The organism is Leucobacter sp. USHLN153, assembly GCF_037145615.1.
GTDB lineage: Bacteria > Actinomycetota > Actinomycetes > Actinomycetales > Microbacteriaceae > Leucobacter.
The window spans coordinates 57672-115342 of the sequence record NZ_JBBCXE010000006.1; the positions used below are offsets into that span (position 1 = coordinate 57672).

The 57671-nt window shown below is 68.3% G+C and carries 49 protein-coding genes (2 of these 49 cut by a window edge); 30 read left to right on the forward strand and 19 right to left on the reverse strand.

The window, feature by feature from the left end; translation table 11 throughout:
• A protein-coding gene (locus tag WFH00_RS11005; protein ID WP_336660885.1) for a thiamine pyrophosphate-requiring protein crosses the window boundary here: on the forward strand, window positions 1–850 show its 3' portion. 953 nt of this gene lie to the left of the window's left edge; the window shows 850 of its 1803 coding nt (coding positions 954–1803); its start codon lies off the left edge, out of view; its stop codon occupies window positions 848–850.
• Window positions 851–1048: 198 nt separating this feature from the next.
• Here the strand turns inward: WFH00_RS11005 and WFH00_RS11010 are convergent, their stop codons facing one another.
• The gene (locus tag WFH00_RS11010; protein WP_336660886.1) at window positions 1049–1204 is read right to left on the reverse strand and encodes a hypothetical protein; all 156 of its coding nucleotides are present in this window, start codon (window positions 1202–1204) and stop codon (window positions 1049–1051) included.
• 233 nt (window positions 1205–1437) lie between these two features.
• Here WFH00_RS11010 and WFH00_RS11015 point away from each other — a divergent pair, with 233 nt between their 5' ends.
• From WFH00_RS11015 to WFH00_RS11050, 8 genes are all read left to right on the forward strand, one after another.
• A complete protein-coding gene (locus WFH00_RS11015; RefSeq protein WP_336660887.1) occupies window positions 1438–2361 on the forward strand; it encodes a LysR family transcriptional regulator in 924 nt (307 codons plus the stop codon).
• Between the two features lie 133 nt (window positions 2362–2494).
• Window positions 2495–3412, forward strand: coding sequence for a 5-dehydro-4-deoxyglucarate dehydratase (gene kdgD, locus WFH00_RS11020; RefSeq protein WP_336660968.1), 918 nt, complete (start codon window positions 2495–2497; stop codon window positions 3410–3412).
• A gap of 88 nt (window positions 3413–3500) precedes the next feature.
• Window positions 3501–4280 carry an amino acid ABC transporter ATP-binding protein gene (locus WFH00_RS11025; protein ID WP_442918846.1) on the forward strand — a complete coding sequence of 260 codons (780 nt, stop codon included), beginning with the start codon at window positions 3501–3503 and terminating at the stop codon, window positions 4278–4280.
• Window positions 4281–4338: 58 nt separating this feature from the next.
• Window positions 4339–5226: a glutamate ABC transporter substrate-binding protein gene (locus WFH00_RS11030; protein ID WP_336660888.1), complete on the forward strand. Its 888-nt coding sequence runs from the start codon at window positions 4339–4341 to the stop codon at window positions 5224–5226.
• Window positions 5227–5291: 65 nt separating this feature from the next.
• Window positions 5292–5936, forward strand: a complete 645-nt coding sequence (locus WFH00_RS11035; protein ID WP_336660889.1) for an amino acid ABC transporter permease — start codon at window positions 5292–5294, stop codon at window positions 5934–5936.
• Complete coding sequence (locus WFH00_RS11040; RefSeq protein ID WP_336660890.1) at window positions 5933–6787, forward strand: amino acid ABC transporter permease; 855 nt, start codon at window positions 5933–5935, stop codon at window positions 6785–6787. Before WFH00_RS11035 ends, WFH00_RS11040 begins: the two co-directional genes overlap by 4 nt.
• Window positions 6780–8063, forward strand: coding sequence for a pyridoxal phosphate-dependent aminotransferase (locus tag WFH00_RS11045; protein WP_336660891.1), 1284 nt, complete (start codon window positions 6780–6782; stop codon window positions 8061–8063). The genes WFH00_RS11040 and WFH00_RS11045 overlap by 8 nt, the downstream gene beginning before the upstream one ends.
• Window positions 8064–8148: 85 nt before the next feature.
• The gene (locus WFH00_RS11050; protein ID WP_336660970.1) at window positions 8149–9615 is read left to right on the forward strand and encodes an aldehyde dehydrogenase (NADP(+)); all 1467 of its coding nucleotides are present in this window, start codon (window positions 8149–8151) and stop codon (window positions 9613–9615) included.
• A 137-nt stretch (window positions 9616–9752) separates the two neighbouring features.
• Here WFH00_RS11050 and WFH00_RS11055 read toward each other — a convergent pair whose 3' ends face one another.
• Window positions 9753–10154 carry a RidA family protein gene (locus tag WFH00_RS11055; protein WP_336660892.1) on the reverse strand — a complete coding sequence of 134 codons (402 nt, stop codon included), beginning with the start codon at window positions 10152–10154 and terminating at the stop codon, window positions 9753–9755.
• 116 nt (window positions 10155–10270) lie between these two features.
• Between WFH00_RS11055 and WFH00_RS11060 the strand changes: the two genes are divergently transcribed.
• On the forward strand, window positions 10271–10861 hold the full coding sequence (locus tag WFH00_RS11060) for a dihydrofolate reductase family protein (RefSeq protein WP_336660893.1): 591 nt from the start codon (window positions 10271–10273) through the stop codon (window positions 10859–10861).
• A gap of 61 nt (window positions 10862–10922) precedes the next feature.
• Here the strand turns inward: WFH00_RS11060 and WFH00_RS11065 are convergent, their stop codons facing one another.
• From WFH00_RS11065 to WFH00_RS11085, 5 genes are all read right to left on the reverse strand, one after another.
• On the reverse strand, window positions 10923–11165 hold the full coding sequence (locus WFH00_RS11065; protein WP_336660894.1) for a helix-turn-helix domain-containing protein: 243 nt from the start codon (window positions 11163–11165) through the stop codon (window positions 10923–10925).
• A complete protein-coding gene (locus tag WFH00_RS11070) occupies window positions 11166–11657 on the reverse strand; it encodes a DUF2975 domain-containing protein (protein WP_336660895.1) in 492 nt (163 codons plus the stop codon).
• A 185-nt stretch (window positions 11658–11842) separates the two neighbouring features.
• A complete protein-coding gene (locus WFH00_RS11075; protein ID WP_336660896.1) occupies window positions 11843–13189 on the reverse strand; it encodes an aspartate aminotransferase family protein in 1347 nt (448 codons plus the stop codon).
• A 91-nt stretch (window positions 13190–13280) separates the two neighbouring features.
• Entirely contained in the window at window positions 13281–14903 is a 1623-nt protein-coding gene (locus tag WFH00_RS11080) for an amidohydrolase (RefSeq protein WP_336660897.1), read from the reverse strand.
• 91 nt (window positions 14904–14994) lie between these two features.
• Window positions 14995–16335 (reverse strand): MFS transporter, encoded by a 1341-nt coding sequence (locus WFH00_RS11085; RefSeq protein WP_336660898.1) that lies wholly within the window; start codon window positions 16333–16335, stop codon window positions 14995–14997.
• A 206-nt stretch (window positions 16336–16541) separates the two neighbouring features.
• Between WFH00_RS11085 and WFH00_RS11090 the strand changes: the two genes are divergently transcribed.
• Window positions 16542–17357, forward strand: a complete 816-nt coding sequence (locus tag WFH00_RS11090; protein ID WP_336660899.1) for a GntR family transcriptional regulator — start codon at window positions 16542–16544, stop codon at window positions 17355–17357.
• A gap of 179 nt (window positions 17358–17536) precedes the next feature.
• Window positions 17537–18553 (forward strand): phosphotransferase, encoded by a 1017-nt coding sequence (locus WFH00_RS11095; protein WP_336660900.1) that lies wholly within the window; start codon window positions 17537–17539, stop codon window positions 18551–18553.
• Between the two features lie 76 nt (window positions 18554–18629).
• Here WFH00_RS11095 and WFH00_RS11100 read toward each other — a convergent pair whose 3' ends face one another.
• Window positions 18630–18848 carry a hypothetical protein gene (locus tag WFH00_RS11100; protein ID WP_336660901.1) on the reverse strand — a complete coding sequence of 73 codons (219 nt, stop codon included), beginning with the start codon at window positions 18846–18848 and terminating at the stop codon, window positions 18630–18632.
• 280 nt (window positions 18849–19128) lie between these two features.
• Here WFH00_RS11100 and WFH00_RS11105 point away from each other — a divergent pair, with 280 nt between their 5' ends.
• Window positions 19129–20295 (forward strand): AI-2E family transporter, encoded by a 1167-nt coding sequence (locus tag WFH00_RS11105; RefSeq protein WP_336660902.1) that lies wholly within the window; start codon window positions 19129–19131, stop codon window positions 20293–20295.
• A 135-nt stretch (window positions 20296–20430) separates the two neighbouring features.
• Here WFH00_RS11105 and WFH00_RS11110 read toward each other — a convergent pair whose 3' ends face one another.
• Complete coding sequence (locus WFH00_RS11110; RefSeq protein WP_336660903.1) at window positions 20431–21912, reverse strand: dihydrolipoyl dehydrogenase family protein; 1482 nt, start codon at window positions 21910–21912, stop codon at window positions 20431–20433.
• 391 nt (window positions 21913–22303) lie between these two features.
• On the opposite strand from WFH00_RS11110, the gene WFH00_RS11115 reads away from it, so the two are divergent.
• From WFH00_RS11115 to WFH00_RS11150, 8 genes are all read left to right on the forward strand, one after another.
• Complete coding sequence (locus WFH00_RS11115) at window positions 22304–22798, forward strand: FBP domain-containing protein (RefSeq protein WP_336660904.1); 495 nt, start codon at window positions 22304–22306, stop codon at window positions 22796–22798.
• A gap of 212 nt (window positions 22799–23010) precedes the next feature.
• The gene (locus tag WFH00_RS11120) at window positions 23011–23985 is read left to right on the forward strand and encodes an NAD(P)H-quinone oxidoreductase (protein ID WP_336660905.1); all 975 of its coding nucleotides are present in this window, start codon (window positions 23011–23013) and stop codon (window positions 23983–23985) included.
• 301 nt (window positions 23986–24286) lie between these two features.
• Window positions 24287–24628 (forward strand): PadR family transcriptional regulator, encoded by a 342-nt coding sequence (locus tag WFH00_RS11125; protein ID WP_336660906.1) that lies wholly within the window; start codon window positions 24287–24289, stop codon window positions 24626–24628.
• Between the two features lie 84 nt (window positions 24629–24712).
• A complete protein-coding gene (locus WFH00_RS11130; protein WP_336660907.1) occupies window positions 24713–25093 on the forward strand; it encodes a DUF1048 domain-containing protein in 381 nt (126 codons plus the stop codon).
• Entirely contained in the window at window positions 25090–25932 is an 843-nt protein-coding gene (locus tag WFH00_RS11135) for an ABC transporter ATP-binding protein (RefSeq protein ID WP_336660908.1), read from the forward strand. Before WFH00_RS11130 ends, WFH00_RS11135 begins: the two co-directional genes overlap by 4 nt.
• Window positions 25929–26777, forward strand: coding sequence for an ABC transporter permease (locus tag WFH00_RS11140; RefSeq protein ID WP_336660909.1), 849 nt, complete (start codon window positions 25929–25931; stop codon window positions 26775–26777). Before WFH00_RS11135 ends, WFH00_RS11140 begins: the two co-directional genes overlap by 4 nt.
• A 308-nt stretch (window positions 26778–27085) precedes the next feature.
• The gene (locus WFH00_RS11145; RefSeq protein WP_336660910.1) at window positions 27086–28591 is read left to right on the forward strand and encodes an amino acid permease; all 1506 of its coding nucleotides are present in this window, start codon (window positions 27086–27088) and stop codon (window positions 28589–28591) included.
• Between the two features lie 176 nt (window positions 28592–28767).
• Entirely contained in the window at window positions 28768–29916 is a 1149-nt protein-coding gene (locus WFH00_RS11150; RefSeq protein WP_336660911.1) for an NYN domain-containing protein, read from the forward strand.
• A 117-nt stretch (window positions 29917–30033) separates the two neighbouring features.
• On the opposite strand, the gene WFH00_RS11155 is transcribed toward WFH00_RS11150, so the two are convergent.
• Together WFH00_RS11155 and WFH00_RS11160 are read right to left on the reverse strand one after the other, a co-directional pair.
• A complete protein-coding gene (locus WFH00_RS11155) occupies window positions 30034–31470 on the reverse strand; it encodes an MFS transporter (RefSeq protein ID WP_336660912.1) in 1437 nt (478 codons plus the stop codon).
• A 168-nt stretch (window positions 31471–31638) separates the two neighbouring features.
• Entirely contained in the window at window positions 31639–32775 is a 1137-nt protein-coding gene (locus tag WFH00_RS11160; RefSeq protein WP_336660913.1) for a 3-isopropylmalate dehydrogenase, read from the reverse strand.
• Window positions 32776–32918: 143 nt separating this feature from the next.
• On the opposite strand from WFH00_RS11160, the gene WFH00_RS11165 reads away from it, so the two are divergent.
• The gene (locus WFH00_RS11165; protein WP_336660914.1) at window positions 32919–34391 is read left to right on the forward strand and encodes an aldehyde dehydrogenase family protein; all 1473 of its coding nucleotides are present in this window, start codon (window positions 32919–32921) and stop codon (window positions 34389–34391) included.
• A gap of 94 nt (window positions 34392–34485) precedes the next feature.
• Complete coding sequence (locus tag WFH00_RS11170) at window positions 34486–35283, forward strand: SDR family NAD(P)-dependent oxidoreductase (protein ID WP_336660915.1); 798 nt, start codon at window positions 34486–34488, stop codon at window positions 35281–35283.
• Between the two features lie 56 nt (window positions 35284–35339).
• Here WFH00_RS11170 and WFH00_RS11175 read toward each other — a convergent pair whose 3' ends face one another.
• The 5 genes from WFH00_RS11175 to WFH00_RS11195 form a co-directional block, all read right to left on the reverse strand.
• A complete protein-coding gene (locus WFH00_RS11175; protein ID WP_336660916.1) occupies window positions 35340–36734 on the reverse strand; it encodes an amidase in 1395 nt (464 codons plus the stop codon).
• A gap of 123 nt (window positions 36735–36857) precedes the next feature.
• Window positions 36858–38750, reverse strand: coding sequence for an ABC transporter ATP-binding protein (locus tag WFH00_RS11180; RefSeq protein WP_336660917.1), 1893 nt, complete (start codon window positions 38748–38750; stop codon window positions 36858–36860).
• Window positions 38750–39673: an ABC transporter permease gene (locus WFH00_RS11185; RefSeq protein ID WP_336660918.1), complete on the reverse strand. Its 924-nt coding sequence runs from the start codon at window positions 39671–39673 to the stop codon at window positions 38750–38752. Before WFH00_RS11185 ends, WFH00_RS11180 begins: the two co-directional genes overlap by 1 nt.
• Window positions 39674–39675: 2 nt before the next feature.
• Window positions 39676–40623 (reverse strand): ABC transporter permease, encoded by a 948-nt coding sequence (locus WFH00_RS11190; RefSeq protein ID WP_336660919.1) that lies wholly within the window; start codon window positions 40621–40623, stop codon window positions 39676–39678.
• A gap of 85 nt (window positions 40624–40708) precedes the next feature.
• Window positions 40709–42235 (reverse strand): ABC transporter substrate-binding protein, encoded by a 1527-nt coding sequence (locus WFH00_RS11195; RefSeq protein ID WP_336660920.1) that lies wholly within the window; start codon window positions 42233–42235, stop codon window positions 40709–40711.
• A gap of 340 nt (window positions 42236–42575) precedes the next feature.
• Here WFH00_RS11195 and WFH00_RS11200 point away from each other — a divergent pair, with 340 nt between their 5' ends.
• Window positions 42576–43334 carry a FadR/GntR family transcriptional regulator gene (locus tag WFH00_RS11200; protein ID WP_336660921.1) on the forward strand — a complete coding sequence of 253 codons (759 nt, stop codon included), beginning with the start codon at window positions 42576–42578 and terminating at the stop codon, window positions 43332–43334.
• Between the two features lie 141 nt (window positions 43335–43475).
• On the opposite strand, the gene WFH00_RS11205 is transcribed toward WFH00_RS11200, so the two are convergent.
• Entirely contained in the window at window positions 43476–44771 is a 1296-nt protein-coding gene (locus tag WFH00_RS11205; RefSeq protein WP_336660922.1) for an MFS transporter, read from the reverse strand.
• Window positions 44772–44971: 200 nt separating this feature from the next.
• Between WFH00_RS11205 and WFH00_RS11210 the strand changes: the two genes are divergently transcribed.
• The 4 genes from WFH00_RS11210 (at window position 44972) to WFH00_RS11225 (ending at window position 49546) form a co-directional block, all read left to right on the forward strand.
• Window positions 44972–45433 (forward strand): Lrp/AsnC family transcriptional regulator, encoded by a 462-nt coding sequence (locus tag WFH00_RS11210; RefSeq protein WP_336660923.1) that lies wholly within the window; start codon window positions 44972–44974, stop codon window positions 45431–45433.
• Window positions 45434–45510: 77 nt separating this feature from the next.
• Window positions 45511–47085 (forward strand): class I adenylate-forming enzyme family protein, encoded by a 1575-nt coding sequence (locus WFH00_RS11215; protein WP_336660924.1) that lies wholly within the window; start codon window positions 45511–45513, stop codon window positions 47083–47085.
• Window positions 47082–48374, forward strand: coding sequence for a beta-ketoacyl-[acyl-carrier-protein] synthase family protein (locus WFH00_RS11220; RefSeq protein ID WP_336660925.1), 1293 nt, complete (start codon window positions 47082–47084; stop codon window positions 48372–48374). Before WFH00_RS11215 ends, WFH00_RS11220 begins: the two co-directional genes overlap by 4 nt.
• A gap of 11 nt (window positions 48375–48385) precedes the next feature.
• Window positions 48386–49546, forward strand: coding sequence for an acyl-CoA dehydrogenase family protein (locus tag WFH00_RS11225; protein WP_336660926.1), 1161 nt, complete (start codon window positions 48386–48388; stop codon window positions 49544–49546).
• A 27-nt stretch (window positions 49547–49573) separates the two neighbouring features.
• Here the strand turns inward: WFH00_RS11225 and WFH00_RS11230 are convergent, their stop codons facing one another.
• Window positions 49574–54052 (reverse strand): FtsK/SpoIIIE domain-containing protein, encoded by a 4479-nt coding sequence (locus tag WFH00_RS11230; protein ID WP_336660927.1) that lies wholly within the window; start codon window positions 54050–54052, stop codon window positions 49574–49576.
• A 559-nt stretch (window positions 54053–54611) separates the two neighbouring features.
• On the opposite strand from WFH00_RS11230, the gene WFH00_RS11235 reads away from it, so the two are divergent.
• Complete coding sequence (locus WFH00_RS11235) at window positions 54612–55937, forward strand: peptidoglycan DD-metalloendopeptidase family protein (RefSeq protein WP_336660928.1); 1326 nt, start codon at window positions 54612–54614, stop codon at window positions 55935–55937.
• Between the two features lie 160 nt (window positions 55938–56097).
• Here WFH00_RS11235 and ppa read toward each other — a convergent pair whose 3' ends face one another.
• Window positions 56098–56589, reverse strand: coding sequence for an inorganic diphosphatase (ppa, locus tag WFH00_RS11240; RefSeq protein WP_336660929.1), 492 nt, complete (start codon window positions 56587–56589; stop codon window positions 56098–56100).
• Window positions 56590–56748: 159 nt separating this feature from the next.
• On the opposite strand from ppa, the gene tilS reads away from it, so the two are divergent.
• Window positions 56749–57671, forward strand: partial view of a tRNA lysidine(34) synthetase TilS gene (tilS, locus tag WFH00_RS11245; protein ID WP_336660930.1) — the 5' portion only. It continues 211 nt past the right edge of the window; 923 of the gene's 1134 nt are visible here — the first part of the coding sequence; its start codon is at window positions 56749–56751; its stop codon lies off the right edge, out of view.

Below are 57671 nucleotides of genomic sequence, written 5' to 3' on the forward strand. Positions count from 1 at the left end.
GGTCGAGGTCGGGCTGGTCGGCAACGCGAAGGAGGCCGTGCGCGAGCTGCTCGATCGGGTGCCGAAGCGGGACCGCTCGCGTTGGCGGCTCGCCGTGGAGGGCAGCAAGCGACGGTGGGAGCAGACGCGGGCGCTCCGAGCCGAGACGCCGGCCGCGCCGCTCAACCCCGAGCTTGTGGTGCGCGAATTCGGGTCGCGGCTCGCACCCGACGCGCAGCTCGCGATCGATGTCGGCAGCTGCGTCTACCACTACGCGCGTCAGATCCACCTGCCCCCCGACGTTCCCGCGCACCTCTCGAGCACGCTCGCGAGCATGGGGTGCGGGGTGCCCTACGGCCTCGCGGCGAAGGAGCTCGACCCGTCGCGCCCGGTCGCGGTGCTCGCTGGAGACGGCGGGATGCAGATGCTCGGCAACGCGGAACTCCTCACGGTCGCGGATCGGTGGCGCGGCTGGGCCGATCCTCGGTTCGTCGTTCTCGTGCTCAACAACGGCGACCTCTCGGAGGTGAGCTGGGAGCAGCGCGAGATGGAGGGGCAGCCGCGCTTCACGCCCTCGCAGGATCTGCCCGGATTCTCGTTCGCGGGCTACGCGGAACTGCTCGGCCTGCAGGGAGTGCGCGTCACGGAGCCGGGAGAGCTCGCGGCGGCGCTCGACGAGGCGTTTGCGGCGGATCGGCCGGTCGTCATCGACGCCGCGACCTCGCCGCACGTGCCGCTGCTGCCTCCCTTCCCCGGGGCGAAGGAGAAGCTCGATTCGATGCGCGGGGCGCTCGAGGCGGAGGGGGACGCAGGCGCGGAGGCGCTCAGGCTGCTCGACGCGTACGTGAGTATTGACAAGGATCGGCGGTGACGCCGACGCGGCGAGCGCCTTGCTGCGGTGAAACGTTGAGGCGGTGCGGGCTCGGTATCGAGCCTCGGCGGCGCCAATAAAGGAGCACTGGTGCCGTGAGGGGCTGGTCATCCCCCCCGACACGAAGAAGGGCCTGGCGGGTGGAAGCAAATTCCACCCGCCAGGCCCTCGGTGCTGCCGCGTCGATGCGCGATCCGGCTATCCCTGATCGGTGTTCGGAAGTACCTCTTCTCCACCGACCTCCTTTTCGGAGCCCTTGTCTTTCGCGGAGTTCGCAGTGTCTGCGGCTCCCTGCACCTTGTCCTTCGCGTCGTCGGCCTCGTCGCGTACCACGTCCGGGTTCTGATCGTCCATCTCACTCACCTTCCTGCTGTTGCAGCGAGAGCACTCGCTGGGGCTCGGCGCTTCGCTGTTCGGTCTCCGAGTATCGTTTCGCGTTCAGGCGCAGGCGGTGAGCCCCTGGACAAACGCGCGGGGCCGACGTAAGCGCGAGCCGCGCAACGACCGGAGGCGAACCGTGAGAAGATACGTGCTTGGTCGCGGCCTCCGGGGAGGGAAGCGACGCCGCACGCTTCGGAGGAGTCCGCTTGTTCACGTTCGATCAACTGCGCAGTCTCGTGGTGCTCGCTGACGAACTGCATTTCGGCAGGGCGGCGGAGCGACTGAACATGACGCAACCGCCGTTGAGCCGGCAGATCCAAAAGCTCGAACAGGAGCTCGGCTTTGCGCTGTTCGTGCGAAAGAACAAGCGGGTCGAGATCACGCACGCGGGCAGAGTGTTCGCCGAGGAAGCCGAGCGGCTCCTGACGATGGCGGAGTCGTCTCGCGAGATCGCACGGCGGATCGCCGCAGGAGCGGCAGGGCTCCTGCGCATCGGCATCACTGCGTCGGGCACGCAGGCGCTCCTCGGTGGAATTCTGGAGCGTCTCGAGTCGATCGCGCCGGGAACCGAAGTGACCGTACGTGAAATGGTGTCACGGGATCAGATTCAGAGCGTCTCGAAGGGATCCATCGACCTTGCGTTTGTGCGCACGGATCCCACGGCCGTGGGGCTTGCCTCGTTGCCGGTGTGGGAGGAGCCGTTGGTCGCGGCGATCGGCCGACGTCACCCGCTCGCCGTGACCTCTCGCGGTCTCGATGTCGAAGATCTCGCGGGGGAACGCGTGCTGCGGTACGACCCGACGGAGGCCGCGTACTTCCACGAGCTCGTGGGGAGACTGCTCGAAGGGGTGTGGACGCGCCCGAGCCAGCAGGTGACGCAGATCCACAGCATGGTCGCTCTGGTCGCCGCGAATCAGGGCATCGCGCTCGTGCCCAGATCGTCCGCCAGGGTCGGAATGCCCGGTGTCGTGTTTCGTCCCATCATCGATGCAGAGCGGTATCCGTCGCGGCTCCTCGCCGTCTGGCGCAAGGAGAATGCGAACCCAGCATTTCCGCGCGCGCTGACGGTGCTTCGAGAGCTGCATGCGGCGCTTGGCTTGGATCACCGCACTGGTGCAAACAGGGCGTGATCAGGAGTGATACCCCGCAGGTATCGGAAGATGCAATTGTCATGTTGAACGGGTATGCCGCGCGCTTCTAGCCTGGCAGCACCCCGGGAGGATGCCCCTGCCGGACCAGCTCAGACACAAGGGAATGATGACTGTGACGGCGTACAGCCCCGAGGATCTCGCGCGGAAGGTTGGCAGTGGCCTGCTCTCCTTCCCGGTGACCGCGTTCGACTCGAACCTCGAATTCGATGAGCAGCGATACCGCGAGCATGTGGCGTACCTCAATGATTACGATGTCGCCGGACTGTTCGCAGCGGGCGGCACGGGTGAGTTCTTCTCGCTCAGCAACGACGAAATCTCGCGCGTGCTCAGCGCAGCGGTTTCCGAGGTCAATGGAAATCTTCCGGTGCTCTCGGCCGCAGGCGGCTCGAGCGTCAACGCCATCGAGCAGGTGCGGATCGCCGAGGCGGCCGGCGCCGCCGGCGTGCTGCTCTTCCCGCCGTACCTGACCGAGGCATCGCAGGAGGGTCTGGCCGCGTACATCGATGCGGTCTGCAAGTCGACGTCGCTCGGCATCATCGTCTACAACCGGGCGAACATGTCGCTCGAAGCGCAGACGGTTGCGCGGCTCGCGGAGAACAACCCGAACCTCATCGGGTTGAAGGACGGCATCGGCAGCATCGACCAGATGACGCGCATCTACTCGGAGCTCGGCGATCGCCTGATCTACGTCGGCGGTCTTCCGACGGCTGAGACGTTCGCGCTGCCCTACTTGGAACTCGGCGTGACGACGTACTCGTCGGCCATGTTCAACTTCGTGCCGGAGTTCGCTCTCCAGTTCTACGCTGCCGTGCGCTCGCGGGATCACGACTTCGTGTTCCGCGGCCTCCGAGAGTTCGTGCTTCCCTACCTGGACATCCGTAATCGCAAGGCGGGATACGCGGTGTCGATCGTCAAGGCGGGGCTGAACGCGACCGGCCGCGAGATCGGTTCGGTGCGGCCGCCGCTCACGGACCTCACCGAGCAGGAAACTGCAGAACTTGGCGAGCTGATCAAGCGAATCCCGCGCTAAACGCATGTGCGCCGTCGGCCGCCTCACCCGGAGAGGTCGCCGACGGCGCAGAGGCGTTTCGATCCTGAGTGGACGGACAGAGAGAACGATGGACATCAGAAATACGGTTTCGATCCCGACGATGGCCGGCGACGACGCGCTCGTAGTGCTTGATCAGGTGAACAAGTTCTACGGTGAGCATCACGTGTTGCGCGATATCAACACCGTGGTGCGCCGCGGAGAAATCGTCGCTCTCATCGGCCCCTCAGGCGCCGGAAAGTCGACGCTGTGCCGTGCGATCAACCGCCTCGAGACGATCACGTCTGGTGAGATCATGATCGACGGCGTACGCCTCCCCGAGGAGGGGCGTGACCTCGCGTCACTGCGTGCCGACGTGGGAATGGTCTTCCAATCGTTCAACCTCTTTGCGCACAAGACCGTGCTCGAGAACGTGATGCTCGGTCCCGTGAAGGTCCGCAAGGCATCGAAGGCGGACGCACGGAAGCGCGCCCTCGAACTGCTGGAGCGCGTCGGGGTGCTCAACCAGAAGGACAAGCTGCCGCAGCAGCTCTCCGGTGGTCAGCAACAGCGCGTCGCGATCGCCCGCGCTCTCGCGATGGAGCCGAAGGTGATGCTGTTCGACGAGCCGACTTCCGCGCTCGACCCCGAGATGGTGAGCGAAGTTCTGGACGTTATGCTCGCGCTCGCTGAATCGGGCATGACCATGGTGGTCGTCACGCACGAGATGGGGTTCGCGAAGCAGGCGGCGGACCGCATTGTGTTCATGGCGGACGGCCAGGTCGTCGAAGAAGCGACTCCCGACGAATTCTTCACCGAGCCGAAGACCTCACGAGCGCGGGACTTCCTGCACAAGGTACTCGCTCGCTAAACCCCTCCGCGCAGCCTCGCGCTGCGGAGATTCAACACCCACCAAGGAGATGCACACGATGAAGAGTGTAAAGAAATTCGCTATCGCCGCCACTGTCGCGGCTCTCGCGCTAACCGGTTGCGCCTCGGACGGCGCGTCCGGAAGCGGCGACCCGGGCGGCAAGGAAACGAGCTTTCCTGTCGCGGAGAGCGTGAAGATCGACGGTAGCCCGGTATTCGACCGAGCGACTGAGGCAGGGAAGCTCGTCATCGGCGTGAAGGAAGATCAGCCGGGCTTCGGAATGCGCGACTCCGCGACCGGCGAGCGCAGCGGGTTCGATATCGACCTGTCGAAGTGGGTCGGGGCCGAGCTCGGATTCGCCGAGGATGACCTCGAGTTCGTGCTGGTGCCCAGTCAGAGCCGCGAGCAGTCGCTGCAGAACGGCGACGCTGACCTGATCATCGGCATGTACACGATCTCGGACAAGCGCAAGGAACTCGTCGATTTCGCCGGACCGTACATGGCGGACGGACAGAGCATCCTCGTCCGCGAGGACTACGACGATATCAAGGGCGAGTCCGATCTCGCCGGTCACAAGGTGTGCTCGATCACCGGCTCGACGCCGATTCAGTACATCAAGGAGAACCACCCGGACGCCGAGACCGTGGAGTTCGACAACATGGCGCAGTGCGTCGAGGCGCTGACGAGCAAGCAGGTCGACGCGGTCAGCACCGACGAGAAGCTACTCGTCGGCTACACCACGCTCGTGCCCGGGGAACTCAAGGTAGTGGGCGACCGCTTCACGGAAGAGGGCTTCGGTATCGGCATCGCCAAGGGCAATGACTCGCTTCGCCATTACATCAACGACCTCTTGGCGGAGAACACCGACGTGCTCGAGAAGATCTACGACGACAACCTCGGCGCGTCGGGAACGAGCTTCGAGAAGCCGCAGATCAACGACTACTGAATCTCAGCGCCGCAGCGGGGAGTCTGAGCGACTCCCCGCTGCGCCCGTGAGGAACGGAACCCTTCATGCAGGTGCTCATCGACAATCTGGATCTCTTCATTCTGGGGTTCCGGAACACGGTCGTGATGTTCGTGATATCCGCGGTGCTCTCGCTCGCCCTCGGGATCGTGATCGGCGTGCTCAGAATCTCGCCGTCCTCCGCGATGCGCGCGGTGGGGACCGTGTACGTCAACGTCGTGCGCAATACGCCGCTGGCGCTGCTCATGATGTTCTTCGCGCTCGGCTATCCGAAACTCGGACTCCCCGCACTCGACTACCTGACGCTCGCGATCAGCGCGCTCGTGCTCTACACCGCGAGCTACGTGGCGGAGGTGTTCCGCTCGGGCATCAACTCGATCGATAAGGGGCAGACGGAAGCGGCGCGCGCGATCGGGCTGAACTTCACGCAGGTGCTCGGTGAGGTTCTTGTGCCGCAGGCGTTCCGCAACGTCGTGCCCCCGCTGATGAGTGTGTTCATCGCGCTGCTGAAAAACACGACGGTTGCCAGCGGCTTCTCCGTGATGCAGGCGGGAGCCATCGCCGCGAACATGTCGGAGCGCGGCGAGAACCTGCTCGTCACCCTGCTCTGGGTCGCACTGTTCTTCCTTATCCTCGTACTGGCACTCGCCGCGCTGCAGCGGCGCTTCGAACGAAAGTGGGCGCGCGCATGAGTTACGCATCCCAGGGTCTCTTCGACGCGCTCGGGCCGCGCGGCAAGCGACGGAGTCAGATCGCCGGCGCGCTGACCGTGCTCCTCGTCTTGGCGGTGCTCGGTTTCATCGTCTACCAGCTTGCAGTCTCCGGTCAGTTCTCGGCCCAGAAGTGGCAGATCTTCACCTTCCCGATGGTGCAGCAGGAGATCCTGCGCACGACCGTCTCCACACTCAGCGCATTCGCTGGCGGCGCGGTGCTCAGCCTGCTGCTCGGCGTCGTCCTGCTATTGGGGCGCTTGTCGAAGCGACGGGCCGTTAGCGCGACGTTCGCGTGGGTCACGGAAATCTTCCGCGGCGTGCCGCTCCTCATCTTGATGATGCTGATGTACTACGGGCTCCCGGTGCTCGGTGCGGAGTTCATCACCCCGTATCTCGCGGTGGTGCTGTCCCTCATGATTTATAACGGCGCCGTGTTCGCGGAGATCTTCCGCGCGGGGCTCGACTCGCTGCCCAAGGGGCAACGCGAAGCGGGTGAAGCGATCGGCCTCAGGGACCACCAGATCCTTGCGATCATCCTCGCGCCCCAGGCGATCCGCAACATGCTGCCCACGATCATCTCGCAGCTCGTCGTCGCGTTGAAGGACACCGCGCTCGGGTTCATGGTCACCTACCCCGAGCTGCTCTACTTGGCCAAGTTCTACGGAACGCAGATTCAGTACGGGAGTCCGATCATCCCCTCGGCGATCGTCATGGGGTCCATCTATGTCGTGCTGTGCCTGATTCTCTCCTTCGTCGCCGTTCGCGTCGAGAAGTGGTCGAGCCGGGCGGGGAATCGCACTCAGATGAAAGAGGTTGCAGGAATTGACTGAGAACACGGGCACGTCGACGTTGGCTGCTTCGGGCGCCGAAGGCGCGATCCGCATCCCCGCTCGCGAAGCCGAGCCCTGGGTGTCGACGCTTCTCGGCGGACTGCAGGAATCCGCCCCGCAGGCAATCGATGCGCTGGCGAAGCGGTACCGCGCCGAGGGTCGGCCGGTCATCGCGTTCGGTGCGGGGGAGCCCGACTTCGACACTCCCGCGCACATTGTCGATGCGGTGCGTGAAGCGCTCAGCGACCCCGCAACCTATCACTACAGCCCGCCCGCCGGGCTCCCCGCGCTGCGGAGCGCCGTTGCTACCGAGGTCGCCGGGTACACCGGACTGAACGTCGACGCGAGCGAGGTGATGGTCTCGAACGGCGGCAAGCAGGCGATCTACAACGCGCTCACCGCCGTGCTCGATCCGGGTGACGAGGTCATCATCCCCGCGCCCTACTGGACGAGCTATCCCGAGCAGGTCGCCCTCGCTGGCGGCGTTCCCGTTCCCGTGGCGACGGGGCCCGAGTCGGAGTTCAAGGCGACTGTCGCCAGCCTCGAGGCCGCCCGCACCGAGCGCACGCGCCTCCTGATCGTCACGTCGCCCTCGAACCCCACGGGTTCCGTGTACACGGAGGATGAGCTGCGTGAGATCGCCGAGTGGGCGAACTCGACCGGCATCTGGGTGCTGACGGACGAAATGTACCGGCACTTCGTGTACGACGGCGCGGAGTTCAGCTCCATTGCGCCGTTCGTGCAGCGCAATCGTCTCCTCATCGTCGGGGGACTCGCAAAGAGCCACGTGCTGACCGGATGGCGTCTGGGATGGGTGGTCTCGACACCGCGCATCGTGCAGGCCATGACGAGCTTCCAGTCCCACACGACCGGCAACGTGTCGAATGTTTCGCAGCACGCGGCGCTCGCGGCGCTCGTCGGGGGAGACGCGTTCCCCGAACAGATGCGGCAGGTGTTCGAGCGCCGGCGGCAACTCGCCCTCGCCATTCTCGAACGGACGCCAGGGTTCACCGTGACCCCTCCGAGCGGCGCGTTCTACTTCTTCGTCGACGCGCGCGGCGCCCTCGGTGGCGAGCTGCAGCTAGGGGAGGACCCCGTGCGCACCTCGATGCAGCTCTCCACCCTGTTGCTCGAGCGGATCGACGTGGCCGTCGTGCCCGGAGAAGCTTTCGGCGCGCCGGGATTCTTGCGCTTCTCGTACGCGCTCGATGACGCGCAGCTGACCGAAGGGCTCGAGCGCATCCGGGAGCTGCTCGCCTCGGAACTCATCGCCTGACTCGCGATCGGCCTCGGACGTTTCGAGGCTCACGCACCGCAGCCGTCGCGCGACCCTTGCAGCGCGGCGGCGAACGCACCGACCACTGACCGGAGAGAAGATGCACCATCAGACCACCGTTGACGAGCTCGAGTCGATCTTGGAGGCCTCCGAACGCGCCGCCGCCGCGCTGCGAGGAAGCTCCCGCGAGCAGCGCGCGACCTATCTTCGCGCGGCCGCCGACGGGCTCGACGCCAGCGTCGAGCAGCTCGTGCCGGTGGGGCAGCGCGAGACGCACCTCCCCGAGGGACGTCTGCGGGGCGAGCTGCAGCGGACGACGTTCCAGCTGCGGCTTATCGCAGAGGTTATCGAGGACGGAAGCTACCTCGACGCGCGGGTCGATCACGCTGACGACGCCTGGCCCATGGGAGCGCCGCGCCCCGACCTGCGGCGCACTCAGGTTCCGCTCGGCCCCGTCGCGGTCTTCTCAGCGAGCAACTTCCCGTTCGCCTTCTCGGTTGCCGGTGGCGACAGCGCCTCAGCGCTCGCGGCAGGATGCCCGGTCGTGGTGAAGGCGCACGATGGGCACCGCGAGCTCTCCGCCATGACGGGTGAGATCGTCGCCCGATCGCTCCGTGAGGCCGGCGCTCCGGATGGTGCGTTCGCGGTCGTGTTCGGCACCGACGCGGGCATCCGACTGGTGCAGCACGAGCGGATCGCCGCGGCCGGCTTCACCGGATCGATCCAGGGTGGACGCGCGCTCTTCGACCTCGCGCAGGCGCGTCCCGTGCCGATCCCCTTCTACGGGGAACTGGGCAGCAACAACCCCGTGTTCGTCACGGAGGCCGCGGACCGTGCGCGCGGCACGCAGATCGCAGAGCAGTACGTCGGATCCTTCACGCTCGGCAGCGGCCAGTTCTGCACCAAGCCCGGCGCGATTTTCGTACCCCGCGGGTCGCGCCTGCTCGAAGCGCTTCGTGAGACTGCTCTGCCCCAGACCGGTCCCCTCCTCAACGAGCGCATCCGAGAGGGATACCTCGCGTCGATCGAGGAGCTGCAGGAGCGCGGCGCTGAACAGCTTGTGCGCGGTGACGACCCCTCGGGCGACGTGCCGTCGCCGATCCTGTTTCTGACTGACGCTGACGCGGTTCTCGCTGACCCCTCCGGGATGCTCGCCGAGTGCTTCGGGCCGGCCTCCCTGGTGGTCGAGTACGACAGCGAAGATCAGCTCCCCGTTCTCGCCCGCGCGCTGGACGGCCAGCTCACGGCGACCGTGCACGGCGAGGAGGACTGCGACGTCACCGCGCTCGTCGACGCTCTGTCGGTGCGTGCGGGGCGCGTGCTCTGGAACCAGTGGCCCACCGGGGTTTCGGTGACCTATGCCCAGCAGCACGGCGGACCGTACCCGGCTTCGACCGCGAGCTCGACCACGTCCGTGGGTACTGCCGCGATCTTCCGCTTCGTGCGCCCCGTGGCCTTCCAAGGCTTCCCCGAGCGGCTGCTTCCGGACGAGCTGCGCGAGCAGCCGGAGCGGAGTGTCTCGCGGATGGTCGACGGCGCGCGGGTGTCGTAAACGCTCACGGATACCGCGAGGCACCTGATGACCGCTGGTTCGCGTATATGAGCGCGCCCCTGCTCCTCGTGTCGGTCGTCGGATGGGTGTTCGAGGCGTCTCGCGGGAACTTCGCGCGCTGAGTCGTGACGCCGGCGTCACCGCATGACGGCCGCGATCGCCGCGATCTCGACGAGCGCTCCCGGAACCCCAAGGCCCGCCACGCGGGCGCTCGTCACAAGTGGCGGGTGCTCCGACGCGATCTCACTCGCGATCGCGCCGTAGGCCGCTCGAACATCCACGCCGTCGACGAAGAGGACGGTCCACTGCACCACGTCCTGCAGGGTCGCGCCCGCCGCGGTGAGCGCAGTCTTCGCATTCGCGAGCGCGCGGATCGCCTGGGCCGCGACGTCGTCGCCGCCCACGAGTGCACCCGCCGCATCGACGGCATTCTGCCCGCCGACGTAGATCGTCGTCGCTCCTGGCGGTACAACCGCAACGTGGCTGAATGCGGGGCTGACGACCAACCCCTCGGGGCGGAGGCGCTCGATCTTGGTCATGCTGCATCGTAACTCGCGAGTGCGCTCCGTCCAAGGGCCAGTCTCTCGGGCCTTCTGTTGCTTCCCGGGCGGGGGTATCATCGTGGCGTTCACGCGCGTCAAGGGGGATCTGCGAGATGGGTGCACTGCGATACTCGATCAACGTCGCGCTCGACGGGTGCGTGCATCACGAAGCGGGACTCGCACCCGATGCCGAGTCCATGCGCTACTGGACCGCTCAGATCGCCGAGGCTGATGCCCTACTGTTCGGGCGCGTGACCTACGAGATGATGGCGGCCGCGTGGCGGAGGCCGGAGTCCGGTGGTTGGCCCGACTGGATGGAGGAGTGGGAGACCCCGTTCGCGGAGGCGATCGATGGCGCGTCGAAGCACGTGGTGTCGCGCATGCTTGGCAGCGTCGATTGGAATGCGGAGTTGCTGCGCGGTGAGCTCGGCGACGCGGTGCGGCAGCTCAAGGAGCGGTCGAGCGGATACCTCTCGCTCGGGGGTGTGAAGCTGCCGACGGAGCTCGCGGCGCTCGGGCTGATCGACGAGTTCGAGTTTCTCGTGCAGCCGGTCGTTGTCGGTCACGGCCCCAGGTTGCTCGAGGGGCTCCGTGAGCGGATCCAGCTCGAACTGGTCGAGCGCCGCGAGTTCGCGTCGGGAGCCGTGCTGCACCGCTACCGGCCGGCCGCCGCTGGAGGCCCGCCGCTGCTTGGCGCTGGATGACCCGGCGCGGCTGCCGCGGCTCGCGGCGGCGCGGGTTCGCTCGCGCCTGATCCGCCGCCTGCTATGCGGGAGCGTCGCCCGGTTCCGATTCCTGTTCCCGCTCCGGTTCCCAGCGCAGGAGGTCCGCGGGCTGGCACGCGAGCGCCTCGCAGAGCGCCGCGAGCGTGGTGAACCGCACGGCCTTCGCGCGGCCGTTTTTCAGCACCGCGAGGTTCGCGGGCGTGATTCCGATGTGCTCCGCGAGCGCGCCGACCGACATCTTGCGGCGGGCCAGCATCACGTCGATGTCGACGATGATCGGCACTCAGATCACCTCATCGAGTTCGGAGCGCAGCGTCCGCACCTCGGTCTCGCGCTGCGTGGCCTGCACGAGCAGGCGACGCATCACCACGACGAGCAGCGCGATCCCTGCCAGCACCAGGGAAGCGCCGGTGATCACGCCGATGAGGCCGGGCGCGATCCCGCCAGGGGCGAGGAGCACCGCCAAGAGGAAAGCAAGCACCGATGCGGCCGCGAACGCGCCGATGATCGTGTTCACGTAGCCGAACGAGGCGCGCGAGAACACCGAGCCGCGCTTCACCATGGTGAGGAGCCGCCAAACGCAGACGGCGAACACCTGCATTGCCAGAATCAGGCCCGCGCCGCTCGATATGAATGTGAGCTTCGCCCAGAGGGGAGCTCCGCCGTGGGTCATGTCGACCCAGATCGCGGGCAGGATCATCGTCTGCACTACCAGCGAGCCGGCCAGCGCGAGGGCGATCACGACCTTCAAGATCCAAATGGTTGCGTTCGCCATGGCGCGCTCCGTTCTGCGATAGGAATCTATCGAATAACGATAGCACGTACGCGTGGAAACGTGAGCTGTCTGGAGGTGGATCGCGCGGCGCTGATCTTCCCACACCGCCGGAGCGTGCAACTACCAGAATCCGGGGAAAGTGATAGTTGCAGGCCCAAACGGTGCCGCTGGGTGAGGGGCGGAACCTACCGCGCCTCGCGGGTGAGCACGCGCTCGAGCGTCTCGAGCAGCTGCGCGCCGTTCGCGGAGGTGAAAGGCAGCGGCGGGCGGATTTTGAGCGCGGCGGCCGCGGGGCCGGACGCGCTGATGAGGATCCCCTCCTCGCGCATGCCGTTCACGACCCTCGTAGCGAGATCCGCGTCGGGCGTCCGCTCCTCATCGTCGGCGCCGAACTCCACCGCGAGGAAGAGCCCCGCGCCGCGCACGTCGATGACGCTGTCGAAGCGGGAGCCGAGCTCGCGCAGGCCCGCCAGCAGCTCCCCGCCGACCGACGCGGCGTGATCCACCAGCCCGTCTCGCTCGATCACGTCGAGCACCGCCGTCGCCGCCGCGATGCTCACGGGGTTGCCGCCGAAGGTGTTGAAGTAGCGCACCTGCGAGCCGAAGGCCTCCTGCGCCGCGGCGCTGCCGACGAGCGCGGAGATCGGAACGCCGTTGCCCATGGGCTTGCCGAGAATGACGAGGTCGGGGACGATCCCGTGCCGCTCGAAACCCCACCAGGTGCCGGTGCGCCCGAAGCCGGGCTGCACCTCGTCTGCGATGTACAGGCCGCCTGCCCGGTGCACGGCGTCGACCACGGGAGCGAGGAAGCCGGTCGGATCGCTCTGCACGCCGTCGCTCGACAGGATGGAATCGAGGATCACGCCGGCAACCCCCGCGCCGCTCTCGTTCAGCTGCGCGATCGCGGCCTCGACCGACGCGAGCAGCTTCGGCGCGACCTCATCGGCGGGAGTGCGCGCGGTGTCGATCGAGGGGATCGTCACGACGTGCTCGCCGAGCGGGTTGTTCGGCCCGAGCGAGGGGGAGAGGCCGGCCGCGGCGACCGTGGTGCCGTGGTACGCGTGCTCCGAGATGATGAAGCCCTGCTTGCCGGTCTGGTAGCGCGCGGTGCGGATCGCGAGGTCGATGGCCTCGCTGCCGGTGCAAGCGTACGTCACGCGGTCGAGCGCGTCCGGGAACTTCGCGAGCAGGCGCTCCGAGTACGAGACGATGGGCTCGGCGAGGTAGCGCGTGTGCGTGTTGAGCTTCGCGAGCTGCGCCGATACCGCAGCGGTCACCGCGGGGTGGCTGTGTCCGATCGCCGGCACGTTGTTGTACGCGTCGAGGTATTCGCGGCCGTCGAGCCCGCGCAGCCACACGCCCTGCGCGCTCTCGATCGCGACCGGCTCGCGGTAGAAGAGTCGGTACGACGGCCCGAGCACGCGGTCGCGCCGCTCGAGGAGTGCGGCCGACGCGGGGTCGAGTTCGACTCCGCTCGACGGGTCGAAGCCGTTCGCCATGTGGATGCCGGCGTTCGCCTGCGTGTCAGTCATCTGAAGTTCCTCCTGGGGGCGGCGGGTAGGTTGCGGGTCATGTGTGCGTGCGGTGCGGGTGCTTGCGGTTCGCGAGCGGGGCGGGTGCGGATCAGAGCGAACCGTGGGTCGCTCGGCCGCTCACAGCGGTGGCGACCACGGTGATCTCCGAGAGAGCGGCGGGATCGGGATCGTACGGCGATCCCTCGAGCACCGCCAAATCAGCGAGCAGACCGGGGCGGATCATGCCGGTCTCGTTCTCAGCACCGGTCGCCCTGGCGGCGTCGCGCGTGTACATCGACAGCGCGGTCTCGGCGGACACGATCTCATGCGGCGAGAACACGGCCCCGCTCAGCGTCTTCCGCTCGCGCAGCACGCGGAGCGCCTCGAACGGGTTGCCCTCGATGCACGGGCGATCCGAGCTGCCCGCAACGAGCACGCCCGCGTCGACGAGGCTCTGCGCGCGATACACCCCGCGCGCCCGCTCCTCGCCGAGGCTCTGCACGAAGGCGTCGCCGAACTGGCGCACGAATATGGCCTGAGGCGTGACCGCGATGCCGGCCTGTGCGAGCAGCGGCAGCTGATCGTCGCGGAGGTAGCTCACGTGCTCGATGCGGTGGGGTGTCGGCGGATGGCCGAAGCGGCGCTGGGCCTCGGTCAGCGCATCGATTGCGATGTCGATGCCGCGGTCGCCGATCGCGTGGGCGGCGACGGCCCAGCCGCCCTCGGCCGCGGCAGAAATGCGCGCGCGGAGCTCGTCTTCCTCGTACTGCAGCATGCCGACATTGTCGGGCTCGCCGCAGAACGGCTCGGTCATGGCGCAGGTGCGCCCGGTGAGGGACCCGTCGACGAACACCTTCGTCGGCCCGATCCGCACGAGGTCGCTGCCGAAGCCGGTGCGGATGCCGAGGTCGAGGCCCGATCCGTTCGCGTCGCCCGCCGCGCCCGCGAGCGCGGTGAGCGCGTCGATCCCGGGCATGAGCTGACCGCGTGCGCGGAGCAGGCCGCGCTCGGCGGCATCCTGATATGCGCGCATCTCGATGGGGCTGTGGCCGATCCACCCGGCTGAAATGCCGGCTTCTGAGAAACTCGTGATGGCCTGGCTCGCGTAGACCGCCGTGGCGCGGTCGATCGCGTCGACGACGTCGGCGTGCTTGTAGGGCTTCAGCAGGTCGAGCACGAGATCCTGCGCGGTCTCGTCGAGCCGCCCGGTGACGCGCCCCGCGGCGTCGCGCTCGATGGAGCCGCCGACCGGGTCCGGCGAGTCGATGATCCCCGCCATCTGCATCGCCACCGTGTTCGCGATGACCGCGTGCCCCGACGACTGCCGGATCACGAGCGGCCGCCCGTCCGCGATCGCGTCGAGCTGCGCGATCGTGGGGTAGGCGCCGCCGAAGCGGTGCTGGTTGTATCCCGCTCCGAGCACCCACTCGCCCTGAGGCGTGTTGCGGGCACGCTCGGCGAGCACCGCGAGGGCATCGTCGAGCGTTGCGGGAGCGAGCAGGTCGGCCTCGACGAGCGTGCGCCCGTACCAGACCGTGTGGCAGTGCGCGTCGATGATGCCGGGGATCACGGTCGCGCCCCCGACATCGACCCGCCGCGTCGCGCCCACACCGTCGAGCTCCTCATCGAGCGCCACGAATCGGCCGTGGAGCACCCCGACGCGCCGCGCGCGCGGCCGATCCGGATCCATCGTGATGATGTCGGCGTTCTCGATGATGAGGTCGAGCTGCAAGAGTGATTCTCCTTCGGTGAGAGTCTACGGCGCGGGTTGGGTTGGGCGGGTTCGTTGGTGGCTCGGACCGGTGCCGGCCCGAGCGGGCGGATCAGCTCGCGGCGTCGACGCGAGCGGCGGTCGGGGCGTGCTCGGCCGAGACCACGCGATCCTGCACCCGCATGCGAGAGCCGAAGAAGCCGCCGACGGCCGTGAAAGCGCAGATGGCGATGAGGATCACGGCCGCGATCCACGTCTGATTGCCGTTCGCCGCGAGGAGCGCCGTCGTGATCATTGGGACGAAGCCGCCGACCGCGCCTGCGAACTGGAAGCTGACCGAAACGCCGGTGTAGCGCAGCTCGGGCTGGAACATCTCGCTGAGCAGCTTGCCGGTGGACGCGTAGACGATGTCGATCGACATGGTGCCGAGGCAGATCGCGAGCGTGATGAGCACCGGATTCGCGGTGTCGACGAGCCAGAAGACCGGGAACGCCACGAGTGCGGTAATGATCGCGCCGGCAATGGTCATGCGCGGGGCGCCGAAGCGGTCGACGAGACGGCCGCAGATGAGCAGGGCGATGAACTGGCCGAACGCGGCAATGAGTGTCGCGTTGACGACCTGCTCGCGCGGGACGCCGAGGGTGGTGGTCGCGTAGGCGATGATGAGCGTCGTCATGACGTAGAAGCCGCCGACGCCGAGCATGCACGCGGCGATGCCGGCGAGGAGGCGGCCGGGCGCGCGGCGGAACACGGCGAGCGCGGGGACGCGGGGCTTCTTCTCGGCCGACGCTTCGATCTCGAGGAAGACGGGCGACTCCTCCATCTGGCGGCGCATCCAGAGCGCGACTCCCAGCAGCGGGAAGGCCGCGAGGAACGGCAGGCGCCAGCCCCAAGCGTCGAAGGACTCTGGCGGGAGGAGCAGCACGAGCGCGATGGCCGCGGACGAGAGGATCGTGCCGACGGGCGAACCGAGCTGCACGAGTGCGGCGTAGCGGCCGCGGGTTTCGACGGGGGAGTGCTCGACAGCCATGGTGGTCGCGCCGCCCCACTCGCCGCCGACGGCGAAGCCCTGCACGAGGCGGAGTATCGCGAGCATGATGGGAGCCGCGACGCCGATCGAGACGAACGTCGGGAGCACGCCGATGAGACCGGTGCTGATGCCGATGAGCACGATCGTCGTGATGAGCGCGGGGCGTCGTCCGATTCGGTCTCCGATGGCGCCGAAGATCAGGGCGCCGATGGGGCGAGAGACGAAGCCGACGCCGAAGGTCGCGAACGATGCGAGCAGCGCGGCGGTCGGGTTGAGATCAGTGAAGTACAGGCGGTTGAAGACGATCGCGGCGGCGGTGCCGAAGAGGAAGTAGTCGTACCACTCGAGGGCGGTGCCGACGAAGGCGCCCATCGCGATCTTGCGGGCGTCCTTGGCGGAAACCACGATGTTGGGGGATGTCATGGCCGGCTCTCCTTTGATTGATGACCAATGCGGCGAGTTTTGCACATCAATCTTTGATCGTCAAGCTCGATTTGGTGAGCAATTGCGGGGCGGAATGCGGCGCGCTTGAGTACAGTGAGAGACGCAGGGCCCTGGAGGGGCGATGCAAGGGACCGCGGCAGTGCGGTTCGTGCAAGTGCAGCGACGACGAGCAGTGAGGTGGAGCCATGCGCGACACGAATTCCGTGACGACGGCCGAAGTGGGAGCTGGGGGCGTTGCTTCGTCGGGTGTTGCTGCGCTTGATGGCGTTGTGTCTGGCGCGGCCTCTGCGCCCGGTCCGGCCACTGTGCCTGGTGCGGCTGCGCCTGGTGCGGCCGCTGCTGAGTCGAACGCGCCGACAGCCGAATCAGTTTCGGAGCGGGTGGCTGCGCAGATCCGCGAAGAAATCTTCAGTGGTGTGCTGCCGCAGGGTGCTGCTCTTCGTGAGGTCGCCCTGGCCGAGGTGCATCAGGTGTCACGCCGCACCGTGCGCGAGGCGCTGCTGTCGCTCGCGAGCGAGCGACTCGTGGTGCACGAGCGCAATCGCGGTGCGTCCGTGCGATCCCTTACTGCGGCCGATATCTCCGATCTGTACGCCGTGCGCCGGACGTTCGAGGTGCAGGGTGCGCGCAATGCGCCGTTCGCGAAGGAGCGGGATCGGCGGAATCTGACCGAGGCGTACGAGCGGCTTCGCGCCGCCGCGCACGGTGACGACTCGCGCGCTCTCGTGCGATCGGACCTCGCGTTCCACGGGGCGGTGGTGGCGCTCGCGGGGAGTCCGAGGCTGAGCGCCTTCTACGCGCAGATGAGCCCCGAGATGGAGATGGCGATCTCGGTGATGCGCGGCGGTGAGCACCAAGAGGGATGGGGTGCCGAGCAGATCATCGGCGACCACCGGACGATTCACGAGGCACTCATCGCTCGCGATGTGCTCGAGGCGCAGCGCGTGATCCTCGCCCACGCGGACTTCAACGAGCGCTACCTGCTCGCGCTCGTCGCCTGAGATCATCACCTGAGATCGTTGCGCCCCAATCGGCGGGCGGCGGCGGGCCGCGCTGAAGAGCGGCGTTGGAGTACACGGGTGCCGACTCCGAATTTCGGACTTGACGGCTCACGATCATCGGGTAGATTGATCATCAATCCCACGCAAGAACCGCGCGGCATCGACGTAAGGATCATCCAATGACGGCCGACACCCTCGCCCCCGAATCGATCGCGCTCTCGCCCGCCCAGGCGAGCGAAGCGCTGCGTCGGTACTACGGCCTCGAAGCGGTGTCGCTCACCCTTATGGACAGCGAGCTCTCCTCGGTCTACCGAGCGGAACTCTCCGACGGACGCCGCTGCGCGTTCAAGGCGACGCGCTTCACCCCGGAAGCCCACGCTGCAGCCCAATGGCGCACCGCAGCAATGGATCACCTGCAGTCGCTCGGGATCCCGGCAGGCGAGACTTTCCTCTCGCTCCAAGGGCAGCCCGTCACGGTCGCCGAAACCGAGGTTGGTGACGCCGTCGTGCACGTCGGGGAGTGGTTGACGGGCATCCCGCTCGAGGCGGTCACGCCGAACACCTCGATCATGCGCGAGGTCGGCCGCACGACGTCCCGCGTGGTCGCGGCGCTCGACGGCTGGCCTCAGCCGCCCGTCGCCATCGAGCACCCCTGGGAACTCACCCGCACGCTCGAGACGCTCGAAGCGACGATCAACTCGGCGACCGGCGAGGAGCGCGAAATGCTCGCGCAGGCGACTGAGCGCTTCCGCACGCAGGTGCAGGATCAGCTCGGCGCCCTGCCCCACACCGTCGTGCACCACGATCTCCACGACTCCAATCTCCTGGTCGACGGGGAGCGCGTGAGCGGCGTGCTCGACTTCGGCGATATGGTGTGGGGTCCGCGCATCGCGGAGCTTGCGGTCGCCGCGGGCTACGGTTGTCGCACCTCGGCGGATCCCGCGGCCGCGTACCTCGACATCCTCGACGGGTGGGATCACGCCGTCGCTCTGACGTCGGCCGAGGTCGCCGTCCTCTTCCCGGCGTCGCTCGGCCGCCTCGCGGTGAACCTCGGCGTGTGGACGGCGCGGAGCGGGAGCGACCGCGGAGACTACGCGCGGGCCCGCTCGGCGAGCACTGCCCGCGCGCTGCGAGAACTGCTTGCGGTCGACCCGGCGCAGATGGCGGATCGGATCAGCGAGCGCCTGCTCGGCTGATCTGCTCTGTGCGGCGTAGCCGTGGGTGCCTCGCGATCCGCCGCCCCTGCCGCAGGGCCAGCCATGCGCGCCGCACCTACCTCTGCTGGTTGCGGCCGACGCCGTAGACGATGATGCCGCTGACCGGGATCAGCAGGAAGAAGATCCAGCTCCACGACCAGCACCCGGCGAAACCGAAGAGGAAGAACAGCGCGAGCGCCACGAAGGGCACGAGCGAGGCGATGACGACGCCGGCGCGGCCGCCCGACGTGGTCTTGCGGGTGAGCGGGTTCTCGTACGGGTCCTGGTCCGACATGATGGTGCCTTTCGATTGGTTCGGAAGCAGCGTGATGCTGCGCTGAAACCATGGTGCGCGAGGCGGCGTGCGGGGCGACTGGTCGAAGTGACGAGTTCCGGTCGGTAACGGCGGCGGATCGTGCGCAGACCGGCCGCCGCCCCGAGACCCGCGCTCCGCGCACTTAGCACTGCCCGCGAAGCCTCGGCAACGGGGCGCGACCCCGCTTGACCGGCGCCTCGCCGAGTGGTCGACTTACCGCAAGCGGGCGCCGTGCGCGGCGCTGAGGTGAGGGGGCGACATGCGGTGGTGGGCGGCGCGAGACGAGACGAACGACGAGAGCGGACGCGCGCTGTCGAGCCCCGGCTACATTCCGTGGGGCAGCGGCGCACGCATCAACCCGTTCACCTTCGGGCTACTCGGGGCGCTCGGGGTGCTGGTGGCGCTGCTCATCGGGTCCATCGTGGGGCAGCTCGGCACGGTGCTTGTCTACGTGGGCGTCGCGCTTTTCCTCTCGCTCGGCTTCGACCCGGTCGTCTCGCGCATCGAGGGCACGCTCCCGCGGCCCGCGGCGGTGCTGGTCGTGGTGGGTGGGGTGCTCCTCGTGATCGCCGGCATCCTCCTCGCGGTCGTCCCCGTGCTCGTGCGGCAGATCAGCAACCTCATCGAGGATGCGCCGCAGATGGTCGACGATCTCGCGCGGAGCGACTGGTACGCCTGGCTCACCGAGCGGCTCGGCACGAACTTCGATCAGGCGATGTCGGGCGTGCTCGACTTCGTGCAGGACCCGACGAACCTCGGGCAGATCGGGGGCGGGCTCGTGGCGGTCGGCGCGGGAATCGCCGGGGGCGTGACTGGGGTGATCATCGTGCTGATCCTCACCCTCTATTTCATGGTGTCGATGCGCGCGATGAAGCGCCTCGCCGTGCGCTTCGTGCCCGCCTACCAGCGACCGCGCTTCCGAGAGCTGCTCGAGGACGTATCGAGCGCCGTCGGCAAGTACGTGATCGGGCAGCTCTCGCTCGCGCTCTGCAACGGCCTCCTCAGCCTCATCTTCCTGAGCATCATCAAGGCGCCCCTCCCGGCCCTGCTCGCGCTCATCGCCTTCATCGGTTCGCTCATCCCGCTCGTCGGCACGCTCTCGGCGTCGGTCGTCATCTCGGTGCTCTGCCTCGTTGAATCGCCGACGACCGCGCTGACTGCGGCGATCTACTACCTCATCTACATGCAGATCGAGGCGTACGTGCTGAGCCCGCGCATCATGAGCAAGGCGGTCGCCGTGCCGGGGTCACTCGTCGTGATCGCGGCGGTGGGCGGTGGCGCGCTCGGAGGGATCCTCGGGGCGCTCGTCGCGATTCCCGTCGCCGCGAGCGTGATCATCATCGTGCAGAAGGTCGTGTTCCCGTCGCAGGATGCCCGCACGCTTCCGCCCGAGGAGCGCCAGGAGCCGACCGCGAACGCGGTGTGAGTGGGCGGTCGTCGCGGCCTGCGACTTGTGCTGGCCGTTGGGGCCGCGGGGTGGCGCGTGGGGTGAAGGGCTGCGGGCGCGTGCGGCGCGCGGGCCGCGGACGCTTCGCGGGGCGGCGGCGGATCGCGGGAGGCCCTATAGATCCTCGTTCGACCGCCCGTAGCCCTCGAGCAGCCGGAGCCACACCTCGCTGATCGTCGGGAACGACGGCACCGCGTGCCACAGCCGCTCAAGCGGTACCTCGCCCACGATCGCGACGGTCGCCGAGTGGAGCAGCTCCTGCACGTCGGGTCCGACGAAGGTCGCGCCGACGATCACGCCCCGGCTCTCGTCGACGACCATGCGCGCGGTGCCGCGGTAGCCATCGCGGTGCACACCCGAGCCCGCGACGTTGCCGAGCTCGTAGTCGACGACGCGGATCTCGAGGCCGGCTTCTCGTGCCTGGGCTTCCGTGAGCCCGACGGAAGCCACGGCCGGGTCCGTGAAGACGACCTGCGGCACCGCCGCGTGGTCGGCGGTTGCAACGTGGCGTCCCCACGGCTCCGTGCGGAGCGGCGTGCCGTTCGCGCGGGCCGCGATCGCGTCGCCCGCCGCGCGAGCCTGGTACTTGCCCTGGTGGGTGAGCAGCGCGCGGTGGTTGACGTCGCCAGCCGCGTAGAGCCACTCCCCGGAGAGCGGCTGGCCGTCAGCGCCGAGCACGAGCAGGGTGTCGTCGGTGTCGAGCCAGGCGCCGGGTTCGAGCCCGACGTGCTCGAGACCGAGGTCGCTCGTGCGGGGCTCCCGGCCGGTCGCGACGAGGATCTCCTCGGCCTCGACGCTTTCGCTTTCGCTTTCGCCGTCGCCGTCGCCGTCGCCGTCGTCGACCGAGACATGCACGACGCCGTCCTCCCCGCGCTCGACGGAGCTGGGTGATGTGCCCAAACGCACATCGACGCCGAGTTCGCGGAGCGACTCCGCGACGAGCTCGCCCGCGAACGGCTCGAAGCCTGAGAGGAGCTCGCTGCGCACCAGCATCGTGACCTGCGAGCCGAGCGAGGCGAACGCGGTCGCGAGTTCCGCGGCGACGACCCCTCCGCCGATGATCGCGAGCCGGGGCGGGATGCGCTCCGCGCCGGTGGCTTCACGGTTGGTCCAGGGCGCGGCCTCGGCGACACCGGGGATGTCGGGGAGGCGCGCGGCCGATCCTGTCGCGACAACAACCGCGCGGCGGGCGCGCAACTCGCGTGATTCGCCCTCATCAGTGGTGACCGCGACCGTGCGCTCGCCGCTGATCGCGCCGTGGCCGCGCACCAGCTCGATGCCCGCGCTGTCGAGCCACTCCACCTGGCCGCTGTCGTTCCACTCGCTCGCGAAGGAGTCGCGCCGCCGCAGCACCGCGGCCGCGTCGACCTCGCCGGTCACCGCTTGGCTCGCGCCGTCGACCGCGCGGGCCGCGCGCACGGCCTCGCCCGACCGCAGCAGGGCCTTCGAAGGCATGCACGCCCAGTAGGAGCACTCGCCTCCCACCAGTTCGGATTCCACGATCGCGACGCTGAGGCCGCCCTGCGCCGCGCGATCCGCCGCATTCTCACCGACCGGGCCGGCTCCGATGACTATGACGTCGTACTCCTGCTGCATGGCATCCTCCCATTTCGCCTGTTGCCGGGGAGTCTAACGAGGCGCGCGCGATCCCGCCCCCGCCTTGCGCGCGTTGCCGCCGCCGCCCCGCCCTCGCCCGCCCCCCGCTCCGAAGCCGCCCATGAGACGCAAGTGGCCGAAACGCGCGCAACGAAACGGCCATTCGTGTCGCATGGGTGGGCAGGGTTGCGGGCGCGGGCGCGGGCGCGGGCGGGTGCGCTGGCCCCCGTGTGCGCGGGCCCTCCCGGGTGTACCGTGGGATCGTGCAACACGGAGGATCGGCGGCCCTTGGGCGTGAGGAGGTCGGCGGCGGAGTTTACGCCCTCGACGGGTGAAGCGCACCCCAGCGCACCACAGCCCACCCGAACCTCACGTACGAAAGGGCATCTTCATGCTCGCACTCACCGCTGAATCCATCCGCTCGAGCTTCGTCAACGCGTCCCGCAAAGAGGCGTCCGTCGCGGGAATCCCCGACGACCTCGACGCCCGCGACTGGCAGTCGCTCGACTACTTCGGCTGGCACGACCCGAAGTTCGCCAAGCGCGCATACGTCGTGCTGCCCGCCTTCGACGGGACGCCCACGGGCATCGTGCTGCGGCCGGCCGACTCCGCGCCCCAGCGCCGGCAGATCTGCGAGTGGTGCCGCGACACCCGACTCATCAACGAGGTCGTGTTCTTCGCGGCGCGACGCGTGGGCGAGTCCGGGCGGCGCGGCAACACCGTCGGCACGCTCGTGTGCCAGAACTTCCAGTGCTCCTGGAACGTGCGGTCCGACCCGCCGATGCCCTACGACGGCTTCGACATGGCGGCCGACCGCGAGCGGCGCATCGCGCAGCTGCAGGAGCGCGTCGCGAGCTTCGCCGACATGCTCGTGACGGGCCGCTGAGCCGTGCCGCTTCAGCCCTCCCCGAACTCACCCATGCGACGCCAGTGGCCGCAACACCCATTGCGAAGCGGCCACTCGCGTCGCATGGGCGGGGCGGGCATCGGGCTGGGCGGCGGGCGGCGGGTCGCTTTGGCACAGGCGGGGTGCGGATCGCGGTCCGCGGAGCGGCCAGGGCGTAGCGGCGGGCCGGCGCGCCGGTCTAGCGTGGGGTCATGCGCGCAATCACGATCACTCCCGACCACCGGCTCGAGCTCGCTGAGGTGCCGGAGCCCACTCCGGCGGAGAGCGAGATCCTCATCGACGTGGTCTCGGCGGGTGTGAACCGCGCCGACGTCGTGCAGGCCGCGGGCAAGTACCCGCCGCCGCCCGGCGCCTCCGAGCTCCCCGGTCTCGAAATCGCGGGCCATCGTCGCGACACCGGGGAGCCGGTCGTCGCGCTGCTTGCCGGTGGCGGGTACGCCGAGGTCGTCGCGGTGCCCGAGGTGCAGGTGCTGCCCGCGCCTCCCGGGCTCTCGCTCGCCGAGGCGGGCGGCGTGATCGAGGTTGCGGCAACCGTCGTGTCGAATCTGGTGATGGAGGCGGGGCTTCGCGCTGAGCCCGCGGGCGGCGACGGGGGAGCGGCTCCGGATCCGCAGGCCGTGCTCATCCACGGCGGAACGGGCGGGATCGGCACGTTTGCGATCCAGCTCGCGCATGCCCTCGGAGCCCGCGTGCTGACGACCGTCGGCTCGGACGAAGCGGTCGACGCGGTGCGCGCGCTCGGCGCCGATGCGGCGTGGAACCGGCACACGACCGACGTGCCTGCTGCAGTGCGTGAAGCGGGCGGCGCAGACATCATCCTCGACGTGGTGGGCGGACCCGCGCTCGGAGATAATGTGCGGATGCTGCGCGAGTTCGGGCGCCTCGTCATCATCGGCACGCTGGGCGGGCCCGTCGGTGATCTGAACGTCGGCGCGCTCATGGCGAAGCGCGCGCACGTGATCGGCACGACGGTGCGGTCGCGGGCGCCGCACGACAAGCAGCGGATCCTCGAGCGGACTCAGGAGCTCGTGTACCCGCTGCTCGAAAGCGGCGCCGTGCGCGTGCCGGTGCACGCACGTGTGCCCCTCGCGGAGGCGGCTCGGGCCCACGAGATGCTTCGCGCGGGCGGACACATGGGCAAGGTCATTCTCGACGTAGCGGCCTGAGCGCCCCCGCCCGCGCCCCGGCCTGCCGACTGACGGCGACCGTGCTCGCCCCTGCGCCTCCCCCCCCTGCGATCGGGGTAAGTTTCGACGCGTGTCGCGCCAACCGACACCACGACACGCACCGAAAGCTACCTCGATCCCACTGTGCTTCCAGCACTGCGCGTTCTGCACTGCGCCTCTAGCGGTGGGTGGCGGTTAGGGGGGGGCTTTGCGCTGCCCGAGACTTCGCTGGCGCGCGGCGGTACTCAGTGATACTGTGTAGTGGTAGTAAGTGACGCTGAGTAGACACGGAGACGCTCTCATGGCTTCCCAGATGACCGAGATGCTCAAGGGCACGCTCGAGGGGATCGTACTCGCGATTCTCGCCGAGCGATCCGCGTACGGGTACGAGATCACAGCGACCCTCCGTGACCGCGGATTCGTCGACATCGCGGAGGGCACGATCTACGCGCTGCTTGTGCGCATCGAGCAGAAGGGACTCGTCTCCGTCGAGAAGGTGCCGTCGGAGAAGGGGCCTCCACGCAAGGTGTACTCCCTCTCTACGTCAGGGCGAGAACGCCTCGCAGGCTTCTGGGAGTCCTGGGATTTCCTCGCCACCCGTCTCGACGGGCTTCGCTCGGAAGCGAAGCCCGAAAAGGACTGACGCCGAGCGCAAAACAAACACCGACACGACGTTAGAAACGCGCTGCAACACGGACGCAGACACGCACCTCGAAAGGACCGCATCATGACCGCGAAATGGATCGAAACGCTCACCGGATCGCTCGACGAGAAGAAGCAGTACAAGGCCGCAACGGCGCGCATCGCCGCGCTGCCCGAACCCTACGCGAGCGTGGCGAACGCACTGCAGCGCTACTTCTTGTACTCGGGCGCGGTGGTCGACGGCGACCGTCTCGTCGCGATGGTCACCGACCACGCAGATCTGTGGGAGCGCGCCGCGATCGACGGAGCGAGCGTGCGCGACATCATCGGCGACGACCCCGTCGAGTTCGCGGAGAACTTCGTCATTGCGTACTCGACGCGCCAGTGGATCGACAAGGAGCGCGCCCGCCTCACCCGCGCGGTCGCGGAGGCTGAGGCGCGAGCAAGCGGGGACGCCAGATCATGAGCGCGATCCTGGAGCGGCCGGCGCGCATCGATGCCCCGGCGATCTCGGTACGGGGGATCGCGAAGTCATACGGCGCTACCGAGGTGTTGCGGGGTGTTGACTTCGACGTGGCAACCGGCACGGTCTTCGCGCTGCTCGGCTCAAATGGCGCGGGCAAAACGACGCTCGTGCGGATCCTCGCAACGCTGCTCAAGGCCGATTCCGGTAGCGCGCGGGTGCAGGATCGCGAGATCACCGAAAACCCGCGCGCCGTGCGCGGCGCGATCAGCCTGACCGGCCAGTTCTCAGCCGTCGACGATGTGCTGACGGGCCGCGAGAACCTCGAGCTCGTCGCGCGCTTGCGGCACGTGAACGGACCGCGCGAGTCGGCAGACGCGGCACTCGCCCGCTTCTTACTCACGGACGCCGCAGACCGGCGCGCGGGGGAGTACTCAGGCGGCATGCGCCGACGCCTCGACCTCGCCATGAGCCTCATCGGCGACCCGCCGATCCTCTTTCTCGACGAGCCGACGACCGGCCTCGACCCGCAGGCGCGCGCTGGGGTCTGGGACGTCGTGCGCGCGCTCGCCGCCGGAGGCACCACGGTGCTACTCACCACGCAGTACCTCGACGAGGCTGAACAGCTGGCGGATCGCATCGCCATCCTGCACGGCGGCCGCATTGTGCAGGAGGGGACGCTCGCGGAGCTCAGGCGGCTGCTGCCGCGCCGGGCGCCCGTGCTCGTCGAGCCGCAGCCGACGCTCGAGGACGTGTTCCTCGCGGTCGTCGGCGAGGGTGGAGTCGCGCAGGCGGATCCGCCGCCCGACAACATCGAACCACGCGAAGGGAGCCGCTCATGACCGCGCAACTCGCTCACGGAGGGAGGCCTGCGGGAGGGGGCGGATCGGCGCTCGGCGCTCCCAGCCCCCGCGTTCAGGGCGCGCGCACCGTCTCTCGCGCGCTCGCCGATGTGCGCGTGCTGACCGGACGATCGCTGCGGCACATCTTGCGCAGCACCGACACGATCATCACGACCGTGGTGACGCCGATCGCACTCATGCTGCTGTTCGTCTACGTGCTGGGCGGGGCGATCCGCACGGAGAGCGGCGGCTCGTACATCGACTATCTGCTGCCGGGGATCCTGCTGATCACGGTCGCCTCCGGAGTCTCGTACACCTCGTACCGACTCTTTCTCGACCGGCAGGGCGGTATCTACGAGCGATTCCGCTCCATGCCGATCGCGCGATCGAGCGTGCTGTGGGCGCACGTGCTCACCTCGCTCGTCGCGAACCTCGTGTCTGTCGCGGTTGTCGTGGGGGTGGCGCTCGCGATGGGGTTCCGCACGGGAGCGTCTCCGGGGGCGTGGTGCGGAGTCGTCGCGATCATCGCGCTCTTTACGCTGACGCTGACCTGGATCGCGGTGGTCGCGGGGCTCGCGGCAAAATCGGTCGACGGTGCGAGCGCGTTCAGCTACCCGCTCATCTTCTTACCGTTCATCAGTTCGGCGTTCGTGCCGACCGACTCGATGCCCGGGCCGGTCGCGTGGTTCGCCGAGCACCAGCCGGTGACGGCCGTCGTTGACACCCTGCGCGCGCTCTTCGAGGGGCAGCCGGTCGGTGACGCGATCTGGATCGCACTCGCGTGGCTCGCGGCAGTGCTGCTCGTCGCAGTGGGGGCGGCGATCCGCCTCGCCCGTCGCGCCTGATGGGGCGCCGCCGCGCCACCTCGCCACCCCGCTTCCTCGCGCCTCCGCTCCTCCACGACCCCTGCGAGCGGGGTAAGTTTCGATGCGTGTCACACAAACACACGCCACGACACGCACCGAAAGCTACCTCGATCCCACCAGCTGAGTCGGAGCGTAGATGTCCACGGCGCCCGAAGCAACCGATTTCACATCGGGAGGAGCATCGCTTAGTCTTCTCGGGTTGTCACCGAGTCTGCACCGCAGGCTTACTGCTTCTTCCCGAGCCCCGCCGCGGGCGTTCACCTTTGAGATAGGCGCATCATCCGGTTATGAAATCCGCATCCCACGAGTCGAAGTCCCCGTACGAGCGGCCGGTCTCGCCAGAAACGTCTGCAGGATCGGTGCACGCGCCGCATCGGAAGCTCCGCTCCCGCCACGTCACGATGATCACGCTCGGCGGCATCATCGGCGCCAGCCTCTTCGTGGGATCCGGCAACGTGATCCGCACGGTCGGGCCGGCGGCGGTGCTGTCGTACCTCATCGGCGGCCTGCTCGTCTTCCTCGCGATGCGCATGCTCGGAGAGATGGCGGCGGCGCGCCCCGCGATCGGCTCATTCATGGAGTACGCCCGCGTGGGCCTCGGTGACTGGGCGGCCTACCTCGTGGGCTGGCTCTACTGGTACTTCTGGGTCGGCGTGCTGGCGTACGAGGCGGTGCTCGGCGGCGAGACGCTGCACGGCTGGTTCCCCGCGCTGCCGTCGTGGGCGGGCTCGCTGATCCTCCTCGCGATCTTCGTCGGCACCAACCTCATCTCCGTGCGCACGTTCGGCGAGGTCGAGTTCTGGCTCGCCAGCATCAAGGTGCTCGCGATTGTCGTGTTCCTCGTCGCGGGCGTGCTCTTCGCGTTCGGCCTGTGGCCGCACTCCTCCTTCTCGATCCCGAACCTGTGGGAGCACGGCGGCTTCGCCCCCAACGGTTTCGGCGTCGCGTTCACCGGCGTCGCCCTTGTGATCTTCTCCTACTTTGGCACGGAGATCGCCGTCATGGCTTCGGCGGAGTCCGAGGATCCGGCGAAGGGGATCCGCCAGGCGACCAGCACCGTGATCTGGCGCATCCTGCTCTTCTTCGTGGGTGCCGTGCTCGTGATCACGACGATCGTGCCCTGGGACGAGCTGCCGGAGCCGGTCGACGTGGCGTCGGCTCCGTTCACCTACGTGTTCGACCTCTTCGGCGTTCCCGGCGCGGCGATCGTCATGCAGCTGGTCATCTTCACCGCCGTGATCTCGGTGCTGAACTCGGGCCTCTACTCGGCATCGCGTATGTTCTCGTCGCTCGCCGAGCAGGGCTTCGCGCCGAAATTCGTCGCGAAGAAGGCGAAGAACGGCGTGCCCGTGGCGGCTCTCCTCGCCTCGACGATCGGCGGCGTGGTCGCGACCATCGTCAACTTCGCGGCTCCCGAGTCAGGCGTCTTCTCGTTCATCATGAACTCGGCAGGTCTCGTCGCGCTCTTCGTCTACGTGTTCATCGCCCTCACGCAGATGCGCATGCGCCAGAAGATGACGCCGGAGGAGGTCGCAGACCTCAAGCTCAAGATGTGGCTGCACCCGTGGCTGAACCTCCTGCTCATCGCCGGTATCGCTGCGGTGCTCGTCGTGATGCTCACCACCGAGGACGGGCGCACGCAGGTGTGGACCAGCCTCATCGCAACCGCCGCGCTCGTCATCGTCTGGCCCTTCGTGCGGAAGAACCTCGCGAAGCGCCGCGCGCGTGAAGCGGTCGCTGCGGAGCGCGAGAGCGCCGAGGTCGCAACGGCAGAGGCCGCACTCGAGTCGTAAGGACGTAGAGCGCTCTCACTCGCTGCGAACGGCGGCGGATCCCACTCAGCGGATCCGCCGCCGTTTGCGTGCCGAGCGGCCGCGCCGACTTCCCGGACGGGTGATGTTGCAGCGGCGAAGCGGGAGAGGGCGCCGCACCCGTTGGCGCGCGGGCTGAACCCTGCCACACTGGTCGGGTGGCGGATACTCAGAACGGCCGCGTTGCGGTCTACCTCGACTTCGATAACATCGTCCTCTCCTGGTACGACCGGGTGCACGGACGCAACTCGTTCGCGCGCGACCGGCAGCGCATCGCGGAGGATCCCACGGAGCCCGAGATCGCTGAGCGCCTCCGGGCCGCGGTCGTCGACGTGGGGGCGATCATCGACTACGCGTCATCGTTCGGCACCCTCGTGCTGACCCGCGCGTACGCGGACTGGTCAGCGCCCATGAACGCCGAGTACCGCTCGCAGCTCGTCTCGCGGGCCGTCGATCTCGTGCAGCTCTTTCCGGCGGCGGCGTACGCGAAGAACGGTGCGGATATCCGCCTCGCGGTCGACGCGGTCGAGGACATGTTCCGGCTCGACGACCTCACCCACGTGGTGATCGTGGCCGGCGACTCGGACTACGTGCCGCTGGCGCAGCGCTGCAAACGGCTCGGCCGCTACGTCGTGGGGATCGGCGTGGCCGGCTCGACGGCGAAAGCGCTGACCGCCGCGTGCGACGAGTTCGCCTCGTACGACGCGCTGCCAGGCATCGAGCCGGCGCGCACGCGCGCGGCCGGGGAGTCCGCGAAGCGCGGCGGGCGCGGGCGCGGGCGCGGTGGTGCCGGAGCGGATGCGGCGGCTGGCGATGCGTCGGGCAGCTCCGACTCGGGCAGCGCCGATTCCGGCAGCTCCGACTCGGGCAGCTCCGACTCGGGCAGCGGTGCGGGATCGGGATCGGCCGGCTCGTCGAACGCCGCCTCCTCAGGGCGGGGTGCCGGTGCGGGCTCCTCGGGATCCGCTGCGCGCACTGAGGAATCGTCGCGAGCCCGCTCATCTGCGGCCGCTGCCGAGGTCGAGCCCGGTGACTCGATCGACGCGCTCGAGTCGGAGGACGACACCGATATCGCCGTCACGGGGCTCCTCATTCGCGCCCTTTGGCTGAGCCAGGACAAGGACGATTCGGGCTGGCTCTACAGCTCGGCGGTGAAACAGCAGATGCGGCGCATGGATCCGTCGTTCAACGAGAAGGCGCTCGGTTTTCGCTCGTTCTCGGACTTCCTGAAGTCGCGCTCCGACGTCGCCGAGCTCGAGGAGACGGGGCACGAGCGGCTGGTGCGCCTGCGCGATCAGGGGGAGTAGGCGCGGTCTGGTGGCCCACCCGACGGGTCAGCACACGATTCGCCTCTAACAGAGCAATACCCGCAAGAACGGGTGTGCTGAGGCCCGATTGTGTGCTGAGGCGTGGGTTTCTGGAGGTCAGCCGCGGAGCGCCGTGCGCCCGTCGTCGCTGAGGCGCGGGATCAGCAGTGAGAGCAGCAGCGCGACGACGGCCGCGGCGATCGCGAGCCAGAAGCACACGTCGAACGCGGCCCGGCTCGGGATCGCGCGGCCCTCGAAGTCCGTAGTGAGCGCCGCGAGCACCCCGCCCATCACTGCGGAGGCGGTCGAGGTGCCGACCGAGCGGAACAGCGCGTTCAGGCCGTTCGAGGCACCCGTCTCGTGCGCGGGCACTGAGCGCATGATGATCATGGGCATGGCGGCGAACGTGAAGCCGATGCCGACGCCGATGAGCAGGTTCGCGGCGAAGATGTGCCACACCTCGCTCGACCAGATCAGCGCGCACGCGTAGGCGAGCACGATGGTTGCCGAGCCGGCCGTGAAGAGCGGGCGCGGCCCGACGGTGCGCTCGAGCCAGCCTGAGAGCGGCGAGATGACCATCATGACGAGGCCGGCCGGCATCACGACGAGCGCGGCCTGCAGCATGTCGAGGCCGAATCCGGACCCTGAGGCCTCCGGTAGCTCGAGCAACTGAGGGAAGGCGACGTTCGACGAGAACAGTGCGAAGCCCATACCGATCGCCGCGATGTTGGTGAACAGGACCGCGGGTCGCGCGGCGACTCTGAGATCGAGTAGCGGATCCTTGGCCCGCAGTTGATACCAGCCCCAGAGCAGCAGCACTACGATGCCCCCGACGATCGTGGTGAGCGAGAGCGCGGACGTCCAACCCCAGGTCGCGCCGCGTGACACGAAGAGCAGGATGCCGGTGAGCCCGATCGCGAGCCCTGCGGCGCCCACGACGTCGAGGCGCCCGCCGGTGCGGAGCACGTCGCCCGGCACGAGCCACGCAACGAGCGGCAGGCCGACCGCTCCGAGCCCGGCGGCGAGCCAGAACAGCGAATGCCAGTCGGCGTTGAGCGCGAGGTATGCGGCGACCGGCATGCCCAGGGCGGCGCCGACACCCATCGTCGCGCTCATTAGTGCGACGGCGGTGCCGAGGCGGTTGGGTGGCAGCACGTCGCGCATGATCGCGATGCCGAGCGGAACGACGCCGGTGACCGCGCCCTGAAGCGCTCGGCCGATGAGCATGCCCACGAGCGAGGTGGAGAGCGCCGCCAGGGCCGAACCGATGATGAGCACCACGAGGAGCGCGACGACGATGCGCTTCTTGCCGTACATGTCGCCGAGCCGCCCCGAGATGGGCGTGGCCACGGCCGCGACGAGCAGCGTAATCGTGACTACCCACGAGGTGTCTTCGCGGGTCGCGTGGAGGAGCGACGGGAGTTCGGCCTGCAGCGGCACGACGAGCGTGAACATGAACGACGAGCAGAGTCCGGCGTAGGCGAGCGCGGCGACTGTGGCCCAGGGGGGAGGGGTGCGCGAGAGTCGTCGTCCGTCTTTCGCCGAGTGTCCCATTTCGACGAGCCTATCGGGTGGGGGGGCGACGTTGGGCGGGTCTCGGGTCGCCGCCTTCACCTCAGCAGCCGATTCGTAGTCAGCAGACCGCTGAGTGGCTGGAGGGAGGTGTTGGCCGCGAAACGTGTGCTGGCGGGTGGTCGGCGTCGCAGGTAGCCTGCCGGCGGCCTAGCTGCCGAGGCGCGACGGCGCGATGTCCGCGAGCACGCTGAGGAGGGAGTCGGGCACGAGCGCCGTGTTCGCCTTCCCTTCGCGCACGATCTCGGCGATGCGCGATCCGAGCTCCGCGGTCGTCGCCCCCATGTCGGCGCCCGCGAGCGCGGGGAGCGACCCGAGCACCTCGACCGTCGCCGCCTCGACCGCACGGGCGGCCTCGCCCTCGCCCAGGTGCCCGAGCATGAGCGCGAGCGAGAGGATCGCCCCGGCCGGGTTCGCCCAGCCCTTGCCTGCGATGTCGGGTGCCGAGCCGTGAATCGCCTCGAACATGCTCGGCGCCGAGCCGTCGAGGTTGAGGTTCGCGCTCGTCGCGACGCCGAGCCCGCCCTGGATCACGGCGCCCAGGTCGGTGATGATGTCGCCGAAGAGGTTGTCGGTGACGACCACGTCGAAGCGCTCGGGCGTGAGCGGCATGTGGAAGCACATCGCGTCGACGTGCACGTAGTCGACCTCCACCTCGGGGTAGCGCTCGCCGACCTCGGCGACGACCTGCTGCCAGAGCTGCCCCGCCGCCACGAGGATGTTCGTCTTGTGGCACAGCGTCAGCTTCTTCCGGCGGCCGAGCGCGAGGCGGAACGAGAAGTCGACGACGCGCTCGATGCCGGCGCGGGTGTTGAGCGACTCCTGCATCGCCACTGCGTTGGGCGTGCCGGCGTGCACGGTCGATCCGCGCCCCACATAGGCGCCCTCGGTATTCTCGCGCACGATCACCATCTCGCAGCGCTCGGGCTCGAGCCCCGCGATCGGTGTCGGCACTCCGGGGTAGAGGCGCACCGGGCGCACGTTCGCCGCCTGCTGGAAGCGCTGGCGCATCTCGAGAATGAAGCCGCGCTCGAGGATGCCCGGGGTGACCCGGGGGTCGCCCATTGATCCGAAGAGGATCGCCTGCTTGTCGCGCAGCTCGGCCTCGACGGCATCGAACAGCTCTCCGGTCTCGAGGTAGTGGTTCGCGCCCGCGGCGTACGTGGTTCGCTCGGTCGTGAAGCTGAAGCGCTGCTCCGCGGCGTCGAGTACCTCGAGCGCGCAGCCCACGACCTCCGGGCCGATCCCGTCTCCGGGGAGGACCGCGACCGTGTAGCTGTTCGTCATGGGTGTTCCTTTCGACGGGCGCGACCTCGCGCCTTGGAGTTGAGCCTGTGGTGATCTATATTAAATGGTAAGACCACTCAGCGCGACGGTGCACGGCACCCGGGCGCCGCAAGCAGCACCGCACCACGCACCAGGGAGCCGCCATGACAGAAGCACTCGATCTCATCGCGCCAAACGGAGCGCTTCCCATCGGCTCGGAGTGGCGGAAGATGTCCGCGCAGTCTGACATCGTGTTCCCGTTCGACGGCAGCGTGATCGGGCACGCGCCCGTGAGTGGCGAGCAGGATTCGCGCGACGCGATGGATGCAGCCGAAGCGGCGCGGCCCGCGATCGCGGCGCTGACGACGGCGACGCGCAAGGCGATCCTGACCGATCTCACGGCCCGCGTGCGCGATGAGGCTGCACGCCTCGAAGACCTGCTGGTGCTCGAGACCGGCAAGCCGCGCGTCGACTGCCGCACCGAGGTCAACCGCACGATCGTCACGCTCGAGGCGACCGCCGAGGAGGTTTCGCACCTGCACGGCGAGACCGTGCCGCTCGATCTCCAGGAGCTGGGGCGCGGCATGATCGGCTACTACACGCGGAAGCCCGTGGGCGTCGTGATCGGCATCGCCGGCTTCAACTACCCGCTGCTGCTCGCGACTCACAAGCTCGCGCCCGCGATCGCCGCCGGCTGCCCCGTCATCATCAAGCCCGCGCCGAACACGCCGCTCGCGACGATCGAGCTGCTCGCCATCGCGCGCGAGATTCTCGCGGCGCACGGGGTCACGCCCGCTGCCGTGCAGCTCGTCAACGGCGACCCGATCGTGGGGGAGACGCTGGTGCGCGACCCGCGCGCGGCCGTCGTCTCGTTCACCGGCTCCGCGAAGATCGGCCACCTCATCGCCCAGCAGGCGGCGCCCCGCAAGGCGGTACTCGAGCTCGGATCGAACACCGGGTTCATCGTCGCGAACGATGCCGACCTCGAGGCGGCTGTCGACGCCGTGCTGCGCGGTGGCTTCTACGCGAACGGGCAGGCGTGCATCTCGGTGCAGCGGGTCGTGCTCGAGCGAGGGATCGCCGAGCGTTTCACCGCGCGCCTCGTCGAGCGCATGAAGGAGCTCGTCTTCGGTGACCCCCGCGACCTCACGACCAACGTCGCACCCGTGATCAACGCCGCCTCGGGCGAGCGGATCCGCGCCATGATCGACCGCGCGCTCGCCGCGGGCGCGCAGCTGCTCACCGACGGCCCGGGTGACGGGGAGGCGGCGCACCTCGCGCCGATCGTGCTCGGCGACGTGCCCGCCGACGTCGACGTGTGGTGCGAGGAGATCTTCGGGCCGGTCGTCTGCCTTACGACGGTCGACTCCGTGGACGAGGCCATCGACCTCGTGAACGACTCCCGCTACGGTCTGCAGGCGGCGATCTACACCGCGTCGCTCGAGAGCGCTTTCGCCGCGATCGAGCGGCTCGAGGTCGGCGGCGTCGTCGTCAACGAGATCCCCGGCTTCCGCTCCGACATCATGCCGTACGGCGGCGTCAAGGATTCCGGCATCGGCCGCGAGGGCCCGCGCTTCGCCATCGAGGAGTTCACGGTGACCCGCATGGCGATGATCCGCCCGAAGGCGCGCAGTTAGCGGCGGATCGCGATCCGCCACCCGACCGCACGCACTGAGCCGCTCGACCGTACCCCACCATTCCGCCCGCATTTCAGACCAGGAGAACCCACGCATGAGCACCACCCCCGTTGATTACTCGCAGCTGTTCCGACTCGACGGGCGCACCGTCGTGGTGATCGGGGCCGGCAGCGGCATCGGCCGGGAGTCGGCGCAGGCGCTCGCCGCGCAGGGGGCGCACGTCGTCGTGGCCGACTACTCGCTGGAGGGGGCCGAGGCGACCGTGGCGCTCATCGCTGAGCGGGGCGGCGCGGCTGAGGCGTACGAGTTGAACGTGCTCGACGACGCTGCGGTCGAGGCCGCGGCGGAGCGCTTCGGGACCGCTGCCGCGCTCGTGTTCACGGCCGCGACGAACGTGCGCAAGCGCATGGAGGACTACTCGCTCGAGGAGTTCGACCGCGTGGTGAACCTGAACCTGCGCGCGTCATTCCAGCTGATCCGCCATTTCGGTGCGCGCTTCGCCGCGAACGGTGGCGGCTCGATCATCGGCTTCGCGTCGATTCGCGCGCAGGTCGTCGAGCCGGGGCAGGGCGTATATGCGGCGACGAAGGCGGGGCTCGTGCAGCTCGCGAAGACGGCGGCAGCGGAGTACGGCGCGCAAGGGGTGCGCGTCAACGTCGTCGCGCCAGGCGTCGTCGAGACCCCGCTCACCGCGCAGATCAAGGCGAACGACGAGTGGTACGGCGCATACGCGCAGAAGGCCGCGCTCGGCCGGTGGGCGCGCCCCGACGAGCTCGCGGGCGCCGTCGTGTACCTCGCGTCGGACGCGTCGTCGTTCGTGACGGGGTCGACGCTGATGGTCGATGGCGGCTGGACCGCGATCGACGGCCGCTACACGCCACCCGCTTCGTAGGCTCGGGACCGCGGGGCGGCGCGCCGGATCGGAGCGGGCGGCGGATCAGCGCTCGCTCACGCCACCCGCGTCCAGTCGACATCGGCGTCGGCTCCGCGCACCGACTCGAACCACAGCGCGACGCGCATGAGCTGATCGTCGGTGCCGATCCGCGAGGCGATCTGCAGCCCGACCGTGCGCCCGTCCTCCTGCACGCCGGCCCCGATCGACACCGCCGGCTGGCCCGACATGTTGTAGGGCACGGTGAAGGAGATGTGGCCCATCGTCTGGAGCGGGTCGGTGATCGGCATGGGATCCTCGGCGGGGAATGCCGCGACGGGCGACACCGGCGACAGCACGAGGTCGAACGGTTCGGTCGCGGCGCGCGTGAGGCGCGCCATCTCGTCGATCCGGTTGCGGTTGCGCACGGTCTGCGCAGCCGAAAAATGCTCGCCCGCAGCGCACCACTCCGCGATGAACGGGAGCACGGCGGCGCGCTCGGCCTCGCTCAGCATCTCGTAGTCGGCGAACGAACGCGTCCGCCAGAAGTTCACGAGCCCCTCCAGCACGTCGGCCGGCACGAACGGCTCGAGCGGCACGATCGTCGCCCCGGCCTCCGCGAAGCGCGCCGCGGCCCGCTCGATGATCGCGCGAGTCTCCGGCTCGACCGGGAGCCCCGACCCTGCGTCGAGCTGCAGCGCCACCCGCATGCCCGCGGGAGAGAGGGGCTCGGTCGACCAGTCCATCGGGGCGTACGAGCGGGTCAGGTAGTCGCGCGGATCCGGCTGCGCCACGATCGACATCAGGCGGATCGAATCGGCCGCCGTGCGAGTCAGCGGTCCGGCCGCGCGTCCGTCGTAGGGCACGTCGAGGGGGATGAGCCCCTCGCTCGGCTTGAGTGCGGTGAGCCCCTGCCAGGTGCCCGGGAGGCGGATCGACCCGCCGATGTCCGTCCCGATGTGGAAGGGTCCGTACCCCGCCGCTGCAGCCGTACCGGCTCCGGCGCTCGAGCCACCCGACGTGTGCGCCGGGTTCAGTGCGCCGCGCGTCACCCCGTGCAGGCTCGAAACGCCCGATGAGAGCATGCCCCAGTCCGGCATCGTGGTCGAGCCGACGATGACCGCGCCCGCCTCGAGCAGGCGGTCGGTCGTCGGCGCGTTCTGCTCGGCGATGGGAGGGTTCGGGATCGCGGTGCCCGATGGCTTCGGCTGACCGGCCCGTGCGATGTTCTCCTTCACCGTGACGGGCACGCCGTCGTAGGCGCTGAGCTGCTCGCCCGCCCGCCAGCGCTCTGTGGACGCGGCGGCGTCGCGGCGCACCTGCTCGGCGTCGAACAGGTAGAGCGCGTTCAGCTCCGGCTCCCGCGCCTCGACGCGGGCGATGACGCTCTCGGCGACCTCGCTGGGCGTGAGCGATCCGTCGGCATAACGGGCGGAAAGCGTGGCGGCGTCGAGGTCGTGATGCGAGGTCATGTGATGCCTTTCGAGTATTCCGAGGTGTTTCTTCCGAGGCGGGCGGCGAGGGATCAGGCCCGTGGGCGTCGCGAGCGCGGCGAAGGATCAGCCGCCGACGCGGCATTCCTCACGTCGCACCGCTCACGCACTCGCCGTGAGCTCCTGCCGCAGCGTCAGTGACGAGTCGATGAGCCGCTTCGTGTACGGGTGCTGCGGGTCGCGGTAGACGGACTCCGTCTCACCCGCCTCCACGATCTCGCCCGACTGCATCACGATGACCGAGTCGCAGAGGTACCGCACCACGTTCAGATCGTGCGACACGAAGACGAGGGTGAGCCCGTACTCGTCGACGAGATCCGCCAGCAGATTGAGCACCTGAGCGCGCACCGAGACGTCGAGCGCGCTCACCGGCTCGTCCGCGACGACCACCTGCGGCCGGCAGATGAGGGCGCGCGCGATCGAGATGCGCTGCCGCTGCCCGCCGGAGAACTGATGGGGGAACCGCGCAGCCGACGACGCCGGAAGCCCGACGGCCTCGAGCATCTCGGCGACCATGCGCTTGCGATCGGCGGCGGACTCGCCCCGGCCCGGCACGAGCAGCGGCTCCGAGATGATCTGCTCGACGGTCATACGCGGATCGAGCGACCCCATCGGATCCTGGAACACGATCTGCAGGTTCTGCCGCAGCTCGCGCAGCTGGGCTTCCTTCGCACCGTTGACCTCGTTCCCGGCGACGACCGCGCTGCCCGAGGTCGGCTGGTCGAGACCCGCGAGGATCCGCAGAAGCGTCGACTTGCCCGACCCGGATTCACCGACGACGCCCAGCCGCCCGCCGCGCGGCACCTCAAACGAGATGCCCTTGAGCGCGCGCACCTCGGGTGCCGGCTTGAAGAGGCTCGTGCGGCCGCGCGTGTACGTGCGCACGAGATCGGTGACGCGCATTGCGGGCTCCGCGGCATGCTCGGCGCGGGCAGCGCCATCGGCCTGCGGTGCGACGGGCGGGTGCGGATCCGCCTCGCCCGTCGCCGCGTGCTCCGCGACGGCGGACTCTGCGTGTGCCAGCTCCGCGCCAGGCTCGGTGCCCTGAGCAGCCTCAGCAGCCTCAGCAGCGTCGGCGCCCTCAGCAGCGTCCGCCGCCGGTGGCACGTACGCCTGCGCGGTCGCGACGGTGAACAGGCGCCCGTTCGCGTCGACCGCGTCGAGGTCGGAGGCGGCGAGCAACCCGCGCGTGTAAGGGTGCTGCGGGCGCGTGAAGACGTCTTCGGTGGTGCCCTCCTCCACGACGACGCCCTCGTTCATCACGAGCACGCGCGTGCACATGTTCGCGACGACGGCGAGGTCGTGCGTGATGAAAAGGAGCCCCGTGCCGCGCTCGCGCACGAGCTCGAGGATCAGGTCGAGCACCTGGCGCTGCACCGTGACGTCGAGCGCGGTCGTCGGCTCGTCACAGAGCAGCAGCGAGGGGTCGTTCGCGAGCGCCATGGCGAGCATGACGCGCTGGCGTTGACCGCCGGAGAGCTGGTGCGGGTACGCGCGCGCGGCCTGCGCCGGATCAGGCAGGTGCACCGCGTCGAGCATCTCGACGGCCCGACGGTTCGCCTCGGCCTTGTTCGGCGCCAGCTTGTGCTGCAGGATGATCTCCGCGACCTGCGCCCCGGCCCGCATGAGCGGGTTCAGCGCGGTGAGCGGCTCCTGGAACACCATCGCCATGTTTCGGCCGCGCAGCTTCATGAGGTCGGACTCGGGTGCATCGAGCAGATCGCCCGCGTACCCGTCGATCTCGACCGAGCCGTCGGCGGTGACCCCGTTGGGGAGCAGGCCTAGAAGCGCGGTCGTGGTCATCGACTTGCCCGATCCCGACTCGCCGATGAGCCCGATCCGCTCGCCGTGCGCCATGTGCAGGGAGAAGTCGGAGACCAGGGTGCGGTAGGGCGTGCGGACGTTGAGATCGTCGACGCGGAGGAGCAGCTTGTCGGCTGCCCCGGCGTTCGCTGAAGTCGCGCGCCGTGACGCGGAGGAGGTTTCAGTGCGCATCAGCCGCGGCTCCCGTTCAGTTTCGGATCGAAGCGATCGCGCAGGCCGTCACCCAGCAGGTTGAAGCCCATGACCGCGATGGCGATGGCGAGGCCCGGCCAGACGGCGAGCATCGGTTCGGTGCCGAGGAACTGCTGCGACTCCTGCAGCATGCGCCCCCACGACGGGGTGGGCGGCGGGGTGCCGAGCCCCAGGAAGCTCAGGCCCGCCTCGGCGAGCACGGCGAGCGCGAACGAAACCGACGACTGCACGACGACCATGCCGATGATGTTCGGGAGCACGTGACGCACGGCGATCCTGAACCGCGATTGGCTCGCCGCTCGCGCCGCAAGCACGTACTCCGTCGTCATCACCTGGAGCGTCCCCGAGCGGGCGACGCGCGCGAAGCCCGGGATCGTCGCGATGCCGATGGCGACCATCGCAGTGAGGGTCGAGGCGCCGAAGACCGCGCTGAACATGATCGCGAGGAGCAGCGCGGGGAAAGCGAGCGCGATGTCGGAGGTGCGCATGATGACCTCCTCGATCCACCCGCCGCGGATGCCCGCGAGGATCCCGAGGGGCGTGCCGACGATGATCGCGATGCCCACCGAGATGACGCCGACGAAGAGCGTGATGCGAGCGCCGTAGAGCATCGCCGAGAACACATCGCGCCCGTAGCGGTCGGTGCCCATGAGGTGGGCGAGGCTCGAGCCCTCGAGGCGGTCCGCGGGCATCGCCTGGGTCGGGTCGTAGGGGGTCCAGATGAAGGACACGATCGCGGCGATGGCGACGAGGCCGATCAGGATGATGCCGATGATGAGGGTCGTCGAGAGGCGGCGCTTGCCGGGCCTCGGGGCGGCACTCGTGCTCGCATTGCCCGGCGCGCTGATTGCGGTCGTGCGCGGGGCCTGCGACGGGGGAGTGGGAACCTGCTGCGTCGTCATGGCTAGGCGCTCCTTCGCAGTCGCGGATCGATGATCGTGTAGAGGATGTCAACGACGAGGTTGAGGATCAGCGTGATGGCGACGAGCACCATCACCACGGACTGCACGGTGAGCATGTCGCGGTTGCCGACGGCGTCGAGCAGCATCGAACCGAGGCCCGGGATCACGAACACGCGCTCGATCACGACCGCGCCAATGATGAGGGCGGCGATCTGCACGCCCGTCACGGTGATCACGGGGATCGCGGCGTTACGGAGCCCGTGCTTGAGCAGTGCGCCGTTCTTGCTGAGGCCCTTGGCGCGTGCGGTGCGGAGGTAGTCCTCGCTCATCACCTCGAGCACGGCCGAGCGCACGTAGCGGGTGAGGATCGCGCCCTGCACCGAGGCGAGGGCGACGACGGGCAGGATCAGCCTGCGAATGAAGTCCCCGAAGTCTTCCGCGGGGGCCGTCCAGCCATTGGCCGGCAGCCAGCCGAGGCCGACTGCGAACACGATGACGAGGAGGATGCCGGCGAGGAAGCCGGGGATCGCGACGCCGACCTGCGATCCGAGGCCGATGACGACACCGGAGAAGTTGCGGTGCTTCACCGCGGCCCAGGTACCGAGGGGGATCGCGACGAGGAGCGCGACGACCATCGCGGTGAGCACCAGGATGAGGCTCACCTGCACGCGGTCGATGACCAGCGGGCTGATGTCGTTGTGGGTCACGTACGACGTGCCGAAGTCGCCCGTGAGGAGGCCGCCGAACCACTCGAAGTACTGCACGATGAGCGGCCGGTCGGTGCCGAACTCGCGGCGGGTCTGCTCGAGGAGCTCCGGCGTCGCGTTGACGCCGAGAGCGATCTGCGCCGGATCGCCGGGGATCAGGCGCATGAAGAGGAACACGACGACCGTGGCGACGACGTACGTCACCGCGAATCTCGCGAGATTGATCAGGATCCGTATGGCCATGCGGTTTCCTCGGGTTCGGGAGCGGCGGTGGTGCGAGCGGTCGAGGGAGCGGGATCCGATCCTGCCCCCTCGACCGATTCGGAAGTTACTTCCAGCTCAGATTCGTGAGATCGAGCGCCTCGATGATGGCGTTCTCGGGCATGCCCTGGAGGCCGGCCTTCGACACCGTGATGTTCGGGAAGAGGAACAGCACTCCCGAAGCTGCGTCATCGACGATCTGCTCGGCGACCTGCTTCATGCCGTCGACGTAGCCCTCTTCGTCGGCCGCATCGGCCTTCTCGGCGATGGGCGCGATCTTCGAGTTGTCGTACCCGATGTAATAGTTCGGGTCGTTGAACACGGTGAGGATGTCGCGCGCCTCGACGGCGAGCACGGTCGTCATCTGGTAGTCGTGCTGCGTGAAGACCTTGTCGAGCCAGACGGCCGGGAACTCGGCCGACTCGATGGTCGCGTTGATGCCGACGTCGGCGAGCTGCGAGACGACGATCTCGGAGACGGCCTGCGCGTAGGGGCGCGTCGGTACGGTGAAGCTGATGTCCAGGTTCTCCTGGCCGGCCTCCTTGAGGAGATCCTTCGCCTTCTCCGGGTCGTACGGGTACTTGTCGTTGAGGTCTTCGTAGTACGGGTCGGTCGGGGTCGCGTAGGTCGCGACGAGCGAGCCGTAGCCGTTCCATGCGGTGTCGAGGATCGCCTGCTTGTCGAGTGCGTAGAGCACTGCCTGGCGCACGCGCACGTCGTCGAACGGCGCAGCCTGGTTGTTCAGCGAGAGTGAGACCTCGCCGCTCGAGGTGCCGGTGGTGACGGTGTACGCGTCATCCGACTCGAAGCTTGAGAGCAGCTCGGGCGCCTGCAGGTTCGCGATCGCGTCGACGTCGCCGGTCTGGAGAGCGTTGGTGGTCGCGTTCGCGTCGGCGAAGTACTTGAGGGTGACCTCTTCGACGCCCGGCGCCTCGCCCCAGTAGTCGTCGCGGGTCTCGAAGACGAGGCTCTCGTTCGGCGTCCACTTCTCGACCGCGTAGGGTCCCGTGCCGACAGCGGTGTTCGCGAGATCGTCGACGGCGTCTTCGGAGAAGATCGCGCCGACCGGGGTCGCGAGGCTGAAGAGCCAGGCGTTCGAGGGCTTGCTGAGCTTGACGACGACCTCGGTGGGAGAGGTGACCTCGACGCTGTCGACGACGTCCATCTTCGCCTTGAGGCTCGAGACCCAGTCGGTCTTGACGCGGTCGAAGCTGAACTTCACGTCATCGGCGGTGAACTCGTCGCCGTTCGAGAACGTGACGCCGTCCTGCAGCGTGAAGGTGTAGGTCGTGCGATCGTCGCTGATCGTCCAATCCGTGGCGAGGAGCGGCTGGATCTCGCCCTCCTGATCGAGCTCGACGAGCCCCTCGTACACGTTCGACATGAGCGCCTGCGGGATCGCGGAGCCGGCCGTCGTGGTGAAGTCGAGGTTGGTCGGGGTGCCGGTGAGGGCGATCGTCGCGGTGGTCGGCTTGTCGCCGCCGCTGTCACCGCCCGATCCGCTGTCAGCTCCCGCGGAGCATGCGGACAGACCGAGTGCGGCCGCGGCAGCCAGCGCGGCCGCGGGGAGAATCGCGTTTCTACGTCGCATCATTGCTTTCCTGTAACTCGGGCCTCCCGGAGGGAGGCCAAGGGGTTGGTGGGTATTCGTGTAAGTAGTGTTCGTGAGGCGGGTGATGCCGGCTGGCTCCCGCGGGGTGTGCGGTCGGAGCCGGGCTGCCGGGCGCCACTGCCCGTCTCTCCACTTCGCGCAGCGTATGCCCGATAGCGGTCCCGTGTATCCTTTCAGATTAAACGAATTGCGAACCAGGATACATGGTAAGGCCACTCAGGTGGTGGCTAGGATTTCGATAGGTTCTTCCGAGGGTCTGCGTGGCTGCTCTCGACCCATTTCCGGCGCGTGTCGCGCCGTTCCCTGTTAGGAATATGCGTCAGTGACTACTCCCCACAGTTTCGAGCCCGCCGTACCCGTGCACACGTATCAGCGCATCGTCGATCAGATCGAGCAGGCGATCATCTCTGGCGAGATTCCCGTGGGATCGCAGCTGTCGAGCGAGCGGGACCTCATGGTGCAGTTCGGCGTCAGCCGACCCACGGTCCGGGAGGCCCTGCGCATTCTGCAGAGCATGGGCCTGCTCGAGTCGCGCCCGGGGACGCGGGGCGGCCCCGTCGTGCTCGCTCCGTCGTCGAAGACGCTGTCGCGCTCGCTCCGCGCGCTCGTCGGCACCGACGCGCTGGACGTCGCCGCACTCGTCGAGTACCGCGTGGTGCTCGAGGGGACGACGAGCCGTCTCGCGGCGGTGCGCCACAACGAGGAGCAGCTCGGCCGCATGCAGGCCGCCATCGAGCAGATGGAGCGGGATGCCGAAGCGAACGCCGACACCTTCGCGGCGGCTGATATCGAGTTCCACGAGGCGATCTGGGAGGCGAGCGGCAACGAAATGCTGCGGCTCACCGGCGAGGCGGTCTCGGGGGTGCTCCGCGGCATCATCCAGCGGGACGTCGAGAATGAGCAGCACGACAACCAGCTGAAGCTCGAGTCCGCGGCGATCGACCGCCGCCTGTTCGAGGCGATCGCCGAGCGTGAGGCATCGCTCGCGAGCCAGATCGCTCGGCGCGCCGTTGCGGACCGCTTCGGGCTGCTGATCGAGAGCGACGTGGATCGCCAGGCGCTCGCAGCGCTCGCCGAGTAGGGGTCGGGGTCCCGCGCGATCCTGCCCCCTCAGCAGCAGTTTCGCGGTCAACAGCACGCATCGCGCGGAGTTTTGCGTGTTGACGCGTGATCCGCTGTTGAAGACGGTCACCTGGTGCGCCGTGCGATCCTGCCGCGCTGGTCAGCGTCGCCGCGCCCCGACCAGCGCGAGCGCGAGCGCGGCGACCGCGGTCGTAAGGGCGAAGAGCGTCACCGCGTCGGCGAGCCCGAAGCGCTCCGCGAGCGCACCCAGCGCGATCACCGGGACCGCGCTGCCGAGATAGGTGACGGTGTATACCGCGCTGACCGTCGACGCGTGCCGCAGCGGGTGCACCGCGCTCGTCGCCGCCGTGAACGCGGCCTGGAACGCAACGCCCTGCCCGATCCCCGCGAGCGCGCAAGCGACAACCAGGAACCCCACCGCCCCGACCGCGCCGGCGACCGCGAGGCCGCCGAGACCGACGGCGAGCACGGTGAGCCCCACGGGGAGTCGCCAAGCTCCGCGCAGGGGCAGCAGCTGCACGAGCGCCGACGCCGCGAGCGTAACTGCGGCGAGCAGCCCGATGATGGGCCGCGAGTCGGTGCCGGCGATCGCGGCGAAGTGCGAGGGGGCGAGCGAGAGGCAGAACCCGAAGACGGCGAAGCTGAGGAACCCGGTGGCGGCCGCGAGACGGAATGCGCGGGCGGCGGCCGGATCGTTGCGGCCGGTCGGTCCCGCGGTGTCGGGGCGCGGATCGGGGGCATCGGCGAGCGCGATGCCCCGGTAGTGGGGTGCGCACTCGAGGTGCGGGGCCACCACGAAGATGACGGGGACGAGCGCTGCGAGCGCAATCGCGGTGGCGATGTAGGGGGTCTGCAGGGGAGTGGCGGTGAGCGAGAGCAATCCGCCGAGGATCGGACCTGCCGCAACGCCGCCCGATGTTGCGAGCAGGGTGAGGCGGCCGACGAGGGCGGGGCGGCCGGGGAGTAGCGCTCGAAGCGCGCCCGATCCGGTACCCGTCGCGCACGCCACCGCGACGCCCTGCACCGCGCGACCGACGCAGAACCAGCCGAGCGTCGGCGCGAAGGCGAGGGCCGCGGTGGCGAGCGCGGCCGCAGCGAGCGCGCAGATCAGCACGGTGCGCCGATTCACCCGATCGGCGGCGCCTCGGAAGAAGAGCAGTCCGACGATCAGTGAGATCACGTAGCTCGAGAACGCGATCGACGTGCCGAGCGCACCGAAGCCGAGCTGCGTCTCGAGCAGCGGGAACAGCGGAGTGCTGAGGTTCGCGCTCACGAGGAGCGTGAACAGGGCGAGCGCGGTGAGTGCGACCCGTGCGCGCGGGCGGTGCAGCTGGGCCCGAGCGGCCGGAGGTGGTGCTGATGCCGGGTGGGTGCTCGAGGTGGTGAGCGTTTGGTCGCGGTGCGCGAGCGTGGTCGCGGGAGCGGCGGGCTGCATGGCATCTCCTTGTTGGACGCGGGGGTGGAGCATCCGAGTGGCTGCCCGCGGGGTGGTGCGGGCTGTGAACGTGTGCGGTGATGGTGTTCACCGGCACAGGTAAGATTCCATCGCATCAGGGCGATCTGCGCAAGCGGCGTCTTTCAAATTGATCGATATGATCAATACGTGCGTGTGTGACCCAGCAGAAAGTGGACAAAATGAGTGCAATCGACGCGACCGACCGCCGGATCCTCCACCTACTCGACGAGGATGCGCGCATGCCGACCGCGATGATCGCCACCAGACTGGGCCTCGCCCGGGGCACGGTTCAGGTGCGACTCGAGAAACTCAAGGAGGAGGGCGCGCTGCGGCTGCACAGCTCACGGGTGACGCCCGCGGCGCTCGGGCGACCGGTCGGGGCGAGCGTGCAGGTGGAGCTCGATCAGCATCAGATCAGTGCCGCGATCGCCGCGCTCGCCAATATTCCGGAGGTGCTCGAGTGCTTCGCCCCCGCGGGGAGCACGGACCTATTGCTTCGCGTGGTCGCGCGCGATCCCGACGACCTGTATCGCGTGAGCGAGGAGATCCGCCTGTGTCCTGGGATCACTCGGACTTCGACCAGCCTCTTTCTACGCGAGGTCATTCCCTATCGCGTCACGGGTCTGCTCGCGGCCGGATGAGCTTCGTGCGCGACGTCGAATGGCAGGGCGCTCGAGTGGGCGCCTGCGCCGGGCGGCGGCGCGCGTAAACTGAACGCATGCCCATCACATCGGCAATCCTGCAGGTCGCCGAGCACGATCCCGGGCGGCTCGCGATCGTCGGTGAGGGATCGCAGGGTCGGCTCTCCCACCTGACTTATTCGGAGCTCGTCGAACTTTCGCGGCGCACGTTCGCGGTGGTGGACGGTCTGCATCGCGACCAAGCGAATCCGCCCGTGCCGGCGCCTGAGACGGGCGGTATCCCGATCAGTGCGGTGAGCGTCGACTCGGCGTTCGCGGCCGCTCGTTTCGTCGGCGCGCTCGCGGGCTATCGAGCCGTGTCCGCGACCATTGACCCGCGTTGGCCGCTTGAGCACCGTGTCAACGTGGTGCTCGCGACCGGTATCGGGGTGATCGTGTCAGATTCCCGCGATCTCGCTGCGGCTCTCGCCGAGCGCGGCTGGGGCGGCACTCTCGTTTCGCTCGCAGAGTTCGAGCGCCTCGAGGCGGAGGCGGCGCCCGTGCCGGCGCCCTCCGTACGTGACGGGGATGAAGCATTTCTCCTCCTGTTCTCTTCAGGCACGACGAGTAGCCCGAAGGCGTTCCTCAAGACCCGGCAGCAGTACCGCGACAATGTCGCCGTCTCGAGCGCGCACCTCGACCCGCTCCCCGGGGTCGTGACGTTCGCGCCGGGACCGGTGTCCTACAGCCTCACGCTGTACGCGGTGATCGAGTGTCTCGCAACGGGCGGCACTGTGCACGTGGCCGATCAGTTCGATCCCTTTGCTGTGGCCGCTCGCGTGCGCGACGAAAGCATCACGCGCATCGTGGCGGTCCCAGCTGTGGTTCGCGCACTCACTGATGCCGCTCGCCGCGATCCGCAGGCCTTCGCGCGGCTGGATCTCGTGATCACGGGCGGCGCCAACCTCCCGCGCTCGCTCCGCGAGGGACTCGCGCGCGTGCTCCCCGCAGCTCGACTCATCAGCTACTACGGCGCGGCCGAGATCGGCTTTATCGGCGATAGCAGAGGCGGCGACGGCACGAGCATTCGCGTGTACCCGAGTATCGCGGCGAGCGTGCGGGATGAGGTGGGGAGCGAGCTCCCGAGCGGCGAACCCGGCACCCTCTGGATTCGAGCCGCGGCCTGCTCGGATGGATACCTCGCAGGCACGACCGACGAGGTCTTGCGAGGCGCGGACGGCTGGGCCACCGTGCACGACCAGGCTCGAATGGTCGATGGCGAACTGCAGCTGCTGGGGAGAGCGGGCGATATCGCGGTGACCGGGGGACACAAGGTGTCGCTCGTCGAGGTCGAGCGGGCGTTCGACGGCATGCCGGGGCTCGCTGCCGTATGCGCCGTCGCGCTGCCTCACTTCACCCTGGGGTCGATCGTGGCGCTTGTCGTCGAAGTGCCTCGTCTCGACACGGGCAGTGGGGAGGTCCGACCTGGTGTTGGAGACGCGGTGCCTCTCGGCCGTGCAACTCTCGTCGACTGGGCAACTGCGCGTCTCGCTCCCCAGTACGTGCCCCGTCGATGGTTCCGGCTGGACGCACTGCCGCGCACTGTCGGCGGAAAAGTGCGCCGTAATGAGACGGCAGAACGCGTGCTCGACGGATCGGCGGTGCAGCTGTGAAGCGCAAAGTCGTCGTCACCGGGCTCGGCGCAGTTACTCCGAGCGGCATCGGCGTCGACGCGATGTGGGATTCCGTCGTCCGCGGGCGAAGCGCGATTCGAGTCCTGGAGGGATCGCAGTTCGATGAGCTGCCGGTCCGTATCGGTGGGCAGATCTCCGGTTTTGAAACGGAGGGGCTCGTCTCGCCGGGGCTCGCACGCCGGCTGAGCCCGGTGCAGCTCTGGGCGCTCGCCGCAGCTGATGAGGCACTCGCACACGCGGGCCTCCAGCCGTCCCCAGAGGCGTGGGCCGGCGACGAGGACCGCGTGACTATCATCGCCGCGACGGGATCTGGCCCCGTCGACGCGATGCAGGCGGCTACGCGCGCACTCGACGAGCGCGGCCCTCGAGCCGTCCCGCTTTCACTCGCCGTATACGGCGCTCCAGATGCGGCAGCTGCTTTACTTGCGCAGCGGTACGGCGCGACAGGACCCGCCCAGGGAGTATCGGCCACGTGCGCCAGCGGAGCTGTCGCGCTCGGAGAAGCACTGCGACGCATCCGCCACGGGTACGCGGACGCGGCGCTGGTCGTCGGCATGGAGGATTGCCTCGGGGCCGTGAATCTCGCCTCGAACGCGAACCTCCGCTCCCTCGCGGTGGGATACGAATCGCACCCGGCTGAGGCCTCCCGACCGTTTGACCGAGCGCGTGCCGGCTTCGTGATGTCCCAAGGTGCATCTGCGATCCTTCTCGAGTCCGAGGAGCGTGCGCGTGCGCGAGGCGCCGTTCCGCTCGCCGAGCTTGCGGGCTTCGGAGCATCGAGTGACGCGTACCACGCGACTGCGCCGGATCCTGAGGCGCGGGGGGCCTCGCGCGCGATCGAGCTGAGTCTCGCTGACGCCGAGCTCGCGCCGAGCGCCATCGACCACGTGAACCTGCATGGAACCGGCACTCTCGCCGGTGATGCAGCCGAGATCGTGGCACTGCGTCGCACTCTCGGAGAACGGGCAGAATCCGTCCCTCTCACCGCGACGAAGTCGAGCACCGGCCATCTCCTCGGAGCCGCCGGAGTCGTCGAGGGAGTCATAGCAGTGCTGTCGCTCGCTAAAGGTCGCATCCCTCCGACGATGAATCTCGCGGACCCCGAGTTTCCCGAGCTCGACTTCGTCTCCGGTACTGCGCGCGAGGTGGGACTCGGCACCGTGCTGTCGACGTCGTTCGGATTCGGCGGGCACAATGGGGCCCTCGTGTTCCAAGCGAGCGCTGATGGTCGACACAAGTTACCTGGCTCGAAGGAGGAAGACCGCTGATGGATCGCGAGATGAGACACACCGAACTCGCTGAGCGACACCTTCCCGAAGCGTTGTTGGTGCGGTTCCGAGAGCGCGCCGCGGCTTCGGATCGGGGTAACGAGTTCTTCGACGACGATCTTCGTGAGCTGCGGGAAGCCGGCTACCTCACGCTCTTCGTGCCCGCGGCGCATGGAGGACCGGGGCTTTCCCTCCACGAGGTTTCGCGACTGCAGCAGCGTCTTGCCGGTGCCGCCCCCGCGACAGCGCTCGGTGTCAACATGCATCTCATGTGCACGGGAGTCGTCGCTGCGATGTCGGCCCGAGGGGACGACTCCCTCTCTTACGTGTTCGAGGAAGCGCTGGCCGGGGAGATCTTCGCGTTCGGCATCAGCGAGCCCGCGAACGACTGGGTACTGCAGGGCTCGAATACCCGAGCGGAGCCAGCGACTGACGGCGGCTACCGTCTCACCGGTACCAAGATCTTTACCTCGCTTTCTCCGGCCTGGACTCGACTGATTGCTCACGGCTTGGATGCGAGCGACCCAGCTGATCCGAAGCTGGTGTACGGCTTTATCGAACGCTGCGCGCAGGGAATTACGACCTCCGACAACTGGGACGTCCTCGGAATGCGCGCCTCGCAGAGCCGGGCTACCCGGCTCGACGAGGTTGAGATGCGGGCGGACCGCGTTGCCCGGCGAATTTCTCCCGGCCGCACGCCCGACCTGCTGACGTTCGCGATCACGAGCAACTTTCAGTTGCTCGTGGCATCGGTGTATGCCGGGGTCGCGCGGCGCGCGCTCGCAGTTGCGGCCTCGGCGCTCAAGAGTCGTCGCTCGGCGTCGCGCGAGACCGCGCTCTCGGAACTCGGCGAGTGGCGCTCGCGTCTCGCCGAAGCGCATCGATGCTTCCTCTCGGTACCGGCGCAGCTCGATGCCTATACGCGTGACTTCGATGAGCTGGTCGATCATGGCGTCGGTTGGGCGCCGCGCCTCGTCGCTGCGAGGATCGCAGCAGGTGAAGCCGCTCGCTCCGCTGCCGAGACGGCCCTCGTATGCAGCGGAGGGGCGGGGTTCAACATGGAGAGCGAAGCGAGTCGCTTGTATCGCGACGCGGCTGCAAGCCTGTTCCACCCGCCGAGCGCGGAGGTCTCGCAGGGCATGTTCGCCGATGCTCTGCTGGACGTGGCGTAGCACCCGCGTTGTCGTGGAGCTCACGTCTTACCCCTCTTCGGAACATGCAACGTGCACGCCCGTAAGATGGCCGCCCGAGATTACTACCCCGCGACCCGGCGGCGAGTCGGCGCGCTTCATGTGCGGGAACGCAGTGCCCAAGATGCTGGGTACGTCGTCCGCGTCTGGCTGGAGCGCGAGCGCCCAGCGTGCCCCGCGCAGAGCGTTCGAGAGTTCCCACACCGCGCCAAGTGTGGCGTTCTCACCCTCGATCACAGTGGTGTACTCGCTTCGACGGAGCAGCTTGAGCACCGCGGCGAGGGCCGATTCATCACCCGTGCCATCGAACCCTCCGACGTCCTCGATCACCACAACGCGGCGGGCATCCGACGGTTGAGCGGATGGAGCAGTGGAAGCGGACGGGGAAACGGAAGGCGGAGCGCAAGTTGACGTGTTCGCGAGTGCACGCTGTAGACGCTCGAACATGACAGCTCGCGTCTCGATGGTCTCCGCGATGTCGGTCCAATCGCGGAGAGAGCCAAGCTCGGAGCGGTACGAGGAAATGAGGAAGGTTTCGTATGCGGCCCCGGAGGCTCGGCAATCAATGCGAATGGCGTCGAGGAGCGACATGATTGCCGTCGTTCGTCCGGAACCCGCAGGACCGGTGACGAGGAGTAAGCCGGAGCCGGGCGCGGCAGCAGGAGACCAGTCGGCGGTTGCAATCGCGAATGGTGCGCGATTCTCAGGAGTAAGCCGAATCTCGGTGCCTCGAATGACGCGGGGGAGGGGTGGCACCGCCGGAGCGTCGGATATCCCCCGCTCGCGCAGGGCCGCTGCGAGGCGCGAGAGGGCTGCATCCGTCTCGACGGAACCGGTCCCGAGGCACGCGATTTGCAGCTCCGCGCCAGTGCCGAGGTGCAGTGCTCTACCGGGCGCCGCGTCCACGAGCGCCTGAGGCGGCACTCCGAGCACCTGATAATCGTGATCCGAAGTCATGCGCAGGGTCATTCGCTCTGGGAAATTCGCCGAGAGAGCCGCAGGCAGTCCGCTGCTCCGTTCGGCAGAAATGATGGTGTGCACTCCGACATTCCTCCCGCTTGCAGAGATCTCAGCGAGGTCGGCGAACAGATCGGAAGGGCCACTGCGATGCTCGTGCAGGTCGCGGAAGGCGGCGAGCCCATCGATGAGGAGCAGGACCGGTACGTCATTCATGCGATCTGCGGCGCGCTTTCCGATGATCTCCTTGAGCATGCGGAACAGGCGCCCCACTCGCTCGCCATCTTCACCGCGCATTACAGCGCCAGTGGAAGGGAGCAGTGAGAGGCCCGTGGGCCGCGATTCTGCGACAACACCGGCGGCGTCCGGCGCGAGCGAGCCTCCGGAACGCCCCCCGCCGGAGCTCCCCAGACGAAGCCCGCCGACTCCGCAATCGATCGCGTACACCCGAGTCGCGGGGTCGATGCTCAGAGCAGCCACGGCGGCCGTCATGAGGAAGGTCGTTTTCCCGCTCCCCGCCCCACCGAACACCGCGACATTCCCGACCTGCGAGAGGTCAACCGTGTAAGGTCGCTGACGTTGCAGGTGCGGCTCGTCGACAAGCCCCAATGTGAGCACGCGGGACGCCGGCGGTGACTCGAGAAAGCCGAGAGGCGGCAACACCGGCAGCGCGGACTCGAGCGGAAGACAGGTAGGGAGCTGGTCCATCCAGGGCACGCGGGGGGCTGCGAGTCGAAGACGAACGGCCGCGTTGCCGATATTGCGAACGAGCACCTCGATGTCGCGGAGGCCGTCTGATTGCGGAGCCGCCCGGCTTCGGCCGGGACGGAGTTCGGGCTGGAGGACCCATGGTGCGCCAGCGCCAAAACCGAGGTCGCAGATTTCGACCGAATCCCGAGTTTCGGTTTCAGCTCGGCCCCCGAGGTAGGCGGTCTGCACCTGCGTCGCTCGGCCGGCTCCGATCTTGATTGCTGCACGCCCCGGAGTGCTTGCGGAGAACGTTGAGGCCTCGTTCGAACCGATCACGTCGACGCTGTCCGACGCGTCGGCCATGCGGAGAGCAACCCGGAGGTTCGTGTTCGCGCGGAGGTTGTCGCTGATCACCCCGGCCGGTCGCTGCGTTGCCATGATCAGGTGGAGACCCAAAGACCTCCCGCGCTGCGCGATGTCCAGCACACCATCTACGAACTCAGGTATCTCCCGCGCCAGCGCAGCGAACTCGTCGATGACGATCACGAGCGCAGGAGGGGCCTCCCGATCGCCGCGGCGCTCGAGCGTGGGCAGATCCTTCGCGCCCTTCTCCGCGAGAAGTTCTTCTCGGTATCGAAGCTCCGCTCGCAGCGAGGTGAGAGCCCGCTTCACGAGATGCGTGTTGAGATCTGTGACGAGGCCGACTGTGTGCGGCAGAGCAACGCAGTCGGCGAACGCCGCGCCACCCTTGTAGTCGACGAGCAAAAACGTGATTCGGTCTGGGGAATAGTTTGCCGCGAGGGAGACGATCCACGTTTGCAGGAACTCGGACTTCCCGGAGCCGGTCGTGCCCCCGACGAGCGCGTGCGGGCCGTGCGCGCGGAGATCGATCTCGATCGGCCCCTCGCTCGCCTGCCCGACGCACGCCGCGAACCTTCCCTCCTTGCGTTCGAAGCCAGGCCGCCAATCAGTGGCGATGCTGTCGGTGTCCCGCCAATTCCGCGCGATCGTGGCGGGCGAACCGAGAACATCGCTGGCAACGAGTTGCGCAAGACCGATCGTCCGCGGGAGATCGGAGTCATCGATAATCCGGGCGCCCGCATCAATGATCGGCGCGAGCTCACGCGCGAACGTCTCGGCGATCGGCTGGTCGATAAGGTCGAGAGCTTCGAGCTGCACTGTCTCTCCCCTCCGAACGAAGTGAGCATGCCAGCTGTCGACATGCACTTCGACGGTGGTGCGACAGGCCGCGGGAACCCCGCCGGATTGGGACGCGAGCCAGACCAAATGGATCCCGACATCCGGCCCACGTTCCGCGAGTGACACGAGCCGAGCGCGGTCGACGAGCGAGTCGGAGAGCACGAATACGACGATCGCGGGCGTCATGCGACTCGCGGGTGGTTCGAGGCGTGCCGACGCGGAGCCTGCGTCGAAGGTGGAGCGTGAGCGCAGCAGCGGATCGGTTGCACGCGCGCGAGTTACAAGGAGCCCCTCGAGTTCTGCGAGAAGCAGCCCTGAGCTCCGCGCGTCGGCCGACAGATGCGGCGATGTCAGAGGACTGTAAGCGGAATCTGTGTGCGGGAGCCACGCGAGCCAGGACCAGGACTGCCGCGCCTGCTCGGGCGTGGCGAAGGCTGCGAACACCAGGTCTGCTGGGGAGTGGAGCGCAAGCACCTGCACGAGGAGCGACCGAGCGACCCCCTCGGTCCACGGTTCATCGCCCGCGACTCCGAGAGAACCGCAGTGATCGAGGCGCTCGAGTACTGGCGCTCCGGGAATCCGCGAGAAGAGCCTGTGTACGCGCGTGAGTGCTTCCCAGTGCACCTGGGCAAGACGTCCACGAGAGGGGAGTTCTACGGTCGTGCGGCTCGGGACTGTGGCGGAGCCGAGCCGGAGCTCGAGAAAGGCTGGATGCTCCGGACGCCGCGACCATAGCCGCGATTCACCAGGTGAGGTGAATCGAAGGAGCTCTGAGGTGGGCGGAGACTCGCGGTCGCGCGCCTCGCGCTCCTTCTCACAGTTCAGCGCGAGAGAGTCCTCAATGGCGGCGAGGCTCTCTTCGAATTCGCACAACCTCGTACGCGAGGCGCGCCGCCGCTGCATTCGCGCGTCCAACCAGGACGCCAGCATGATGAGCGGCGAAAGCGCGAGGACGAGCACGCTCGCCGCCGAGCGGGTGGTCATGAAGAGCACTGCGCCCACGAAGAGCGGAGCTAGGAGCGCGATCAGCGGGAAGCGCGTCGGATCCTGCTCGTCGGGCGGTGAGGGAAGCTCGACCGGGGTCGGCGCATATACCGGATCGACAGTCGGCGACTGGAGGTGAAAGCGCCCCAGTGATCTCGCCGTCGCACAGGTGCTCGGAGCGAGCAACCCTGCGGGAGCGCTTTCGGTCGGGCCAGGCCCGACCTCCACTCGCACCCGTACCGTGCCGAACTCCACGATCGCTGATCCGAATATGCGGATTGGTGAACCGTTCGGTGTCTGGCGCTGACCGTCGGCGTCGATCACGGCAGTCCCGTTCGAGGAGCCGAGATCCTTGATCTCCAATACACCCGAACGCCACCGTAGTACCGCGTGCTTTCGGGACACACCTGTTTCGTGGAGTTCGACGCGATTGGACCGATCGCGGCCGATCAGGGTGTCGCCGTGCACCGCGATGAATTGCGCGCCATCTTGCTCACCTCCGAGCACGGTCAACATGGCTGTCGTAGGGCGCGCCCGTTCACCGGGCCCGGGCTCAGATTCGAGAACGGGTTCCACCCTGGTGCCCGACATCAGTCCCGACTGGGCGGCGAGATCGCCGTGATCGAGAATGAGGATCGTGCCGTCTGGGCGCTGCATTCGAAGGGTGAGTGGCGCACGTCGATGGATTGCTATGGGAATCAAGGCGCGGTGCCCGGCGCCTCCGCGCACCAGACTGCGGGCAATGTCACCAACGGTTGTCGTTGCATCGAACGTTACTGCGACATTGCGAGTGCAGGCCGGTGCCGAGTCGGTGCGGTGAACCACCGAGATACGGAGTTTCACAAGATCTCCAGATGCACCGGTGCCCGCGGGTGCGGAGTTGCATGCGGCGCTCAGCACAGGGCAATGCCGAGCCCCCGCTCTAAGAATTCAGCACACCATGCTCGGCATGCGCCCCGTCATGCATTCAGTACGAGAACCTCGAGCGTCAGTAGTTCACAGTGAAAGTTAGGGACCGACGACGCCATTGTCGGCGGTCGCTGGCCACGTTATCGGTGGTCGGCGAGGAACGGAAGCGGTACCGGGGGGATCGGTGACCGAATCGTTATCCTCCGGCCCGCCTTCCGCTCGGCGAGAAATCTGGTGCTAGCGTATCGATGGACCAGTTTCTGAAGCAGGACATGAGGGCGGGATGCGGAAACCACAGTCGAGCGTCATGAGGCGTGCACTCGGAGTGCTTGCTGCGTGCGCCGTCGCGGCCAGTGTCATTGTTGGAGGCAACGTGGGCGCGAGCCCCGCGTACGCGCTCGATCTGCCGACCTGGGACGACGTGCAGGCTGCAAAGAGTAACCAGGCCGACGCCGCTGCGGAGGTCAAGCGAATCGAGCAACTCATCGCCGAAGGCGAAAAGGAACTCGATCGCTTGCGAAACTTGCACGCGACGACCATCGAGGACCTGCACGCGGCCGAGGCCGCGCTCGCCGCTGCTTCCGAGAAGGCGGAAACGCTCGCCGCTCAGGCCGAACAAAGCCGCAAAGACGCTGACGAGGCAGCGGAACGTGCCAGCGCTCTGGTCGCGCAGATGTATCGCTCGGGCGGCGTCGACCGAAGCGTCGAGATGTTCCTGGACTCCGATGGCAGTACAGCCGACGCGTTGCTCGATCGAATGGCGTCGATGTCGAAGGCCACGGAGCGTAATACTTCGCTGTCGCAGGAGGCCGAACAGGCCGCGAACACGGCAGACACGCTCGGCAAGCAGGCCGACGCAGCGGCGGCAGAGCGTGAGGTGCTGCGCGAGGAACAGCAGCAGAAGGAGCAGGCAGCTGCCGAGGCCGTAGCCGGGCAGGGCGAGAAAGTACAGGCGCAGGAGGCGCAGCAGAAGACGCTGAAGGCGCAGCTCGCGGCGCTGAAGGACAAGACGACGAAGACCGTCGACGGCTACCAGGAGCGCCTCCGCATCGAGGAGGAGCAGCGACGGAAGGCGGCCGAGGAGGCCGCGAAACGAGCTGCCGAGGAGGCCGCGCGTCTTGCGCAGGAGAACGCGAACTCCGGCGGTGGCGGCGGAGGCGGCGGCGGCGGTGGTAACGGCGGCGGTGGTAACGGCGGTGGCACCGGCGGTGGCGGTGGCGGCGGCCCTGTCACTTCGAACGGCTGGGTCTACCCGACCTCAGGTTTCTACGTCTCCGAGGGCTTCAGGCCCCCGGGGCGCCCGGACCACACCGGTATCGACCTCGCGACCGGGTGCGGCACCCCGATTGTCGCCGCGGCCTCCGGATCCGTCGCGTTGACCTATTGGGACGGTGGCGGCGGCGGCAACATGGTCACTGTGAACCATCCGAACGGGTGGCAGACGCGTTATGCGCACATGATCAGCTGGGCAATTGTTTCGCCGGGTCAAGCCGTGTATGCGGGGCAGGTGCTCGGCTACGTAGGGTCGACTGGCGCGAGCACCGGGTGCCACTTGCACTTCGAGATGCGTCCGAACCAGGACAGCGGCTGGTACGACTTCGTCGACCCGGCGAGCGTCATCAGCTTCTACTGAGTGCCGCCGCGGGCACTCGCTGCGGCAGCGACGGCGTGACGGGTTGCGGCGGCGCGATGGCAGGCCCGGGTCAGGGCACAAAGAAAGAGCGGTTCGGGATCGCGATGATCCCGAACCGCTCTTCGTTTCTCGCGCTACTGCGCGCATCGACTACTGAGCTTCAGTGCTCGTTCGCGAGGCGCTGCTGAGCCTCGATGATGAGCTGCTCCGCATCGGCGGCCGATCCCCACGCGTCGACCTTCACCCACTTGCCCGGCTCGAGATCCTTGTAGTGCTCGAAGAAGTGCTCGATCTCCTTGCGGGTGTACTCCGGAATGTCGGCGACGTCCTGGATGCGCGCCCAGCGCGGATCCTTGTGCTGCACCGCGATGACCTTGTCGTCGCCGCCCGCCTCATCGCTCATCTTAAGCACGCCGACCGGGCGCACCTTGATGCCGACGCCGGGGAAGACGGGGTAGTCGAGAAGTACGAGCACGTCGAGCGGATCGCCGTCCTCGCCCAGCGTTTCTTCGAAGAAGCCGTAGTCCGTCGGGTAGACGAAGCCGGTGTAGAGCACGCGGTCGAGGTACACCCGCCCGGTCTCGTGGTCGACCTCGTACTTGTTGCGGCTCCCCTTCGGGATTTCGATAACGGCGTCGAATGCTGCGGCCATGCGCGCTCCTCTGGTGTGTCTCTGACGGCCCGTGTTCGGCCGTTGGGCGAATGCTGCTCCAGGGTACCGGACGCCACCGGCTCTGCATGCGGCCGACTGAAGCCGCGCTCGGCCGCCGCAACTTCTGCAGTGTCGGTGGCAGCGAGTAGCGTGGACCGCATGCTGCAGACCGCCATTCTCGCCACCCGACGCGCTGTTCGCGATGCGCTGCGCGCTGAGTTCGGCGGCGCGGGTGGCAGTCGGGGGACCGCGACGCCCGAGGAAAGCGGGTCGCTCGTGCTAGTCGCGCTCTCGGGCGGTGCGGACTCACTCGCGCTCGCGGCGGCTGCGGCGTTCGAGGCGCCGCGGGCAGGGCTGCGTGCGGGCGCGGTGATTGTCGATCATGGCTTGCAACCGGGTTCTGCGGTGGTGGCGGATCGGGCGGCGGCGCAAGCAGAGCTTCTCGGTCTCGCGCCGGTTCTGGTTCGGCGGGTGCGCGTCGCCGAAGCGGGCGGCGGTCCCGAGGCTGCGGCGAGGGAGTCGCGCTACGCGGCTCTCGCTGAGTGCGCGAACGAGGTCGGCGCCGCGGCGATCCTCACCGCGCATACGCGGGATGATCAGGCGGAACAGGTGCTTCTCGGCCTTGCGCGCGGATCGGGGGTGCGGAGTCTCGCGGGGATTCCGCCGAGGCGCGACCTCAGTGGATACGTTCTGCTCCGACCATTTCTGTCCTCGGCGTCCCAGGTGACGCGCGAGGTGACGGAGGCCGCCTGCCGCGAAGGCGAACTCACCTTCTGGGAAGATCCGCATAATGCCGATCCCAGGTACGCACGGGTGCGCGTGCGTACTTCGGTGCTGCCCGTGCTCGAGCGAGAGTTGGGTCCCGGGGTTGCTGCGGCGTTCGCGCGCACCGCGGACATCGTGCGCGAGGATGCCGAGGCGTTTGACGCGATGGTGAATGAGCAGATCGAGGAGATCGTCGAGCACGCCGAAGCCGGAATTGCAGTGTCGGTCTCGGCTCTCATGGCGAACCCGGCAGCGTTGCGTCACCGAATCGTCCGTCGTGTTGCGGAGGCAGAGTTCGGAAGCGAGCTGAACCGTGA

Excerpts from the sequence above, each read along its gene's own strand:
- WFH00_RS11010 (WP_336660886.1), bottom strand. The coding sequence starts at position 1,204 with ATGGACGATCAGAACCCGGACGTGGTACGCGACGAGGCCGACGACGCG.
- WFH00_RS11130 (WP_336660907.1), top strand. The coding sequence starts at position 24,713 with ATGACCGCGAAATGGATCGAAACGCTCACCGGATCGCTCGACGAGAAG.
- WFH00_RS11095 (WP_336660900.1), top strand. The coding sequence starts at position 17,537 with ATGACGGCCGACACCCTCGCCCCCGAATCGATCGCGCTCTCGCCCGCC.
- WFH00_RS11215 (WP_336660924.1), top strand. The coding sequence starts at position 45,511 with ATGCCCATCACATCGGCAATCCTGCAGGTCGCCGAGCACGATCCCGGG.
- WFH00_RS11145 (WP_336660910.1), top strand. The coding sequence starts at position 27,086 with ATGAAATCCGCATCCCACGAGTCGAAGTCCCCGTACGAGCGGCCGGTC.
- WFH00_RS11165 (WP_336660914.1), top strand. The coding sequence starts at position 32,919 with ATGACAGAAGCACTCGATCTCATCGCGCCAAACGGAGCGCTTCCCATC.
- WFH00_RS11210 (WP_336660923.1), top strand. The coding sequence starts at position 44,972 with ATGAGTGCAATCGACGCGACCGACCGCCGGATCCTCCACCTACTCGAC.
- WFH00_RS11160 (WP_336660913.1), bottom strand. The coding sequence starts at position 32,775 with ATGACGAACAGCTACACGGTCGCGGTCCTCCCCGGAGACGGGATCGGC.
- WFH00_RS11175 (WP_336660916.1), bottom strand. The coding sequence starts at position 36,734 with ATGACCTCGCATCACGACCTCGACGCCGCCACGCTTTCCGCCCGTTAT.
- WFH00_RS11180 (WP_336660917.1), bottom strand. The coding sequence starts at position 38,750 with ATGCGCACTGAAACCTCCTCCGCGTCACGGCGCGCGACTTCAGCGAAC.
- WFH00_RS11055 (WP_336660892.1), bottom strand. The coding sequence starts at position 10,154 with ATGACCAAGATCGAGCGCCTCCGCCCCGAGGGGTTGGTCGTCAGCCCC.
- WFH00_RS11170 (WP_336660915.1), top strand. The coding sequence starts at position 34,486 with ATGAGCACCACCCCCGTTGATTACTCGCAGCTGTTCCGACTCGACGGG.
- WFH00_RS11030 (WP_336660888.1), top strand. The coding sequence starts at position 4,339 with ATGAAGAGTGTAAAGAAATTCGCTATCGCCGCCACTGTCGCGGCTCTC.
- WFH00_RS11075 (WP_336660896.1), bottom strand. The coding sequence starts at position 13,189 with ATGACTGACACGCAGGCGAACGCCGGCATCCACATGGCGAACGGCTTC.
- WFH00_RS11090 (WP_336660899.1), top strand. The coding sequence starts at position 16,542 with ATGCGCGACACGAATTCCGTGACGACGGCCGAAGTGGGAGCTGGGGGC.
- WFH00_RS11190 (WP_336660919.1), bottom strand. The coding sequence starts at position 40,623 with ATGGCCATACGGATCCTGATCAATCTCGCGAGATTCGCGGTGACGTAC.
- WFH00_RS11025 (WP_442918846.1), top strand. The coding sequence starts at position 3,501 with ATGGACATCAGAAATACGGTTTCGATCCCGACGATGGCCGGCGACGAC.
- WFH00_RS11195 (WP_336660920.1), bottom strand. The coding sequence starts at position 42,235 with ATGATGCGACGTAGAAACGCGATTCTCCCCGCGGCCGCGCTGGCTGCC.
- WFH00_RS11230 (WP_336660927.1), bottom strand. The coding sequence starts at position 54,052 with ATGCAGCGCCCAGACGGCACGATCCTCATTCTCGATCACGGCGATCTC.
- WFH00_RS11155 (WP_336660912.1), bottom strand. The coding sequence starts at position 31,470 with ATGGGACACTCGGCGAAAGACGGACGACGACTCTCGCGCACCCCTCCC.
- WFH00_RS11185 (WP_336660918.1), bottom strand. The coding sequence starts at position 39,673 with ATGACGACGCAGCAGGTTCCCACTCCCCCGTCGCAGGCCCCGCGCACG.
- ppa (WP_336660929.1), bottom strand. The coding sequence starts at position 56,589 with ATGGCCGCAGCATTCGACGCCGTTATCGAAATCCCGAAGGGGAGCCGC.
- WFH00_RS11105 (WP_336660902.1), top strand. The coding sequence starts at position 19,129 with ATGCGGTGGTGGGCGGCGCGAGACGAGACGAACGACGAGAGCGGACGC.
- WFH00_RS11100 (WP_336660901.1), bottom strand. The coding sequence starts at position 18,848 with ATGTCGGACCAGGACCCGTACGAGAACCCGCTCACCCGCAAGACCACG.
- WFH00_RS11060 (WP_336660893.1), top strand. The coding sequence starts at position 10,271 with ATGGGTGCACTGCGATACTCGATCAACGTCGCGCTCGACGGGTGCGTG.
- WFH00_RS11035 (WP_336660889.1), top strand. The coding sequence starts at position 5,292 with ATGCAGGTGCTCATCGACAATCTGGATCTCTTCATTCTGGGGTTCCGG.
- WFH00_RS11085 (WP_336660898.1), bottom strand. The coding sequence starts at position 16,335 with ATGACATCCCCCAACATCGTGGTTTCCGCCAAGGACGCCCGCAAGATC.
- WFH00_RS11040 (WP_336660890.1), top strand. The coding sequence starts at position 5,933 with ATGAGTTACGCATCCCAGGGTCTCTTCGACGCGCTCGGGCCGCGCGGC.
- WFH00_RS11205 (WP_336660922.1), bottom strand. The coding sequence starts at position 44,771 with ATGCAGCCCGCCGCTCCCGCGACCACGCTCGCGCACCGCGACCAAACG.
- WFH00_RS11225 (WP_336660926.1), top strand. The coding sequence starts at position 48,386 with ATGAGACACACCGAACTCGCTGAGCGACACCTTCCCGAAGCGTTGTTG.
- WFH00_RS11135 (WP_336660908.1), top strand. The coding sequence starts at position 25,090 with ATGAGCGCGATCCTGGAGCGGCCGGCGCGCATCGATGCCCCGGCGATC.
- WFH00_RS11120 (WP_336660905.1), top strand. The coding sequence starts at position 23,011 with ATGCGCGCAATCACGATCACTCCCGACCACCGGCTCGAGCTCGCTGAG.
- WFH00_RS11235 (WP_336660928.1), top strand. The coding sequence starts at position 54,612 with ATGAGGCGTGCACTCGGAGTGCTTGCTGCGTGCGCCGTCGCGGCCAGT.
- WFH00_RS11125 (WP_336660906.1), top strand. The coding sequence starts at position 24,287 with ATGGCTTCCCAGATGACCGAGATGCTCAAGGGCACGCTCGAGGGGATC.
- WFH00_RS11070 (WP_336660895.1), bottom strand. The coding sequence starts at position 11,657 with ATGGCGAACGCAACCATTTGGATCTTGAAGGTCGTGATCGCCCTCGCG.
- WFH00_RS11110 (WP_336660903.1), bottom strand. The coding sequence starts at position 21,912 with ATGCAGCAGGAGTACGACGTCATAGTCATCGGAGCCGGCCCGGTCGGT.
- WFH00_RS11115 (WP_336660904.1), top strand. The coding sequence starts at position 22,304 with ATGCTCGCACTCACCGCTGAATCCATCCGCTCGAGCTTCGTCAACGCG.
- WFH00_RS11140 (WP_336660909.1), top strand. The coding sequence starts at position 25,929 with ATGACCGCGCAACTCGCTCACGGAGGGAGGCCTGCGGGAGGGGGCGGA.